This window comes from Microbacterium sp. (assembly GCF_035556355.1).
In the GTDB taxonomy this organism is placed as follows: Bacteria; Actinomycetota; Actinomycetes; order Actinomycetales; family Microbacteriaceae; genus Microbacterium.
This window is the reverse complement of record NZ_DATMFG010000055.1, coordinates 1-42670: the sequence shown is the minus strand read 5'-3', so window position 1 is coordinate 42670 and position 42670 is coordinate 1. Positions and strand designations below refer to the sequence as shown.

At 70.3% G+C, this 42670-nt stretch carries 37 protein-coding genes; 16 read left to right on the top strand and 21 right to left on the bottom strand.

Annotated features, from left to right (window positions below):
* Positions 1-133: 133 nt before the first annotated feature.
* The 9 genes from VNR19_RS16070 to VNR19_RS16030 form a co-directional block, all read right to left on the bottom strand.
* Complete coding sequence (locus VNR19_RS16070; RefSeq protein ID WP_325728285.1) at positions 134-409, bottom strand: glycoside hydrolase family protein; 276 nt, start codon at positions 407-409, stop codon at positions 134-136.
* 11 nt (positions 410-420) lie between these two features.
* Positions 421-1842 (bottom strand): rhamnulokinase, encoded by a 1422-nt coding sequence (locus VNR19_RS16065; protein WP_325728281.1) that lies wholly within the window; start codon positions 1840-1842, stop codon positions 421-423.
* Between the two features lie 10 nt (positions 1843-1852).
* Positions 1853-3889, bottom strand: coding sequence for a bifunctional aldolase/short-chain dehydrogenase (locus VNR19_RS16060; RefSeq protein WP_325728280.1), 2037 nt, complete (start codon positions 3887-3889; stop codon positions 1853-1855).
* Positions 3890-3893: 4 nt separating this feature from the next.
* Entirely contained in the window at positions 3894-5060 is a 1167-nt protein-coding gene (gene rhaI / locus VNR19_RS16055; RefSeq protein ID WP_325728279.1) for an L-rhamnose isomerase, read from the bottom strand.
* A gap of 16 nt (positions 5061-5076) precedes the next feature.
* Positions 5077-5454 carry an L-rhamnose mutarotase gene (locus VNR19_RS16050; protein ID WP_325728278.1) on the bottom strand — a complete coding sequence of 126 codons (378 nt, stop codon included), beginning with the start codon at positions 5452-5454 and terminating at the stop codon, positions 5077-5079.
* Between the two features lie 57 nt (positions 5455-5511).
* Positions 5512-6552, bottom strand: a complete 1041-nt coding sequence (gene rhaS, locus VNR19_RS16045) for a rhamnose ABC transporter substrate-binding protein (protein WP_325728277.1) — start codon at positions 6550-6552, stop codon at positions 5512-5514.
* Positions 6553-6613: 61 nt separating this feature from the next.
* On the bottom strand, positions 6614-7669 hold the full coding sequence (locus VNR19_RS16040; protein WP_325728276.1) for an ABC transporter permease: 1056 nt from the start codon (positions 7667-7669) through the stop codon (positions 6614-6616).
* Entirely contained in the window at positions 7666-8676 is a 1011-nt protein-coding gene (locus VNR19_RS16035; protein WP_414684196.1) for an ABC transporter permease, read from the bottom strand. The genes VNR19_RS16040 and VNR19_RS16035 overlap by 4 nt, the downstream gene beginning before the upstream one ends.
* Positions 8677-8699: 23 nt before the next feature.
* Complete coding sequence (locus VNR19_RS16030; protein ID WP_325728275.1) at positions 8700-10205, bottom strand: sugar ABC transporter ATP-binding protein; 1506 nt, start codon at positions 10203-10205, stop codon at positions 8700-8702.
* A gap of 159 nt (positions 10206-10364) precedes the next feature.
* On the opposite strand from VNR19_RS16030, the gene VNR19_RS16025 reads away from it, so the two are divergent.
* Entirely contained in the window at positions 10365-11384 is a 1020-nt protein-coding gene (locus VNR19_RS16025; RefSeq protein ID WP_325728274.1) for a LacI family DNA-binding transcriptional regulator, read from the top strand.
* A 16-nt stretch (positions 11385-11400) separates the two neighbouring features.
* Here VNR19_RS16025 and VNR19_RS16020 read toward each other — a convergent pair whose 3' ends face one another.
* Both VNR19_RS16020 and VNR19_RS16015 read right to left on the bottom strand, forming a co-directional pair.
* Positions 11401-12837: an MFS transporter gene (locus VNR19_RS16020; RefSeq protein WP_325728273.1), complete on the bottom strand. Its 1437-nt coding sequence runs from the start codon at positions 12835-12837 to the stop codon at positions 11401-11403.
* On the bottom strand, positions 12834-13220 hold the full coding sequence (locus tag VNR19_RS16015; protein ID WP_325728272.1) for a MarR family winged helix-turn-helix transcriptional regulator: 387 nt from the start codon (positions 13218-13220) through the stop codon (positions 12834-12836). Before VNR19_RS16015 ends, VNR19_RS16020 begins: the two co-directional genes overlap by 4 nt.
* 133 nt (positions 13221-13353) lie before the next feature.
* Here VNR19_RS16015 and VNR19_RS16010 point away from each other — a divergent pair, with 133 nt between their 5' ends.
* A complete protein-coding gene (locus VNR19_RS16010; RefSeq protein WP_325728271.1) occupies positions 13354-14208 on the top strand; it encodes an alpha/beta hydrolase in 855 nt (284 codons plus the stop codon).
* A gap of 130 nt (positions 14209-14338) precedes the next feature.
* The gene (locus VNR19_RS16005) at positions 14339-15925 is read left to right on the top strand and encodes a glycoside hydrolase family 6 protein (protein WP_325728270.1); all 1587 of its coding nucleotides are present in this window, start codon (positions 14339-14341) and stop codon (positions 15923-15925) included.
* A gap of 34 nt (positions 15926-15959) precedes the next feature.
* Here the strand turns inward: VNR19_RS16005 and VNR19_RS16000 are convergent, their stop codons facing one another.
* Positions 15960-17390, bottom strand: coding sequence for a DEAD/DEAH box helicase (locus VNR19_RS16000; protein ID WP_325728269.1), 1431 nt, complete (start codon positions 17388-17390; stop codon positions 15960-15962).
* A gap of 239 nt (positions 17391-17629) precedes the next feature.
* Here VNR19_RS16000 and lplAB point away from each other — a divergent pair, with 239 nt between their 5' ends.
* From lplAB to VNR19_RS15980, 4 genes are all read left to right on the top strand, one after another.
* A complete protein-coding gene (gene lplAB, locus VNR19_RS15995) occupies positions 17630-18679 on the top strand; it encodes a lipoate-protein ligase LplAB (RefSeq protein ID WP_325728268.1) in 1050 nt (349 codons plus the stop codon).
* Positions 18676-19563, top strand: a complete 888-nt coding sequence (locus tag VNR19_RS15990; RefSeq protein ID WP_325728267.1) for a DNA-methyltransferase — start codon at positions 18676-18678, stop codon at positions 19561-19563. Before lplAB ends, VNR19_RS15990 begins: the two co-directional genes overlap by 4 nt.
* A 5-nt stretch (positions 19564-19568) precedes the next feature.
* Positions 19569-20555, top strand: a complete 987-nt coding sequence (locus VNR19_RS15985) for an LLM class F420-dependent oxidoreductase (protein ID WP_325728266.1) — start codon at positions 19569-19571, stop codon at positions 20553-20555.
* 214 nt (positions 20556-20769) lie between these two features.
* A complete protein-coding gene (locus VNR19_RS15980) occupies positions 20770-21624 on the top strand; it encodes a putative endonuclease domain-containing protein (RefSeq protein WP_325728265.1) in 855 nt (284 codons plus the stop codon).
* Positions 21625-21706: 82 nt separating this feature from the next.
* On the opposite strand, the gene VNR19_RS15975 is transcribed toward VNR19_RS15980, so the two are convergent.
* Positions 21707-23284: a carboxylesterase/lipase family protein gene (locus VNR19_RS15975; RefSeq protein WP_325728264.1), complete on the bottom strand. Its 1578-nt coding sequence runs from the start codon at positions 23282-23284 to the stop codon at positions 21707-21709.
* Between the two features lie 35 nt (positions 23285-23319).
* On the opposite strand from VNR19_RS15975, the gene VNR19_RS15970 reads away from it, so the two are divergent.
* Complete coding sequence (locus VNR19_RS15970) at positions 23320-25563, top strand: glycoside hydrolase family 3 C-terminal domain-containing protein (protein WP_325728263.1); 2244 nt, start codon at positions 23320-23322, stop codon at positions 25561-25563.
* A 91-nt stretch (positions 25564-25654) separates the two neighbouring features.
* On the opposite strand, the gene VNR19_RS15965 is transcribed toward VNR19_RS15970, so the two are convergent.
* Positions 25655-27082 (bottom strand): amidohydrolase family protein, encoded by a 1428-nt coding sequence (locus VNR19_RS15965; RefSeq protein WP_325728262.1) that lies wholly within the window; start codon positions 27080-27082, stop codon positions 25655-25657.
* Positions 27083-27256: 174 nt separating this feature from the next.
* Here VNR19_RS15965 and VNR19_RS15960 point away from each other — a divergent pair, with 174 nt between their 5' ends.
* Positions 27257-27964, top strand: a complete 708-nt coding sequence (locus VNR19_RS15960) for an SDR family NAD(P)-dependent oxidoreductase (RefSeq protein ID WP_325728261.1) — start codon at positions 27257-27259, stop codon at positions 27962-27964.
* Positions 27965-28072: 108 nt separating this feature from the next.
* Here VNR19_RS15960 and VNR19_RS15955 read toward each other — a convergent pair whose 3' ends face one another.
* Positions 28073-28960: an NAD(P)-dependent oxidoreductase gene (locus tag VNR19_RS15955; RefSeq protein ID WP_325728260.1), complete on the bottom strand. Its 888-nt coding sequence runs from the start codon at positions 28958-28960 to the stop codon at positions 28073-28075.
* Positions 28957-30339, bottom strand: a complete 1383-nt coding sequence (locus VNR19_RS15950) for a M24 family metallopeptidase (protein ID WP_325728259.1) — start codon at positions 30337-30339, stop codon at positions 28957-28959. Before VNR19_RS15950 ends, VNR19_RS15955 begins: the two co-directional genes overlap by 4 nt.
* A 240-nt stretch (positions 30340-30579) precedes the next feature.
* On the opposite strand from VNR19_RS15950, the gene VNR19_RS15945 reads away from it, so the two are divergent.
* Positions 30580-31272 (top strand): helix-turn-helix domain-containing protein, encoded by a 693-nt coding sequence (locus tag VNR19_RS15945; protein ID WP_325728258.1) that lies wholly within the window; start codon positions 30580-30582, stop codon positions 31270-31272.
* A gap of 12 nt (positions 31273-31284) precedes the next feature.
* On the opposite strand, the gene VNR19_RS15940 is transcribed toward VNR19_RS15945, so the two are convergent.
* Both VNR19_RS15940 and VNR19_RS15935 read right to left on the bottom strand, forming a co-directional pair.
* On the bottom strand, positions 31285-32343 hold the full coding sequence (locus tag VNR19_RS15940) for a zinc-dependent alcohol dehydrogenase (protein ID WP_325728283.1): 1059 nt from the start codon (positions 32341-32343) through the stop codon (positions 31285-31287).
* 5 nt (positions 32344-32348) lie between these two features.
* On the bottom strand, positions 32349-32660 hold the full coding sequence (locus tag VNR19_RS15935; RefSeq protein WP_325728257.1) for a Dabb family protein: 312 nt from the start codon (positions 32658-32660) through the stop codon (positions 32349-32351).
* A 147-nt stretch (positions 32661-32807) separates the two neighbouring features.
* Here VNR19_RS15935 and VNR19_RS15930 point away from each other — a divergent pair, with 147 nt between their 5' ends.
* Positions 32808-33839: a ketopantoate reductase family protein gene (locus tag VNR19_RS15930; protein ID WP_325728256.1), complete on the top strand. Its 1032-nt coding sequence runs from the start codon at positions 32808-32810 to the stop codon at positions 33837-33839.
* Here VNR19_RS15930 and VNR19_RS15925 read toward each other — a convergent pair.
* Positions 33829-34665, bottom strand: coding sequence for an alpha/beta fold hydrolase (locus tag VNR19_RS15925; protein ID WP_325728255.1), 837 nt, complete (start codon positions 34663-34665; stop codon positions 33829-33831). The genes VNR19_RS15930 and VNR19_RS15925 overlap by 11 nt on opposite strands.
* Before the next feature lie 194 nt (positions 34666-34859).
* Between VNR19_RS15925 and VNR19_RS15920 the strand changes: the two genes are divergently transcribed.
* Both VNR19_RS15920 and VNR19_RS15915 read left to right on the top strand, forming a co-directional pair.
* Complete coding sequence (locus VNR19_RS15920) at positions 34860-36866, top strand: hypothetical protein (RefSeq protein WP_325728254.1); 2007 nt, start codon at positions 34860-34862, stop codon at positions 36864-36866.
* Positions 36863-37993, top strand: a complete 1131-nt coding sequence (locus VNR19_RS15915; RefSeq protein ID WP_325728253.1) for a glycerate kinase — start codon at positions 36863-36865, stop codon at positions 37991-37993. Before VNR19_RS15920 ends, VNR19_RS15915 begins: the two co-directional genes overlap by 4 nt.
* 18 nt (positions 37994-38011) lie before the next feature.
* Here the strand turns inward: VNR19_RS15915 and galE are convergent, their stop codons facing one another.
* The gene (gene galE / locus VNR19_RS15910) at positions 38012-38989 is read right to left on the bottom strand and encodes a UDP-glucose 4-epimerase GalE (RefSeq protein ID WP_325728252.1); all 978 of its coding nucleotides are present in this window, start codon (positions 38987-38989) and stop codon (positions 38012-38014) included.
* Between the two features lie 193 nt (positions 38990-39182).
* Here galE and VNR19_RS15905 point away from each other — a divergent pair, with 193 nt between their 5' ends.
* From VNR19_RS15905 to VNR19_RS15895, 3 genes are all read left to right on the top strand, one after another.
* Entirely contained in the window at positions 39183-40295 is a 1113-nt protein-coding gene (locus VNR19_RS15905; protein WP_325728251.1) for an NDMA-dependent alcohol dehydrogenase, read from the top strand.
* Between the two features lie 19 nt (positions 40296-40314).
* Positions 40315-41763 carry an aldehyde dehydrogenase family protein gene (locus VNR19_RS15900; protein ID WP_325728250.1) on the top strand — a complete coding sequence of 483 codons (1449 nt, stop codon included), beginning with the start codon at positions 40315-40317 and terminating at the stop codon, positions 41761-41763.
* A 93-nt stretch (positions 41764-41856) separates the two neighbouring features.
* Positions 41857-42528 carry a ThuA domain-containing protein gene (locus VNR19_RS15895; RefSeq protein WP_325728249.1) on the top strand — a complete coding sequence of 224 codons (672 nt, stop codon included), beginning with the start codon at positions 41857-41859 and terminating at the stop codon, positions 42526-42528.
* Here the strand turns inward: VNR19_RS15895 and VNR19_RS15890 are convergent.
* Positions 42525-42670: integrase core domain-containing protein (locus tag VNR19_RS15890; RefSeq protein WP_325728282.1), on the bottom strand; the 146-nt coding region annotated here is incomplete at its 5' end. The two genes, VNR19_RS15895 and VNR19_RS15890, sit on opposite strands and share 4 nt — an antisense overlap.

Here is a 42670-nt window from a genome sequence, read left to right as displayed (position 1 = left end):
CGCGTGGGAACACGGCGGGAACACCGCGCTCGACAACCTCGCCCCGCTCTGTAAGGGCCATCACACCGTGAAACACCACGGCGGGTGGCAGGTCAGACAACTCCCCGACAGCGGGGGCGCACTCGAATGGACCTCACCCGCCGGGCGACGGTACGTGGTGCAACCCGAACGGCGGGTGCCGGTCTTCCACCCCACCCACACCAACGACGCCCCCTTCTGACCGCCCCCAGCTGCGGAAGGCCGGCGTCGGCCCGTGCCACTCTTCGAGGTCGGTGCTCCAATACGTGTCGAAGCCCGTCGCGGGGCCCTTCCAGATGTCCTCGTCCGTGCTCCCGAACAGGTGGTACCGCCCGCGGTCGGGGTCGTACAGGACGAACGGATCGCGGATCTGGATCTCGTCGAGTCGCACGCCTTCTCCGTTCAATCGCTCGTCGGTTCGTAGCGGACCGGTGAGACGGTTGCCGCAACCGCCGCCCGCAGCGTCTCCAGCGTCGCATCCGGCCCGAACCAGCCATGCGCGCGCGCCTGCACGAGCACGTTCCCGAGCGCGGTCGCCTCGACCGGTCCCGCGAGCACGGGGAGCCCCGAGCGATCGGCCGTCGCCTGGCAGAGCAGCCGGTTGAGGGCGCCGCCGCCCACGATGTGCACGACGTCCAGTTCGCGACCGGTCACCCGGGCGACGGTCGCGAGTGCGTGTGCGAACGCTGCCGCGATGCTCTCGACGATCGTGCGGACGAACGCGGCGCGCGACGACGGCACGGCGGACCCGCCTTCGCGGAGCACCTCGGCGATGCGAGACGGCATGTCGCCGGGGGCTGACAGGCGCGGGTCGTCGGCGTCGAACACCGGGATGGCTCCGTCGACGGCCGATGCCTCGTCCAGCAGTGCCGGCAGGTCGATGGGTGCGCCGTCTTCCTCGGTCCACGCCGCGATCGTCTCAGTGAGCAGCCACAGTCCCGTCACGTTGTGCAGGAAGCGCACGCGGCCGTCGACGCCGCCCTCGTTGGTGTAGAGCGCTTCGCGCGCGGCATCCGTCACGACCGGTTCGTCGAGCTCGACGCCCACCAGACCCCACGTGCCGCACGAGATATAGGCGGCGTCGGGCGATGCAAGCGGCACCGCGACGACCGCCGATGCGGTGTCGTGCGACCCGACGGCGACCACCTCGAGGGGAGCGCCGACCCGATCCAGCGCCCTGCCGCGCACGGCACCGAGCCGTGAGCCCGGATCGACGAGCGACGGCAGCGCCGACGTCGGCACCCCGAGGCGCTCGGCGAGCTCGGTGTCCCACTGGCGTGTGCGCACGTCGAGGAGGCCCGTCGTGGAGGCGTTCGTGCGCTCGGCGACGCGAGCGCCCGTCAGGAGGAACGCGATGAGGTCGGGGATGAGGAGCGCGGCGTCCGCTTCGGCCAGCCGTGCGTCGGCGGCGTACTGATACAGCGTGTTGAACGGCAGGAACTGGAGTCCGTTGCGGCGGTACAGCTCCTCGAACGGCACGATCGCATGCACCGCCTCGACACCTGCGGCCGTGCGGTCGTCGCGGTAGTGGAACGGTGCGTCGAGCAGCTCATCGCCGCGCAGCAGTCCGTAGTCGACGGCCCACGAGTCGATGCCGACGCTCGCGATGCCCGGCTCGCGTCGCACCGCCTCTGCGAGCCCCGCGATGATGTGGTCGTAGAGCGCGGCGAAGTCCCACCGCAGCGAGTCATCGGGGGCGGTCACGGGTCCGTTCGGGAAGCGTGCGACCTCCTCGAGCCGCACCGCGCCCTCCTCGACGTACCCGAGCATGACGCGCCCGCTCGTCGCCCCGAGGTCGACCGCCGCGACGACTCCGCCGCTCATCGCACGAACCTCATCGCAGGAACGCCGCCGCGACGCCCGAATCGACCGGCACGTGCAGGCCCGTCGTGCGCGAGAGCTCGGGTCCTGTGAGCACGTACACCGCGTCGGCGACGTTCTCGGGCACGACCTCGCGCTTGAGGATCGTGCGCTGCGCGTAGAACTCGCCGAGCTTCTCCTCGGGCACGCCGTAGGTGGCGGCGCGGTTGGCGCCCCAGCCCGACGCGAAGATGCCCGAACCGCGCACCACGCCGTCGGGGTTCACACCGTTGACCCGGATGCCGTACTCACCCAGCTCGACCGCGAGCAGCCGCACCTGGTGCGCTTGGTCGGCCTTCGTCGCCGAGTACGCGATGTTGTTCGGGCCCGCGAACACCGAGTTCTTCGACGATATGTAGACGACGTCGCCGCCCATGCCCTGCTCGATGAGCGCCTTGGCGGCCGCCTTGGACACGAGGAACGAGCCCTTCGCCATGACGTCGTGCTGAAGATCCCAGTCCGCCTCGGTCGTCTCGAGCAGAGGCTTCGACAGCGACAGGCCGGCGTTGTTCACCACGAGGTCGACACCGCCGAACGCGAGCACGGTCGCGTCGATCGCGGCCTGCACCGCCGCGGGGTCGGCGACGTTCGCGGCGACGCCGATCGCGACATCCGTGTTCCCGAGCTCGGCCGCGACCGCCTGAGCCTTCTCGAGGTCGAGGTCGGCCACGACGACGCACGCGCCCTCGGCCGCGAGCCGCGTCGCGATCGCCTTGCCGATGCCGGATGCGGCGCCGGTGACGAAGGCGATGCGGCCCTGGTGCGACTTGGGCTTCGGCATCCGCTGCAGCTTGGCCTCTTCGAGTGCCCAGTACTCGATGCGGAACTTCTCGGCGTCGCTGATCGGCGCGTAGGTCGACAGCGCCTCGGCGCCGCGCATGACGTTGATCGCGTTGACGTAGAACTCGCCGGCGACGCGCGCGGTCTGCTTGTTCGCGCCGTACGAGAACATCCCGACGCCCGGCACGAGCACGATGAGCGGGTCGGCGCCGCGCATCGCGGGGCTGTCGGGCGTCGCGTGTGCTTCGTAGTACGCCCGATAGTCGGCGCGGTACTGCTCGTGCAGCTCCTTGAGGCGCGCGATCGAGTCCTCGACGGATGCGTCGGCGGGAAGGTCGAGCAGCATCGGCTTGACCTTCGTGCGCAGGAAGTGGTCGGGGCAGCTCGTGCCGAGCTCCGCGAGCGCGGGCGCCTTCTCCGACGCGAGGAAGTCGAGCACGACGTCGCTGTCGGTGAAGTGGCCGACCATCGGCTTGTCGGTCGAGGCGAGCCCGCGGATCGTCGGGGCGAGGGCCGCGGCCTTCGCGCGGCGTTCGGTCTCGGGGAGCGGCTCGAACCCGGCGCGCACGCCCCCGAACGGCTCGGGCTTCCCGTGCTCGGCGATGTAGGCGGCCGCGGTCTCGATGATCCACAGCGAGTTGCGCTCCGCCTCGTCGGACGTGTCGCCCCACGCCGTGATGCCGTGTCCGCCGAGGATGCAGCCCACCGCCTGCGGGTTCCGCCGCTTGATCTCGGCGATGTCGAGGCCGAGCTGAAACCCGGGGCGCCGCCACGGCACCCATGCGACCTTGTCGCCGAAGATCTTCGCGGTGAGCTCCTCGCCGTCGGCGGCGGTCGCGATCGCGATGCCCGAATCCGGATGCAGGTGATCCACGTGCGCCGCCTCGACGAGGCCGTGCATGGCGGTGTCGATCGACGGCGCGGCGCCGCCCTTTCCGTGCAGGCAGTAGTCGAAGGCCGCGACCATCTCGTCTTCGCGCTCGACGCCCGGGTAGACGTCGACGAGCGCGCGCATGCGGTCGAGTCGCAGCACCGCGAGCCCCTCGGGCTTCAGCGTGCCGAGGTCGCCGCCGGAGCCTTTGACCCACAGCAGCTCGACGGGCTCGCCGGTGACGGGATCGATCTCGGTCCCCTTGGCGGACGTGTTGCCGCCCGCGTAGTTCGTGTTCGCGGGGTTCGAGCCGAGGCGGTTCGAGCGGGCGATCAGCTGTTCGACGGTCGTGTTCGTCATCGCGTCATGCCCCCCATCCGGCCTGCACGCCGCCGACGCGTTCGGCCTCGATCTTCTCCTGATACCCGGATGCCGCGTACGCCGCCATCGGGTCGCGGGGGAGTCCGCGCGACTCGCGCCAGTCGGCGAGGGCGGGCCGCACGTCGGTGTAGAACGCGTCCATGAAGATCGCGTTCGCGGTGAGGACGTCGTTCTCCTCCTGCGCGGCGGCGAGCGCCTCGCGGTCGACGAGGAGGGCGCGCGCGGTCATCTCCTGCACGTTGAGCACCGAGCGGATCTGGCCGGGGATCTTCTTCTCGATGTTGTGGCACTGGTCGAGCATGAACGCGACGTCCGGGCTGTTGAGACCGCCGCCGCGGATGACCTCGAAGATGATCCGGAACAGCTGGAACGGGTCGGCGGCACCCACGATGAGGTCGTCGTCGGCGTAGAAGCGCGAGTTGAAGTCGAACGAGCCGAGCTTCCCGAGCCGCAGGAGCTGCATCACGATGAACTCGATGTTGGTGCCGGGCGCGTGGTGGCCCGTGTCGAGGCACACCACGGCGCGGTCGCCGAGCGCGGCCACCTGGGCGTACGAGGTGCCCCAGTCCGGGACATCCGTGTGGTAGAAGGCCGGCTCGAAGAACTTGTACTCGAGCACCAGCCGCTGGTCATCGGACAGGCGCGCGTAGATCTGCTGCAGGGAGTCCTGCAGACGGTCCTGACGGGCGCGCATGTCGTTCTGACCTGGGTAGTTCGAGCCCTCGGCGAGCCAGATCTTGAGGTCGCGCGATCCGGTCTCGTTCATGATGTCGATGCACTCGAAGTGGTGCTCGATCGCCTTGCGGCGGATGCGCTCGTCGTGGTGGGTGAGCGCGCCGAACTTGTAGTCCTCGTCCTGGAAGGTGTTCGAGTTGATCGTGCCGAGCTTGACGCCGAGGTCCTCCGCGTGCCGCCGCAGGTCGGCGTAGTCCTCGACCTTGTCCCACGGGATGTGCAGCGCGACGCTCGGGGCGAGCCCGGTGAAGCGATTGACCTGCGCGGCATCCGCGATCTTCTCGTACGGGTCGCGCGGCGTGCCCGGCGTCGTGAACACGCGGAACCGCGTTCCGGAGTTGCCGAACGCCCACGACGGCAGTTCGATGCCCTGGGCCTCCAGGGTGGACAGGATCTCGGGGGAGAGGGTGCTCACGGTGTGCGCTTTCGTCTCAGATTCGCGGGGTGTCGGTGTCGTTGCGGGTGCCGTCGCCGCGTGCCGCGGCGAGCTGGTCCTCGAGGTTGAACACCTCGGTCAAAGGGGTGGCGGCCTGGTCGGGCCGGCCGTCGAGGCCGACGAAGAACGGGGCCATCTCGGCTTCCCAGCGAGCGGCGACGGCGGATGCCGCGAGGTGAGCCTGCGCCGCGGCGTCGTCGTCCGTCTCGTAGTAGCCGAAGAGCACGCCGTTCTCGCCGAGGTACAGCGAGTAGTTGCGCCGGCCCGCCGCGGCGATCTCGGCGAGCATCTCGGGCCACACCTCGCGGTGGCGCGCGACGTACTCGTCGACGAGCTCGGGCCGGATCCGCAGCTGGAAGGCCACGCGGGTCATGGGATGCCTTTCGGTGGATGCCCGGCCGGCGCACGTGGCGCCGGCCGGGCGCGCGACTCAGAAGTCGAAGTCGCCGATGTTGTCGGCGTCGAACACGTACGGGTCGCCGAGCAGGACCGTCGCATCGGGGCCGACCTCGTACGAGCCGAGCTTGCCCGCCTCGAACGTGTCGCCCTCTGCCCCGGTGATCTCACCGGTGATGAGCGCCTTCGCGGCCCACGCGGCGAGGTAGCCGAGGTCCTCGGGGTTCCACAGCGCGAACGCGGTGACGGTGCCGTCCTCCACGTACTCGCGCATCTGGTTCGGCGTGCCGAGACCCGTCAGCGCGACCTTGCCCTTGAAGTCCGAGGTCGACAGGTAGCGCGCGGCCGCCGCGATGCCGACCGTCGTGGGCGAGATGATGCCCTTCAGGTTCGGGTGCGACTGCAGCAGCGCCGCGGTCTTGTCGAACGACGTCTGGTCGTCGTCGTCGCCGTAGACGACCTCGACGAGCGTGATGTTCGGGTGCTCGTCGGCGAGGAGCTGCTTCATGTCCTCGATCCACGCGTTCTGGTTCGTCGCGTTGGCCGACGCGGACAGGATCGCGATCTCGCCCTCGTCGCCGATCTGCTCGGCGATCAGGTCGACCTGGATCTTCGCGATGCCCTCGGCGGTGGCCTGGTTGATGAACAGGTCGCGGCAGTCGGGGTTCGTGTCGGAGTCGAACGTGACGACCTTGACGCCCGCGTCGCGCGCCTCGTTGAGGGCGTCGCAGATCGCGTTGGGGTCGTTCGCCGAGACGACCAGCGCGCCGACGCCCTGCTGCGTCGCGGTGTTGATGTAGCTCACCTGTGCATCGGGCGTCGCCTCGGCGGGTCCGACCTCGTTGAAGGTGCCGCCGAACTCCTCGACGGCGGCCGTGCCACCCTTGCTCGAGGTGTCGAAGTACGGGTTGCCGAGGTTCTTGGGCAGGAACGTGATCGAGAGGTTCTCGCTGTCGCCGCCGGCGCCGTCGGTCGGCGAACCGCCCGACCCGGTGTCGGCGCAGCCGGCGAGCGTGAGCGCGGCCGTGACGGCCACGGCCGCGATCGCGGCGACACGCTTGCGTGCAAACGTCATTGTTCTTTCCTTTCGTGGAATCCGCCGCGACGGGCGTCGTCGGCGTCGTGCAGCGGCCTCGTCATGTTGCTGTGGAGGCCGTGACGCGTGGGGGTCGGCCGGGGCGCCGACGAGACTGCTGAAGCCGGTTGAGAACGCTGGCCGCGACGACCGAGAGCACGAGGAGCACACCGGTGACGATGTTGATGACGTCGGACGTGATGTTGGCGAGGCGGAGGGCGCTCGAGATGACTCCGATGAGCACCGCGGCCGCGACCACGCCGTGCAGCGCTCCGCGCCCGCCGAACACCGACACCCCGCCGAGCACGACGGCCGCGATGACCTGCAGTTCGAGACCGGTCGCGTTGTCGCCGCGGGCGCTGCCGAAGCGGAGCGTGTAGAAGATGCCCGCGAAGGCGGCGACGAGGCCGGCGAGCATGAAGAGGATGAACTTCGTGCGCTCGACGTCGACGCCTGAGAAGCGCGCCGCGTCCTTCGAGAGTCCGATCGCATAGATGCCCCGGCCGAACGGCGTGAAGTGCAGCAGGATCACGAACACGACGAGCAGGATCAGGAAGGGCACCATGATGTACGGAATCGTCGTGCCCGCGATCCGAGCCTTCGCGAGGGCCGTCCACGTCTCGGGGAAGTCGGTCACGGCCGTCGTGCCGAGCAGGCCCACGGCGAGACCGCGGAAGAGCGCGAGCGTGCCGATCGTGACCGCGAGCGACGGCAGGCCGACGACGGTCACCAGGAAGCCGTTGAACGCCCCGCCGACGACGCCGACGAGCAGTGCGATGACGGCCGCGGCCTCGAAGGGGATGCCCGCCTGCACCGCAACGCCGGTCACCACGCTCGAGAGGCCGACCATGCTGCCGACCGACAGGTCGATCTCGCCGGTGACCATGATGAGCGTCATCGGCAGCGCGATCAGCAGGATCGGCGCGATGTCGAGCAGCAGGTAATTGAGCGTGATGGGCTGCCCGAACCCGCGCACCGTGACGGATGCCACGGCCACGACGAGGACGAGGAGCCCGATGATCGCGGACTCGCGGGTCAGCAGCATCCGTCGCCACAGCGGCTTCGCGTGACCCGGGATCACGCGCGTGGCCTGGGTCGTTCCGGTCATCGTCGTCATGATTCGTCGTCCCTCGCCTCGATGAGCCGGCGTCTCTGGCGCACCGCGAGCACGCGGTCGAGCACGATCGCGCCGATGATGAGCACGCCGACGACGGCGCGCTGCCAGAAGTCGGGGATGCCGAGGATCGGCAGCGCGCGGTTGATCGTCATGAGCAGCACCGCGCCGATCGCCGCGCCCCACACCGATCCGACGCCGCCCGTGATGGCGACGCCTCCGATGACGGCTGCGCCCACCGCGTCGAGCTCCCACCCGGCGCCGGCCTGCGAGCTCACCGATCCGTAGCGCGCGGCGTAGAAGACACCCGCCAAGCCCGCGAGTGCACCCGACAGGACGAACGCCGTGAGCACACGGCGCGTGACGCGCAGGCCGTACAGCTCCGCCGCGGCCGGGTCGGAGCCGATCGCGTAGTACTCGCGGCCGCCGCGGGTGTTGCGCATGTACCAGGCCGCCGCCGCGAGCACGACGAGGGCGACGATCGTGAGGATCGGGATCCACAGGATCGAGCCCGTACCGACGGCGAGGAACTCGCGCGGCATGTCGGATGCGTTGACGCGTGTGCTGCCCGCCCAGAGCACGTTGATCCCGCGGTAGGCGTACAGCGTGCCGAGTGTGATCACCATCGCCGGGACGCGGGCGAACGCGACGAGCGCGCCGTTGATGAGGCCGAGCACCGCGCCGAGGAGCACCGCGAGGAGAACGACGACGGGGATCGGCAGCCACGGCATGTCGATGAAGAGGCGCCCCGTGAGGTACGCGGTGAGGCCGATGACCGAGCCGACCGACAGGTCGACGTTGCGCGTGATGATGACGATCGCCTGGCCGACGGCCACGAGCATGAGGATCGACGGCGTGAGCAGCAGGTCGCGCCAGCCGTCGTTCGAGAACAGGAAAGCCGGGTTCTTGACCGTCGCCGCGACGACCACGATGGCGAGCGCGACGAGGATGCCGAGCTCTCGCGCACGGCCGAGCGCGCTGATGCGCTTGGTCAGTCCCGAGACGGGGATGCGTGTCGTGGGAGGGGTCGTGGTCACTGGAGCTGCTCCGATGCGTGGGTCGCGGCGTACATGACGTTCTCGCTCGTCGCGTCGGCCCGGTCGATCTCGGCGGTGATGCGGCCTTCGCGCATGACCAGCACGCGGTCGGCCATCCCGAGGACCTCGGGCAGCTCGGACGAGATCATGAGGATGCCCATGCCCTCGCCGGCGAGCTGCGAGAGCAGGCGGTGCACCTCGGCCTTCGTGCCGACGTCGATGCCGCGGGTGGGCTCGTCGATGATGAGCACCTCGGGCTTGGTCGCGAGCCACTTCGCGAGGACGACCTTCTGCTGGTTGCCGCCGGAGAGCGTCGCCGCGACGGTGTCGAGCGCCTGCGCCTTCACCTCGAGGCGGCTCGCCCACACGGCGGCGGCGCGGTTCTCCATCGTCGTCGTGAGCAGCCCGAACCGGGCGAGCTCGCGGCGGATCGCAAGGGTGATGTTGCGGCCGACGCCCGACTCGATCACGAGCCCCTGCTTGCGACGGTCCTCGGGCACGAGCGCGATTCCGGCGCGCATCGCCGCGGTCGGCTCGCCCTGCGGGATGGGCTTGCCGCGCATCCGCACCGTGCCCTCGCGGTAGGAGTCGACACCGAAGATGGCGCGCGCGACCTCGCTGCGGCCCGCGCCCACGAGCCCTGCGAGTCCCACGATCTCGCCCGAGCGCACCGTGAACGTGATGTCGTGGAAGACACCCGGGGTCGTGAGGCCCTCGACCTCCAGAAGCGGCTCGCCGATCTCGGTCGGCTGCTTCGGGAACAGCTCGGTGACCTCGCGCCCGACCATCTGCCGCACGATCTCGTCGACGCTCGTGTCGGCGATCGCGCTCGTGGCGATGTAGGCGCCGTCGCGCATGACCGTGATCGTGTCGCACAGGTCGAACACCTCGTCGAAGCGGTGCGAGATGAAGATCAGGGCGCGACCCTCGTCGCGCAGGCTGCGCGCGATCGCGAACAGTCGGTCGACCTCGCGACCCGACAGGGCGGCGGTCGGCTCATCCATGATGAGCAGGCTCGCGTCGAGCGACACCGCCTTCGCGATCTCGATCACCTGCTGGTCGGCGATCGACAGGCCCTCGGCGAGGCGGTCGGGGTCGATCGCGACACCGAGGCGCGTGAACAGCCGCTCGACCTCGTGACGCATGGCCTTGCGGTCGATGCGGCCGAAGCGGCCCGTGGGCTGGCGCCCCATGAAGATGTTCTCGGTGACCGACAGGTCGGGGAAGAGCGTCGGCTCCTGGTAGATGACGGCGACGCCCGCGGCCTTCGACTGCGCGGTGGAGGTGAAGTCGACGTCCTCCCCGCGCAGGCGGAACGTGCCCGCGTCGCGCTGGTAGAGGCCCGCGACGATCTTCACGAGCGTCGACTTGCCGGCGCCGTTCTCGCCGACGAGCGCGTGGATCGAGCCCGCGTCGACGGAGATCGTGCCGGACCTCAGGGCGATCACCGAGCCGAAGGCCTTCTGGACGTCGGCGAGCTCGAGCGCGGGGGTCGCGGTCACCGGGGCATCACCACTCTCGTCTTTGAGGGAGTGAATCGTTTCATTCCCTGCCGATGCGACAGTAGGCTATGTTCTGAAAGGCGTCAAGTCGGATGCCGCGACCGTGACTGATTCGTTTCATCAGCTCGATCCGCGGCCGACCCAGGGTGGAGGTGACCGATGGCGGTCAGCGTTCGGGACGTCGCCGATGACGCGGGCGTCTCGGTGGGCACGGTGTCGAACGTGCTCAACCGGCCCGAGAAGGTGGCGCCCGAGACGGTGGCCCGCGTGCAGGCGTCGATCGAGCGCCTCGGCTTCGTGCGCAACGACGCCGCGCGCCAGTTGCGGGCCGGTCGCAGCCGCACGATCGGGCTCATCGTGCTGGACGTGCGCAACCCGTTCTTCACCGAGGTCGCCCGCGGGGCGGAGGAGCGCGCGGCCGACCACGGGCTGTCGGTGCTCCTCGCCAACAGCGACGAGAAGCAGCACCGTGAGGCGACATACCTCGATCTGTTCGAGGAGCAGCGGATGTTCGGCGTGCTGGTGACCCCCGTCGCCGAGAACCTCCCGCGGCTGCGGCGCATGCAGGAGCGCGGCATCCCGACCGTGCTGGTCGACCGCGAGTCGCACGACGCGGCCTTCGCCTCCGTCGCCGTGGACGACGTCGAGGGCGGCCGCATCGCCGCGGAGCATCTCCTTTCGATCGGCCGCCGCCGCATCGCGTTCGTCGGAGGACCGGTCTCGATCCGCCAGGTCTCCGACCGCCTCGCCGGCGCGCAGGCCGCCGTCGCGGCGGGCGGCGGCCGACTCGAGTTCATCGGCACCGACGCGCTGACGGTCGAAGAGGGCAGGCGCGTGGGTGAGGGCATCCGCGATCGCTCACCCGCCGACCGGCCCGACGCGATCTTCGCCGCCAACGACCTGCTCGCGCTCGGTGCGCTCCAGAGCCTCGTGATGTCGCCCTCCGCGGGCGAAGGGTCCCGGACGGTGCGCGTTCCGGAAGACATCGCGCTCATCGGCTACGACGACATCGACTTCTCGGCCGCCGCGGTCATCCCGCTCAGCTCGGTGCGCCAACCGGCCGCACTCATCGGGTCGACCGCCGTCGACCTGCTGCTCGAGCAGCAGCAGGGTGCGCAGCCGCGCGAGCATGTCGTGTTCCAGCCGGTGCTCGTCGTGCGCGCATCGACCGCGGGCTGATCCGACCTGCTGCGGGTCAGCTCGCGTGGCGGGGGCGGGCGGATGCCGTGCCCTGTCCGTCGCCCGACGGGAGGCGGATCGGCGTGGTCGAGGCGACCTCGTCGCTGAACTGCTCGGGCTCGGCCTTCGCGGCGGCGCCGGCGGCAGCCGCAGCCGCGGCGGTGGCCGGTGGCGGGATCCGGACCGACGTGGTGAGGATCGACAGCGGCCGCGTCTCGTCGATCGTGAGGGCGAAGCGGCGGGACTCGTGCCGGCGCACGCGCCCCGACACCGACATCCAGATCGCCCCGATCGCGAACGCGACGAACGCGGCGACCGCGCCGACGCCGATCGCGACGCGCGGGCCGAACTGCGCCGCGACCCACCCGACGATGGGCGCGCCGACCGGGGTGCCGCCCATGAGGATCGCCATGTACAGCGCGAGCACGCGACCGCGCAGCGCGGGGTCGGTCGTGGTCTGCACATAGCCGTTCGCCGTCGTCATCATGGTCACGACCGCGAAGCCCGTGACCATGAGCGTCACCGCGTACAGCCAGTAGGAGGGCATGAACGCCGAGACTCCGGCGGTGACCGCGAACAGCAGCGTCCCTCCGATGAGAACGCGGATGCGGGCGGCATCGCGTCGTGCGGCCATGAGCGCGCCGGCGACCGAGCCGATCGCGAGGATCGAGCTCAGCAGGCCGAAGCCGTCGGCCTCGCGCCCGAACTCGAGCGCCATCGTGGACGCGAAGATCGGGAAGTTCATGCCGAATGCGCCGATGAGGAACACCATCGCGAAGGCGACGACGAGGTCGGGGCGGCGCGCGACGTAGCGGAATCCGTCGGCGAGGCGTGCGGCTCCGGTCGCCTTCGCGCGGGGCATGAGCTCGTGCGTGCGGATGAGCAGGAGCGCCGCGATCATCGCGATGAACGTGGCCGCGTTGGCGATGAACACCCACCCGGTGCCGATCGCCACGATGACGACGCCCGCGACGGCGGGACCGATCATGCGCGCGCCGTTGAACGACGCGGCGTTGAGTGCGACCGCGTTCGAGGCGTTCTCGCGCGTCACGAGGTCCGACACGAACGCCTGGCGCGCGGGGTTGTCGAACGCGGCGACCACGCCGAGCGCGAGCGCGAATCCGTACATGATCCAGAGGTTCATCACCTCGGTGAAGATCAGCACGCCGATCGCGAGGGCGAACACGCCGAGCACGGTCTGGGTGAGCAGGAGCAGTCGACGGCGGTCGAAGCGGTCGGCGACCCACCCGGTCACGCTCACGAGCAGAAGCGGGGGCGCGAACTGAAGCGCCATCGTGACGCCCATCGCGCCGGCGTCGTTGTGCGTGAGGCCGGTGAGCACGACCCAGCTGATCGCGGTGGCCTGCATCCACTGGCCGACGTTCGAGACGAGCGCGCCGATGAACCAGACGCGGTAGTTGAAGCTCGCGAAGGATCGGAACATCGAGTTCATCGGCTGGCCATCCTCTGCATGAGTTCGGCGGCCTTGGCCAGGATCTCGCGCTCTTCGGGTTCGAGATCGGCGAGTGCGGCCTCGACCCACGCGTCGCGACGGCTGACCGTCTCGTCGACGACGGCTCGCCCGGCATCCGTCAGATCGATCACGACCTTGCGGCCGTCGTTGGCGTCGGCCGTGCGCGTGACGAGTCCCTGCTCCTGCAGGCAGTTGACGGTGCGGTTCATCGCGGGTGCCGACACGCGCTCGTGGTCGGCGAGCTCGCCGAGCGTGTGCGGGCCGTGGACCGCGAGCACCGCGAGCACCGTGAACTGGCCGTCGCTCATCGAGTCGACCGCGCGCTGGGAGCGCATGCGACGCGAGAGACGGAAGGTCGCCATGCGGAGGTCCGACGCCTCTTTCGACAGATCAGGGGTTGTCTGGGAGGACTGTTCGGTATGCGGCATGAGGGTACTTAACATAGTTCATTAGCCTTGTTAAGTAAAATTCGCGGGCCGCCCTAGACTCGTCCGCATGCCCGAGTTCGAGGACGCACACGGCATCGCGATCGTCTACGACGTCCACCCCGCCAAGACGACACCCCGCGCGGTCGTCCAACTGCTGCACGGCGTCGGCGAGCATGCGGGGCGCTACGGCGCTGTCATCGAGGCGCTCACCGCCGAGGGGTACACCGTGTACGCCGACGACCATCGCGGCCACGGGCGCACCGGCATGAAACAGCACGGCGGCGACGCGTCCAAGCTCGGCCGGCTCGGCGTCGGCGGCATGCCCGCGGCGCTCGCGGCGGTGTGGCAGTTCACGCAGCTCATCCGCAGCGAGAACCCCGACCTGCCGCTGGTGATGCTCGGGCACTCGTGGGGATCGTTCCTCGCGCAGAAGCTGCTCAACCTCCATCCCGAGGCTTACGACGGCGTCGTGCTGAGCGGTTCCGCCCTCCTGTGGCCGGGATCGCTCAACGCGGGCGACCTCAACGCGCCGTGGAAGGCGAAGGACGCGATGGGCACCGAGTGGCTGTCGTCCGACCTCTCGGTGGGGAAGGCCTTCATCGAGGATCCGCTCACGACGACGACGCCCCTGCTCCAGCTGTTCGGCGTCGTCGACGCCGCGCGCCTCTACGGGCGCCCGCGCAAGGACCTCGGCCGCGACATCCCGATCCTGCTCATGGTCGGGCGCGACGACACGGTCGGCGGCCCGCGCAGCGTGCACCGGCTCGCCGACGCCTACCGCACGCGATCCGGACTCACCGACGTCACGACACTCGTGTACCCCGACGCACGTCACGAGATCTTCAACGAGGCCATGCAGGCCGACGTGCGAGCAGACCTGCTCGCGTGGCTCGAGAGGCACTTCGCCGACCGCACCCGTTGACGACGGATGCCCCCCGGGGCCATTCTGACTCTTAGCGAGGTCGTGGGAGCGCTCCCAAGGGGAGCGAGGTCCGGTCTCGCGGCGCCACGACGGTGTGGCGCGGGTCGACGAAGACACCTGGAGGACGCGCATGACCTCATCCATCCCCCGACGCGCGGGCGTGCGGACGCTCGCTGTCATCGGCGCCGCGGCACTGGCCGCCGGAACCGCGATCTCGATCGGCGGCGCAGCTGTCGCAGACGTCGGCGACGGGCTCGCCGGCTCCGACCTGTACGTCAACCCATGGAGCACGACGCTCGAGGCGGCACAGGGGCTCAGCGGACAGGCGCGTGCCGACGCCCAACTGCTCGGCAGCATCCCGTCGGCGGAATGGTTCACACAAGGGTCGCCCGACGAGGTGCGCGTCCGGGCCGACGAGTACGTCACCGCGGCTGCTGCCTCGGGGGCGATGCCCGTTCTCGTCGCCTACAACCTGCCGTTCCGCGACTGCTCGCAGTACTCCGCGGGCGGGGCGTTCGACACCGCCGCGTACCAGGCGTGGATCGACAGGTTGGCGGCCGGCATCGGCGACCGCCCGGCGACGGTGATCCTCGAACCGGACGGCCTCGGCATCATCCCGTGGTACACGACCATCGACGGCGCGCTCGAGTGGTGCCGGCCTGCCGAGTTGAACCCCGCCACGGCGGCATCCGACCGCTTCGAGCAGCTGAATTACGCGGTCGACGCGCTCGCGGCACTGCCGGCGACCGCGGTGTACCTCGACGGCACGCACTCCAGCTGGCTCAACGTCGGCGACATCACCGACCGCCTGCTGAAGGCGGGGGTCCAGGAGGCAGACGGGTTCTTCCTGAACGCGTCGAACTACAACTACACCGCCAACCTCACGGCCTATGGCACATGGATCTCGTCGTGCCTCGCGTACATCGCGCAGATCAACGCGGATGGCTTCGGCGAGTGCGGCAACCAGTACTGGAACGGCGGCCCGGCCAACGACTGGACCGGCGTCACGATGTCGGCGTTCGGCGAATGGAGCGCGGGCAACCCCGACCCGGCGCTCGACACCGCCGGAGTCGACTCCCGATACGAGCTCATCCTGGGCGGCGTCGAGCCGTCGACGCACTTCGTGATCGACACGAGCCGCAACGGGCGGGGTCCGTGGCAGGCGCCTTCGGGTGTGTACTCCGACCCCGAGGACTGGTGCAACCCGCCCGGGCGCGGCCTCGGAGTGCTTCCGACGACCGACACCGGCAACGAACTCGTCGACGCCCACCTGTGGATCAAGGTGCCGGGCGAGTCGGACGGCAAGTGCTACCGGGGCACGGGCGGTCCGCTCGACCCGGAGCGGGGCATGGAGGACCCGGCCGCAGGCCAGTGGTTCGTCGAGCAAGCCCGTGAGCTGATCGCGCTGGCGAACCCGCCGCTCGCGCCGCTCGACTGTTACGTCGACTGGAGCGCGAACGGCAGCGGCAAGGCCTTCTCCGCCCAGGTGCGGCTCTCCGGTCAGGTCGGCACCTCCTGGACCCTGTCGTTCGCGGTGCGCGACGGCCAGGTCTTCACCGGCGCGACGCACGCGACCGTGACGCAGGAGGGCGGACTCGTGACGGTCAGCGGCACCACCAAGGGCAAGGGCAACGCGCCCGACACGGTGATCCACGCCAAGGGCGCTCCGATCGAGCCGTGGCAGCTTCGCGTCGACGGACGCGCCTGCACCTCCTGACGGGGGAGGGCACCGCCCCCGCTCTCTCGTGGGATCAGCCGCGCGCGCGACGACGGGTGCCGGCACGGCGGATGTCATCCACCGTGCTGCCCGTCGTGAAGCGCTGACCCGCCGCCCGCGGAGCCGTGGGAGTCGAGCCGTGCGCCGTGGCCGACTTCGACGACGAGCCGCCGCGCCGGCCGCGCGAACGGCCGCTCGGACCGGAGGCGGTTGTCGCGGCATCCGTCTTCGGCTTCTTCTTGGCCGCCGGGCGCTGCTGCTGCGGGCGCTGCTGTGCGGGAGGGGCGGGCTTCACGTGCGGCGCGCGCTCGCCCACGAGCTCCGCGACCGCGGCGTGCGCGGCCGTCACGGGCTCGAGCGGGGCGGTGACGCGAGCCTTGCGCAGGAGGTCCTTGACCTCGTGGCGCTGCGCGTCGAGCGCGACCGTGACGACGAGACCCTCCGCGCCGGCGCGGGCGGTGCGGCCCGAACGGTGCAGGTACGCCTTGTGCTCGACGGGCGGGTCGACGTGCACCACGAGCTCGACGTCGTCGACGTGCACGCCGCGGGCGGCGACATCCGTCGCGACGAGCACGCGCACGCCGCCGTTCTCGGTGGGGGCGCCGAACGCGGCGAGGTTGCGCTCGCGCGCGTTCTGGCCGAGGTTGCCGTGCAGGTCGACTGCGGGGATGCCGGCGGCCGTCAGCTGCTTCGCGAGCTTCTTCGCCTGGTGCTTCGTGCGGGTGAAGAGGATCCGTCGTCCGAGGCCCGACGCGAGGTGGCGGACGAGCGCGTTCTTCTCCTCGGTCTCGACGACGAACACGCGGTGCGTCATGACGCCCTGCGGCACGCTCGACTCGTCGACCTCGTGGCGGACCTCGTCGCGCAGGAAGCGCTTGACGAGCACGTCGACGCCGCGGTCGAGCGTCGCGCTGAACAGGAGGCGCTGGCCGCGCTGCGGCGTCGCGCTCATGATGCGGGTCACGCCGGGGAGGAAGCCGAGGTCGGCCATGTGGTCGGCCTCATCGAGCACCGTGATCTCGACGTCGCCGAGGTTCACGATGCCCTGCTTCATGAGGTCCTCGAGGCGGCCGGGGCACGCGACGACGATGTCGACGCCCGCGCGGAGCGCCTGCTCCTGCGGACGCTGGCCGACGCCGCCGAACACCGTCGTGACGCGAAGTCCCGCGGCATCCGCCAACGGCTTCACCGTCGCCGCGATCTGTGTCGCGAGCTCGCGCGTGGGCGCCAGCACGAGGCCGCGCGGATGCGACGGCCGACGCCGACCGCCCGCGAGGCGCGCGACGAGCGGCAGCGCGAAGGCGATCGTCTTGCCGCTGCCGGTGCGGCCGCGGCCGAGCACGTCACGACCCGCGAGCGAGTCGGGGAGCGTGTCGCGCTGGATCGGGAAGGGCTGGGTCTTGCCGTCGGCTTCGAGCACGGCGGCGAGGTTCTCGGGCACGCCGAGAGAGAGGAAAGAAGACATGGATGCTTTCATGCAGACGCACACACGCGGGATCGGCGGTGCGAGAGGTGGCGACGGCGCGGGTTCGCGCATCGGTTCGCCGTTCGAAAAGAGCCGCGGCCGCAAAGATGGCCGGGGAGCGTGACGACGACGCAGCGGTTCAGAGTGAGCCGCGGCATCCACCGTACCAGTCCCCGCCGGGCGGTCGCTGACAGCACGACGGTTCGGGCGCCGCAAGAGGCCGCAATAGGGTTGTCCCCATGCACGGTGAGTACAAGGTTCCCGGCGGCAAGCTCGTCGTCGTCGACTTCGAGGAGCAGGACGGCCGCATCGCCGGCTTCCACCTCTCGGGTGACTTCTTCCTCGAACCCGACACCGCGCTGGACGACATCGACGCGGCGGTGACCGGGCTCCCGATCGAGGCGGATGCCGCGACCATCGCCGCCGCGGTGCGCTCAGCCCTCCCCGATGGCGCCCAGCTGCTCGGATTCACGCCCGAGGCGGTCGGCACCGCGGTGCGCCGCGCGCTCGTGACCGCGCCCGGCTGGCGCGAGTTCCAGTGGGAGATCGTGCACGAGGCTCCCGTGTCGCCGCGCATGAACCTCGCGCTCGACGAGGTCCTCACGGCGCGCGTGGGCGACGGCCGCCGCAATCCGACGCTGCGGCTGTGGGAGTGGAACGAGTCCGCCGTCGTCATCGGCTCGTTCCAGTCCGTCAAGAACGAGGTCGATCCCGAGGGCGCGGCCCGGCACGGCTTCGACGTCGTGCGTCGCATCTCGGGCGGCGGAGCGATGCTCATGGCGGCGAACTCCATCGTCACGTACTCGCTCTACGTGCCGTCGTCACTGGTCGCGGGCATGACGTTCGCCGACTCGTACGCGTTCCTCGACGACTGGGTGCTGCAGGCGCTCCGCTCGATCGGCGTCGACGCGACCTACCAGCCGCTCAACGACATCGCCTCGCCGCAGGGCAAGATCGGCGGCGCGGCGCAGAAGCGCCTCGCGAACGGGGGAGTGCTGCATCACGCGACCCTCTCGTATGACATGGACGGCCAGGTCATGACCGAGGTGCTGCGCATCGGACGCGAGAAGCTCAGCGACAAGGGCACCGTGTCGGCCGCGAAGCGCGTCGATCCGCTCCGCCGCCAGACCGGGCTCTCGCGCGAGGCGATCATCGAGAAGCTCAAGGAGACGTTCGCGAACCTCTACGGCGCCGTTCCCGGCCACATCACCGAGGACGAGTACGCCGAGGCGGCGGAGCTCGTCCGGTCGAAGTTCGCGACGGACGCCTGGCTGAACCGCGTGCCATGACCGAGGCGGTCGCCGCACCGCAGCCCGGCGCGGTCGAGATCCATCACGGTGACAACCTCACCGTGATCCGCGACTTCGCCGACGCGTCGTTCACCCTGATCTACCTCGATCCGCCGTTCAACACCGGCCGACCGCAGCAGAGAGCGGTCGAGACGGCGCGCGTGGTGCGCGCGGTGGGCGCGGCGCGCGATACGGATGCGGTGGGTGTCGTGCGTCGCGGCTTCCACGGTCGCGAGTACGAGCGGCTGCGCGGCGATCTGCGCACGTACGACGACCGCTTCGACGACTATTGGGGCTTCCTCGAGCCGCGGCTCACCGAGGCGTGGCGGCTGCTCGCCGACGACGGCACCCTGTACCTGCACCTCGACTACCGCGAGGCGCACTACGCGAAGGTCCTCATGGACGCGCTGTTCGGGCGCGAGCGCTTCCTCAACGAGCTGATCTGGGCGTACGACTACGGCGGCAAGAGCAGGCGCCGGTGGCCGACCAAGCACGACACGATCCTCGTGTACGTGAAGGACCCCGCACGGTATTGGTTCGACTCCGCCGCCGTCGACCGCGAGCCGTACATGGCGCCCGGGCTCGTGACCGCGGCGAAGGCCGAGCGCGGCAAGCTCCCCACCGACGTGTGGTGGCACACGATCGTGCCGACGACCGGACGCGAGAAGACCGGCTACCCGACCCAGAAGCCCGAGGGCGTCCTCCGCCGCATCGTGCAGGCGTCGAGCCGTCCGGGCGACCGCGTGCTCGACTTCTTCGCGGGCAGCGGCACCACGGGAGCGGTCGCGTCGGCTCTCGGACGCGACGCCGTGCTCGTCGACGACAACCCCGAGGCGATCGAGATCATGAGGAGACGGATGCCCCACGCCCGGGTCATAGGCTGAGGCCCATGCGATTCGGAACCTTCATCCCCCAGGGCTGGCGATTCGACCTCGTCGGCATCGATCCCGCCGACCACTGGCGCGTCATGCGCGAGCTCGCCCAGCGCGCCGACGAGGGCCCGTGGGAGTCCCTGTGGGTGTACGACCACTTCCACACGACGCCGGTTCCGAGCGAAGAGGCGACGCACGAGGCGTGGACGCTCATGGCGGCGTTCGCGGCATCGACCGACCGCATCCGTCTCGGTCAGATGTGCACGTGCATGAGCTACCGCAACCCCGCGTATCTCGCGAAGGTCGCGGCGACGGTCGACATCGTCTCGGGCGGGCGTGCCGAGATGGGCATCGGCGGCGGGTGGTACGAGCACGAGTGGCGCGCGTACGGGTACGGGTTCCCGCCGATCGGCGAGCGGCTCGCGCGCCTCGACGAGGGGGTGCAGATCATGCGTCAGGCGTGGTCGACCGGCACGGCGACCCTGGACGGCAAGCACTACCGGGTCGACGGCGCGATCGTGCGGCCGCTCCCGCTGCAGGAGGGCGGCATCCCGATGTGGATTGCCGGCGGGGGCGAGAAGGTCACCCTGAAGATCGCCGCGAAGTACGCCGACTACGCGAACTGGTCGTCCGACCCGGAGGAGTTCTCGCACAAGAAGTCGGTGCTCGAGGGTCACTGCAGGACGCTCGGGCGCGACCCGTCCGAGATCACCCTCAGCGCGAACTTCATGACCGTGATCGGCGAGACCGAGAAGAACGTCGACGAGCGGCTTGACCGCATCGCGGAGCGGCTTCGCCCGCACCTCGGCGACCAGACCGAGCGGGTCATGGGCGAGTACCGCTCGGGCCGCGGACTCGTCGGCACGCCCGAGCAGATCGTCGAACGACTCGCCGACATGCGCGAGCGAGGCCTGCAGTACGCGATCCACTACTTCCCCGAGCACGCATACGACCGCTCGGGCGTCGAGTTGTTCGAGCGCGAGGTCATCCCGGCGCTCGCGTGAGCGGCTTCCGGGTGAAAGCGCCGGGCCCGATTGAGCCGACGGGTCCGTAGCAGGGACGTTTCGGCCGTTTGGACCCGGCGCTTTCACGTCGCGGCGCTCCAGGCGGCCTGTCGGCACGACGACCGGCCCTCCCCAGCGCCGCCGGGGCGGCCGATCACTCACAGCCGACCCCGTTCGGAGGGACTCGGCCCGACGCCTGTCGCACGGTCGGGGGATGACCCCTTCGTCCCGCGACGCGAGCACGATGACGGCTCCTCGGTTCCTCACCCGCCGCGCGCTGCTGGACGCAGGATGGACCGACCGGCGGCTTGCCGCGGCAGTCGCCGACGGGCGACTGCGCAAACCACGACCGAACGCGTACCTGCCACCCTGGGTGCCCGCTGACACGATCGACGCGTGTGCGCTGGGCGGCCGGCTCACGTGCGTATCGGAACTGGCCCGGCGCGGGGTGTTCGTACTCGATCAGTCCACGCTTCACGTCCACCTCCATGACAACCGCCGCCGTCCGCCGGTCCTCTCCCGTCCCGTGCGACGCCACTGGGACCGTCTGCGTCGAATGCCACCGCCGGGCGCGACGTCCGTCGAGGCGTTCGACGCCGTCCTGCAGGCGATCCGCTGCCAGCCCCCGCGTGCCGCCGTTGCGACGCTCGACTCCGCGTTGCATCTCGGTGTCCTGCATCCCGACGACCTGGACGAGCTGTTCCGGCAGCTCCCGCGACGTCACGCGGTCCTCCGCAAGCTCATCGACCCCCGGGCCGAATCCGGTCCCGAGACCTTGGTGCGGCTGATGCTCCGCTCGCTCGGAGCGAAGTTCGACGTTCAGGTTCGGATCCACGGTGTCGGCCGAGTGGACTTCGTCGTCGACGGCTGGCTGATCGTCGAGTGCGACAGCGAAGCGTTCCACTCGACGTGGGAAGACCAGCGTCGCGACCGCCGACGCGATCAAGCCGCGGCCGCCCTCGGCTACGTCACCTATCGTCCGATCGCCGAAGACATCATGTGGCGTCCGGAGGAGGTTCGGGCTGCGCTGGCAGGACTGCTCCGCGCCCGCGGGCGCGGTCGTCGGTGAAGCGTCGGGCTCGATCAGGCATCCGGTGCGATGACCCGCGCGAACCCCGCGGTTCAGCCCGACGCTTTCACCACGACGACGATCACCGTCGCGGCGGCTCCTCCGCCACGAGGGGGCGCACGCTCGCGTAGCCGTCGGGGTCGACCTCGGGGCCGGATGCCGCGCCGAACATCCTCGTCGCGCCGGGGCGCGCCGACCACGGCGTCCACCCCGGATCCTCGCCGCGGATGAGACGGACCGCTGCGCCGTGCACGGCGTCGGCGAGAGCCTGCGGAGGTTCGGCGCCCGCAAGGGCGTCGACCCGTTCGGCGTCGAGGCAGTCGAACCAGAACGGCACGTCGAGGCAATGGCACGCCCACCCGATCGTGGGCGACGTCCACGTGAAGCGGTAGACCCACGTGGGGGCATCCGACTTCGCCGCGGTGCGCGCGGCCGCGACACGGACCACCGTCGAGCGGAACGCGCGGTCGCTCACGTATCGGCCGACGAGCGCGGCATTGCCCTTGCGGTGCTGCTCCGCGTTCGCGGCGATGTACGCGCGGCGCCTCGCCCGGTCGAGCCCGAGCCTGCTGAGCGCGAGCGAGGCGGGGACGAACCGCATGCTTGTCCTGGCTCGGTCGAGCAGCATCGTGAACTCGTCGTCCGTGGCGCCGAGCACGAGCGGCTTGTCCGCTCCGACGCCGTCCCGGATCGAGTCGGGCGTCGGCTGCTTCAGCAGCTCGCCGTCGACCATCGGTCCCCACGAGGGGCCCTCGTCGAGCAGCAGGTTGGCCGCCGCGAGCCGGTTGCGGGACTCGGGCGACGCGGCGTCGCTCTGCAGCGCCAGGAGCTTCTCCTCGTCGACCGACGCGAAGCCGGAACGCGTGGGGGCCATGTTCGCGAGACGCGCGAGCTTGTCGGCGCGCTCCTCCGCGCGCTTGCGCGAGACATCCCCGAGCGCGCCCGACATCGACCACGCCGCGTGGAAAAGGTGCTGCGCGGCGGGCAGGCCCAGCAGGGTCAGCACTGCGCCGCCGCCCGCCGACTGTCCGGCGATCGTCACCCGACCGGGGTCGCCGCCGAACGCCGCGATGTTGTCGCGCACCCACTCGAGGGCGGCGATCCAGTCGCGCACGCCGCGGTTGGCGGGCGCCCCGTCGATGTGTCCGAAGCCGTCGAAGCCCAGGCGGTACGACACCGAGACCGTGACGATGCCGTCGCGATTGAACGCGCGACCGTCGTACCAGGGGCTGGCAGGCGAGCCGGCGATGTAACCGCCGCCGTGGATCCACACGAGCACGGGCAGTTTCGCGTCCGCGTCGCCCGGCCGGGGCGTGAACACGTTCACGTTGAGCGTCGACTCGCCGGGAACGGACGGCTCGGGGATGAGCGTCACCTCGGGCTGCGGCCCGCGCAGGGGGGTCGGCCCGTAGGTGACTGCGTCGCGCACGCCGTCCCACGGGTCCGGCGGCTCGGGAGCTTCGAAGCGGAGGTCGCCGACCGGTGGCTTCGCGAAGGGGATCCCGAAGAACGCGGCGGATGCCCCGGGCTCACCCGGCTTGCCGCGCCACATGCCGCGGACGGCTCCGGGCGCGATGCGCACGACGGGTCCGGCGACGGCCCCGCCCTCCGAGACGGCTGCGGAGTCGACGTCTTCTGAAGGTGGTCCGGCGAAAGGCATGGCACGAGCGTATGCGGCGACGCGAGGATGAGCACATGACAGATGCGATCCCCACCGCCGCCGACCTCACGCTCGAAGAGAAGGCGTCGCTCACCAGCGGCGCCGACTTCTGGACGACGAAGTCCGTCGAGCGGGCCGGCGTGCCCTCGATCATGATGACCGACGGTCCGCACGGCCTTCGCAAGCAGACCGAGGCCGCCGACCACCTCGGCCTGACCGGCAGCACTCCTGCCACGTGCTTCCCGCCGGCCGTCGGGCTCGGGTCGTCGTTCGACCCCGAGCTCGTGGAGCGGGTGGGCGAGGCGATCGCCGTCGAGGCCGCGATCGAGAACGTCGCCGTGGTGCTCGGTCCGGGCATCAACATCAAGCGCTCGCCGCTGTGCGGCCGCAACTTCGAGTACTTCTCGGAGGATCCCGTCGTCTCCGGGGTGCTGGGAGCTGCGATGGTGCGCGGCCTCCAGTCGCGGGGCGTCGGCGCATCGCTCAAGCATTTCGCCGCGAACAACCAGGAGCACGACCGCATGCGCGTGTCGGCCGACATCGATCCGCGCCCGTTGCGCGAGATCTATCTGCGCGGGTTCGAGCGCGTCGTCGAGGATGCGCAGCCGTGGACCGTCATGTGCTCCTACAACCGCATCAACGGCGTGTTCGCCTCGGAGGATCCGTGGCTGCTCACGAGCGTGCTCCGCGATGAGTGGGGCTTCGAGGGGCTCGTCGTCTCGGACTGGGGTGCGGTGAACGACCGTGTCGCGGGACTTCCCGCCGGACTCGACCTCGAGATGCCGTCGAGCGGCGGCCTCACCGATGCGCAGCTCGTCGCAGCGGTGCGCGACGGCGCACTTGACGAGTCCACGCTCGACACCGCCGCCGATCGCGTGCTCGATCTCGTGCGCAAGGTCCGGCGGCGCCCGGTCGTCCAGGGTCCGCTCGACGTCGACGCGCATCACGCGCTCGCCCGCGAAGCGGCGGGCCGCTCGATCGTGCTGCTCAAGAACGCCGGCGCGCTGCTGCCGCTCGCCCGCGACGCGAAGATCGCCGTCATCGGCGAGTTCGCGCGCACCCCGCGCTACCAGGGCGCCGGCTCGTCGCTCATCAACCCGACGCGCCTCGACACCGCGCTCGACGAGTTGCGGGCGCTGTCGACGGGTGAGGTGGTGTTCGCGCCGGGGTTCACCCTCGAGACCGAGACGGGGGAAGACCCGGATGCCGCGACCGCGCGCCGCGACGAGGCGGTGGCCGCCGCATCCGCCGCCGACGTCGCCGTCGTGTTCCTCGGGCTCCCCGCGACCGACGAGTCCGAGGGCTTCGACCGCGGGAGCATCGACCTCCCGGCCGACCAGCTGGCATTGCTCGACGCCGTCCTCGCCGCGAACGCGCGCACGGTCGTGGTGCTGTCGAACGGCGGCGTCGTCGCGCTCCCGTTCGCCGACCGCGTGCCCGCGATCGTGGAGGGGTGGCTGCTCGGTCAGGCCGGCGGCGGTGCGACGGCGGACGTGCTGTACGGCGTCGTCAACCCATCGGGGAAGCTCACCGAGACGATCCCGCTCCGGCTCGAGGACAATCCGTCGTATGGGAACTTCCCCGGCGAGTTCGGGCACGTCCGCTACGGCGAGGGTCTGCTCGTCGGATACCGGTGGTACGACGCGAAAGACCTCGAGGTCGCGTTCCCGTTCGGGCACGGCCTTTCGTACACGACGTTCGCGTACGGAGACGCGTCGGCGGTCGTGACCGCCGACGGCGACATCGAGGTCGCAGTGGCCGTGACGAACACCGGTCCGGTCGCCGGCCGCGAGATCGTCCAGGTCTACACGTCGCTGCCGGTATCGTCCGTGCAGCGTCCGCCCCGTGAGCTCAAGGCGTTCGCGTCGGTCGCGCTCGATGCGGGCGAGACGCGCGAAGTCGTCGTCACGGTCCGGCGCAAGGACCTCGCGTACTGGGACATCCGCACAGGTGGCTGGGTCGTCGAGGGCGGCGCCTACTCCTTCGACGTGGGCGCGTCGAGCCGCGATGTGCGCGCGACGACGACCCTCGAGATCGACGGAGACCCGATCCGGATGCCGCTCACCCTCGATTCATCGGTGGGCGAGGTGCTCGCGCACCCGGTCGTCGGCCCGTTCGTTCGTCAGGCCATGGAGTCGATGGTCGGCGGCGGGCAGCTCGACGAGGGGCTCGTCAAGATGATGGAGTCCTTCCCGCTCGGTCGGCTCGCGCGGTTCCCCGGCGTCGGCGTCACGAGCGAGATGGTCGAGGGCCTCATCGCGATGGGCAACGCGTCGTAGCCGTGCAGGCTGCGGACGAGACGCGGATGCCCTGGCACTTCGTCGGGCCGGGGCAACCGTCGTCTTCCGGCGACTCGCACCGGACGCGAGGTCAGGCCGGAGCCGCCTCGCCCTTGCGGTACTGATAGGGGTTGCTGAGGATCTCGACCTCGGGGATCTCGGGGTTCATGCCCGCCTTCCAGGTCTCCTCGCCGAGTTCGCCCTTGAGGTACTCGATCGTGTTCTCGAGCTTCGTCCGCACGCCCGGCAGGTCGCCCGCGCGCAGCTTACCCTCGAACTTGACCGGCTCGCCGCCCACGAGCACGGTGTGCACGTCGCCGCGGCCCGCCTGGTAGACGATGTGCCCGTACGGGTTGACGATCGGCACCATCGTGGGCGAATCGTCGTTCTTGATGAGCACGACGTCGGCGAGCTTGCCTTTCTCGAGGCTACCGATCTGGTCCCACTTTCCGAGGGCCTTCGCGCCGCCGCGCGTCGCCCAGTCGACGACCTCCTCGACGCGGATCGTCGCGTGCGTGACGGTCTCATCCTTCTGATGCGCGATGTAGTGCTCGAGCGCACGGTCGGAGCCGATCGTCGTGCGCATCGCCGAGAACATGTCGGCGCTGAACCACACGCTCGTGTCGATCGACATCGACGCGGGGATCCCGTGCTTGCGCAGCGCGAACGCGGGCGGGTAGCCCTGACCACAGGTCATCTCACTCTCGGTCGCGAGCGAGACGCTCCCGCCGGTCGCCGCGATCTTCTGGTACGACTCGTCGCTCAGCGTCGCCGCGTGCACGTAGATGTAGCCGGGCTGCATCGCGCCGTTGTCGTACATGAGACGGATGCCGTTGTCGTTGGTCGCACCCCACACGCCGGCGTGCGTCGTGACGGCGAGCCCGAGATCGCGCGCGAGGGCGAACGCGGGGGCTTCCGGGAAGCTCTCGTCGCCCGGCACGTCGAAGGCGATCTGCGCACCGAAGAGCGTGTCGCGGGCCTTCTCGATGATCGCGCGGACGGCCGGGTCCTGCGACCACTCCCACGGCGCTCCCGCGAGGTTGCCGTACGCGAGCACGAAGCGGCCGGGGGAGGACGCGAGCGCTTCGAGGGCGGCTTCGCCGTGGTCGGGCGTGCGCAGGCCGTGCGACCAGTCGACGCTCGTCGTGACCCCGGCCTCGACGGCGTCGAGTCCGGAGATGAGGTTGCCGGCCGCGACGTCCTCGGGCCGGAACTTCATGCCGTGCTCGAGGTAGTACCAGACGAAGTACTGCGTGAGGGTCCAGTCCGCGCCGTACGCGCGCATCGCCGATTGCCACATGTGACGATGCGTGTCGACCATGCCGGGCATGACGATGCCCCGCTTGGCGTCGATCTCGAACGTGCCCTCGGGCACCTGCAGGTCGACGCCGACGTCCGCGATCTTGCCGTCGACCACGAGCACGTCGCCCTCGGGAAGCACCGTGTGGGAGTCGTCCATCGTCAGCACGATTCCGTCTCGGAAGACGATCGGCTGGTTCGGTGCGGGAGTGCCGGTCATGTGAGGCTCATCCTCCTTGATTGCCGCCGTGCGGCGGTGCGTCGTCGCACCGCGCCGTCGCCGTCGATCGGCACGCGAGACCGTGCTCGGGCCGACCCGGTCCAACTTGACTCAGGTTAAGCAATGCTGGACACTGCTGTCCAGTCCCACTTGTACCGTCGCAAGGGAGCGAGCGTGAGCACCAGGACCATCGTCATCGTCGGAGGCACCTCCGGCATCGGACTCGAGATCGCGAAGGACTCGATCGCACGCGGGGAGAAGGTCGTCATCACCGGCCGCGACGAGACGCGCACGAAGCGCATCGCGACGGAGCTCGGTCCGGAGGCGACCGGCATCGCGCTCGACATCTCCGAGCCGCAGACGATCGCCCACCAGCTATCGTCGCTCGGCCGCGTCGACGGACTCGTGCTCGCCGCCATCGAGCGCGACGCCAACAGCGTGCGCGACTACAGCATCGAGCGCGCGGTGCGCCTCGTGACCCTCAAGCTCGTCGGCTACACCGAGACGATCCACGCGCTGCTCGATCGGCTCGAGCCCACGGTCGACACCGGCATCGTCCTGTTCGGCGGTCGCGCGAAGGACCTGCCTTACCCGGGCTCGACCACCGTGTCGAGCATCAACGGAGGTGTGACAGGCCTGGTGAACACGCTCGCGCTCGAGTTGGCGCCCATCCGCGTCAACGCCGTGCACCCGGGCATCGTCGGCGACAGCCCCTTCTGGGCAACCAAGCCCGAGGGCGTGCTCGACGGCTACAAGAAGCACACGCCGGGCGGCGAGCTCGCGACGATGGCCGACGTCGTCGATGCGGTGCAGTTCCTGCTGCGCAACCGCGGCGTGTCGGCGGTCAACCTCTACGTCGACCGGGGCACGACGCTGCTCTGACGCGCGACGCTGCTCCGACAGGTGAAAGCAGCGGGCTCAAACCGGCACAGGCGGTTCCGGCGGCGCTGTGCGCGCGATTCAACCCGACGCTTTCACGGGCATCGGGGTTCACAGGTCGCGGCGGCTCACTTCGGCGATCGCGCTCCAGTCGGCGTCCTTGAGCTCGGGATCGGCGAGCGCCTTCTCGAACACCTCGATGAGCGCCGGCATCGTCGCGGGGTGCACGCCCGTCGCCTGGGCGATCTGCTGCGCGAGCGCGAGGTCCTTGCGGCCGAGCGCGATGTGGAAGCCCGGGGGAGAGTACTCCTGGCGCGCGATGATGCCGCCGTAGCCGGAGTACACGGCACCGCCGAACAGCGTGCCCGTGAGCAGCTCGACGAACAGCTTCGGATCGACCCCGAGGCGCTCGGTCATCGCCACGGACTCGCCGATCGCCTGCAGCGCGTGGATGATGTTGTAGTTCACCGCCGCCTTGACGGCGTTCGCGACGGACGGCTTGTCGGAGAGTCGCCACACGCGCTTGCCCATCACCTCGAGGTACGGCATGACCTCGTCGATCGCCTGCGGGTCGCCCGCGGCGAGGATGTTGAGCTGCCCGGCGGCGGCGACATCCGGGCGCCCCAGCACCGGAGTCGCGATGTAGCGGCCGCCGGCTTCGGCGAAGGCATCCGTGAGGCGATCCGACATCGCGGGGCTGATCGAGGCCATCATGACGTGCGTGCGGCCCTCAGCCCGCGCGATCACGTCAGGCGTGAAGACCGCCTCGACCGCCGCGTCGTTCCCCAGCATCGAGAACGACACGTCGGCTTCGAGAGCGTGCGCGGGCGACTCCGCGGCCGTCAGCCCCTCCTCGACGAGGCGCCGCAGGGGCTCAGGCGAGCGGTTCCACACGCGCAGGTCATGGCCGGCTGCGGCGAGGCGCCGGGCCATGCCGGAGCCCATCGCGCCCAGACCGAGGAACGCGAGGGCGCGGCCATCGGCTGAGGCATCCGTCACGCTTCGCCTCGCCCCCACACCGTGTTCTTGTGCGACTGCGAGTCGCGTTCGAGGTTGAGGGGGCCGCCCACCGCGATGTAGCGGGGGCCCGCGACGAGCAGCTCCTCGGCCGGGAACTTCGTGATGACCTCGCAGCCGTCGGTCGTCACGACGACTTCTTCCTCGATGCGCGCGGCACCCCAGCCGTCGGCCGACGGCCAATACGTCTCGAGCGCGAACACCATGCCCTCCTCGATCGTCTCCGGGTGGTCGAGCGACGTGAGGCGCGAGAAGATGGGCTTCTCCCAGATCGACAGGCCTACGCCGTGACCGTATTGCAGCGCGAACGCGGCCATCTCATCCGGGAACCCGAACTCCTGCGCGGTCGGCCACACTTCAACGATATCCGCGGTTGTGGCACCTGGCTTCACGAGGGCGATCGCGCGGTCCATGTACTCGCGGGCGCGCGTGTACGCGTCGCGCTGCGCCGAGCTCGCCGAGCCCACCGCGAACGTGCGGTAGTAGCACGTGCGGTAGCCGTTCCAGCTGTGCAGGATGTCGAAGAAGGCCGGGTCGCCGGGGCGGATCACCCGGTCCGAGAACACATGCGGATGCGGCGAGCACCGCTCGCCCGAGATGGCGTTGACGCCCTCGACGTACTCCGAGCCCAGGTCGTACAGGGTCTTCGCGACGAGCCCGACCGCCTCGTTCTCACGCACGCCCGGGCGCAGGTAGCGGTAGAGCTCCTCGTAGGCGGCGTCGACCATCGAGCACGCCTGGGTGAGCAGGCGGATCTCGTCGGGTGTCTTGATGCGGCGGGCCTCCATGAAGACCTGCTGCCCGTCGACGACCTTGATGCCTTCGGCCTGCAGCGCCATGAGCACGGGCAGCTCGATGACGTCGACGCCGAGGGGCTCGTCTGCGACGCCGAACTTCTCCAGCTCGCGCTTGATCTTGCGTGCGAGGTCCGCCGCGATCTCGGCGTCGGGCGGGAACGCACCGCGCAACGTCGAGATGCCCGCGCGGGCGCCCGACTCGAGGCGCGGTCGCTTCGCCCCCTCGTGCGGCGCGTGCGGGTCGGCGTCCATCTCGGACGTCGTCACGTCGAGCCATGGGTTGTACAGCGCGTGGTGCTTCGCCGCCGAGCCGAAGTCCCACACGATCGGGTCGGTGTGGCGCGTGAGCAGCGAGAAGCGGATGAGCTTGTCCATCGCCCACGTGCCGATGTGGGTGGCGCTCATGTACCGGATGTTCGAGAAGTCGAACGCGAGAAGCGCTCCGAGGTCGGATGCCGCGAGCTTCTCCTTGAGCCGCGCCAGCCGCGCATCGCGGAGGCGCTCCATGTCGACGCGCTCCTCCCAGTCGACGGCATTGGTTCCCGTGGAGCCGGTGCTCTTCATCGAGTCCTCCTGTGAGACGAACCGTCGCGCCCCCATGCGCGAGTGTGAAGTCCAGCTTAACGGTATGCGCCGCCAGACACGACCCTGATTCACGTGAACACGCGTCGTATGCCCCACAGCGGTCACTGGCGATATCCGCCCATCGGCTCTCGCTTGACACGGAGCGAGCCCCGGCGGTCCTAGAATGACGGCGGGCGCCAACGAGGCGGCTACAGGACCCGAAACGGTGGGGGGACACCAATGCCCGACATGCTCGGCGCCCGGCTGCGCGAGGCGCGGCTGAAACGCGGGCTGAGCCTGCGAAGCGTCGCGCAGGCGCTCGGCGTCTCGGCGAGCCTCATCTCGCAGGTCGAGATCGGCAAGACCCAGCCTTCCGTCTCGACGCTGTACGCGCTCGCGAGCCACCTCGGCATCTCGCTCGACGAACTGCTCGGCATCATGCCGCCCAGCCGCGGACCCGGACCGACCATCGGTCACAGCGGTCCTGCGCTCCCCGACGTGCAGCGGGCCGAAGACAACCCCGTCATCGAGATGGAGAACGGCGTGCGCTGGGAGCGTCTCGCCGCCGGCGCGGGTGGTCCCGCCGACGCGCTCCTCGTCACGTACGAACCGGGAGCGAGCAGTTCCGTGGAGGGCAAGCTCATGCGGCACGCCGGCATCGAGTACGCCTACCTCATCGAGGGCGAGCTCACGCTGCACCTCGAGTTCGACGAGTACGTGCTCCGCCCCGGGGACTCGCTCGAGTTCGACTCGATCCGCCCGCACATGTACTCGAACCGCGGCACAGTGCCGGCGAAGGGCGTGTGGTTCGTGGTGGGGCGCCGCCAGCAGAACCAGGGACTCCGCGACGCCCCCGGCCAGGTCGCGACCCCGTCCGATGCTCCCGCGTCGGCGGTGGACGTGCTCCGCGCGATGGACGATCTCGGCGCGTAGCCGATCCCGCCGTCAGCCCCCGACCCGGTGCACGGCCGGGCGCCGCGCGGTCGCCCACGGGTCGATGAGCGTCTTGATCTGCTCCGAGCCGCCCTTCAGCAGGGGGTCGAGTGCGCCGTCGATGAGGTCGTCGAGGGGCAGCACCTCGTGGGCGATGTCGGACCAGTCGTCGCGACTCGCGAGCAGGCGGATCGCCTCGGGGAAGTCGTCGCGGAACACGTGCGCGACCGTCCCGATGATCGTGTACTCGCTGAGCGTCCACTTGCCGAGGGGCAGTTCGGGCTCGCCGCGCTGCACGCCTACGGGCACGATCGTCGACCCCGGCTTGGCGGCCTCGAGCACCGATGCGAGCCCCGGTGCGGAGCCGCTCACCTCGAAGAAGACATCCGCGTCCATGCCGAGCTCGTCGAGCCTGTCGGCGATCGGCATCGTCCCCGCTTCGAGACCGGCGTAGGCGCCGAGGCGCTTCGCGAGCTCGAGGCGCTCCGGGTCGCGGTCGACCGCGAGGATGCGCGCGCCCGTGGCGACGGCGGCGACCGTGATGAAGGCGCCGATGCCGCCGACGCCGACGATGACCGCGTCCTGCCCCGAACGCAGTCCGCTGCGCCGCGTCGCGTGCACGCCGATCGCCATCGGCTGCGCCATCCCGAGCGTGTCGGATGCGAGGCCCGAGTCGCTCACGTCGAGCACGATCGACGCCGGTGCGACGACGTAGCCGGCCAGCCCGCCGTCGTGATGGAAGCCGATCGTCGAGTAGTCGCGGCACAGGTTGGTGCGGCCCTCGCGACACGGTTTGCATTCGCCGCATGAGACGCCGGCGCCGCACACGACGGATGCTCCGACCTCGAGCCCTTCGACACCCGGGCCGAGGGCCTCGACGACTCCCGCGAATTCGTGTCCGAGCGTCACGGGCGGCTGTGCGAGCACGAGACCGCGCCCGAACTCCGTCGCGTCGCTGCCGCACACGCCGCACACCGTGACGCGGATGAGCACCTCGCCCGGACCGGGTTCGGGCACCGGCTTCTCGTCGATGCGGAGGTCGCCCACGGAGTGGAGGACCGCCGCGCGCATGTCGGTCACCTCAGGTGCCCTTCCTCGATCGGGAGCTGCACCGCGGTGCGCTCCGCGATCATCCGGCCGAGGTGCGAGTCATAGACGGCCTTGTGGGCGGGGTGGTCGAGGTAGGCCTCGAGGGCCGCGGCATCCGCCACGACCGCCGCGACCCCGTAATCGGCTCCGCCCGGGCGCAGATGGAGGTTGGGCCCGCAGACGTAGGACGACAGCACGGGGATCTGCGCGGCCATCTCGGTGAGCGCCTGCGTCAAGCCGGCGACGTCGTCGTCGGTGACCTCGTCCTTCCAGCGGAAGGATGCGATGTGAAGGATCATCGTGCCATCTCCTCGTCGAGTTGTTCAGCGCCAGTGCACACGATTCCGCGGAATCACCCGCAACAGCCCAGCATAGTGCCGCACGAGTGTACATCGTCGCTGTAGCATGAGCCACGCCGCGATGAAGCGGCGGGATGGAGGAACGGCATGGCCCACCCGCGCATCGCCGTGCTCGGAGCGGGAGCGAACGGAGCCTCGATCGGGGCCGATCTGACCGCTGCAGGGCTGGATCCGCTTCTCATCGAGCAGTGGCCCGCTCACGTCGAGAAGATGCGCGCCGACGGCCTGCGGATCGAGTCACCGGACGGTGACCTGCACGTGCGTCCACGCGTGATCCACCTGTGCGAGGTCGCCGAGCTCACCGAGCGATTCGACGTCGTGCTCATGCTCATGAAGGCGTACGACTCGCGCTGGGCCGCGCAGCTCGTCGCGCCGTACCTCGCATCCGACGGGCTCATGGCCGGCGTGCAGAACGGCATGACGGCCCGCGTCGTCGAGGAGGTCGTCGGCGCCGACCGCACGATCGGCACCGTGATCGAGTGCTCCGCGACGATGGACGAGCCCGGAGTCGTGCACCGCCACACGGGCGTCTCACGCTCGTGGTACGCGGTCGGAGCGCTTCCGGGCGGCCCGGCCGAGCGCGCCACCGAGATCGGCGAGCTGCTCGGCCACTCCGGCACGGTCGCCTACATGGACGACATCGAGTCCGCGAAGTGGATGAAGCTCGTGAGCAACTGCACGCTGCTGGTGACGTCGGCGATCCTCGGACTGCCGATGCTCGACGCGCTGCACACACCCGGCTACCGCGACGTCATGATCGCCGCGGGGAACGAGGCGCTCGTCGTCGGGCAGGCGATCGGGCACCGAGTGCTTCCGATCTTCGGGCTCGAGCCGCACGAGGTCGCGGACCCCGCGACCGTCGTCGACACGATGACCGACAAGCTCTTCGCCGGATTCGTCGTCCCCGGTGCGACGACCACCGTGCTGCAGGACTGGCGCAAGGGCCGCCACTCCGAGGTCGACGACCTCAACGGACGCGTCGCGGCCGAGGGGCGGCGGCGCGGCATCCGCACGCCGGTCAACGACGTCGTCGTCGAGCTCGCGCACCGCATCGAGCGACGCGAGCTCGAGCCCGACCCGTCGCTGCTGATGCCGATGCTCGACGCCGTCAGGACTTGAGGAACGCGAGCAGCGCCTCGTTGACCTCGTCGCCGTGCGTCCACAGGAGGCCGTGCGGCGCACCCTCGATCTCGACGTACGTGGCGTCGGGCAGCAGCTCCCGGAACCGGCGCGCCGTGACCTCGACGGGGAGGATGTTGTCGGCCGTGCCGTGCAGGATGAGCGCGGGCACGTCGACGTTCGGGATGTCCGCGCGGAAGTCGGTCGGCCACGTGAGCGGAGCGGCGGCGATCGCGACGTTGCCCGCGTGGTTCGCGACCTGCATGCTCGCATCCAGCGCCTGCTGCGAGATGCGCGAGCCGAGGTGGTCGTCGAGGTTGTAGAAGTTCTCGAAGAACTCCGCGACGAACGCGTAGCGGTCCTGGCGTGCCGCGGCTGAGAAGCCGTCGAAGAACTCTTGCGGGCCGGCGCCGTCGGGGTTGTCGTCGGTCTTGAGCAGGTACGGCTGCAGCGAGCCGAGGAACGCGACCTTCGCGATGCGGTCGCTGCCGTACGTCGAGAGGTACCGGCAGATCTCGCCGGTTCCCATCGAGAAGCCGACGAGCACGGCATCCGTCAGATCCAGCGTCTCGATCAGCACGCTCAGGTCGCTCGCGAAGGTGTCGTAGTCGTAGCCCGAGCCGGCCTTGGTCGACGCCCCGAACCCGCGCCGGTCGTACGCGATGACGCGATAGCCGGCGTCGAGGAGCGCGGCCTGCTGCTTGCCCCACGACTCGCCGTTGAGCGGGTAGCCGTGGATGAGCACGACCGGCTGACCGGAGCCCTGGTCGGTGTAGAAGAGCTTGACGTCGATCGAGTTCTCGGTTGCGACTTTGATGTGCGACACGTTCTCTCCTCACTCGGGCCGAGAGGGACGGATGCCTCGGCCCTCCTCCGACGCTATTCCTCACGCGCTCGGTTTGGCGATAGCATCCGCTCGTCTCGCACAGCGTCGTCGAGGAGGAGTCGGTGAACCCCAGTCCCGCGTCAGAGCCCGTCCGATCCCGGAGGAATCCCCGATCCCGCAGCCGGCTCCGACGCGTGCTCATCGGCGTGCTCGTCGCGGCGGGTCTCGTCGCGGCGCCGCTCGCACCCGCGGCGGCGGCCCCGAGCCCCGCGACCGATCTCGACGGCGTGTGCGCCACGCTGCGGGTGGGCGGCGGGTCGTCGAACCACGTCACGCGCGGATCGCTCGGCTACGGCACGTCGGGTTCGGCGGCGCAGGCGACGAAGATCCGGTTCGAGGCGACGGCCCTCGGGCGCTACCGGCTCATCGACCACAGGGGGAGCGTGCTGTACCTCAGCGTGCTCAACACCGTGATGCCCGGCTCGAGCTACGGCGATCGCGCCGACTGGACCGTCACGCGCGACGGCGGTTCGTATCAGATCGCGGCGACCCTCAACGGCAAGCGCATCGGCTCGTTCCTGGGCGCGCTCGTCGCGGCGAACGGGTCGTTCACGCTCGTTCCCGCAACCGGCTGCGCGACCGTCGCCGATGTCGCGCCCGGTGTGAGCGGCACGGCGCAGCCGGCGGTCAACCCCGACGGCACGCTCAACGGCTTCATCGACGCCCACACGCACGTCACGGCCGCGGTCGGATTCGGCGGGCGGATGCGGTGCGGCACCCCCTTCCACCCGGGCGGCGTCGAAGAGGCGCTCAAGGGCTGCCTCTCGCACTCGGCGATCGGCGTGAGCGGGTACCTCGGCGCCCTCATCGCGGGCACCGACCCGTTCATGGACCACCGCGGCTGGCCGACGTTCAAGGACTGGCCGACACCGCGCACGCTCCTGCACGAGCAGGCGTACTTCCGCGGCATCGAGCGCGCGTGGATGTCGGGCGAGCGCATCCTCAACGCGCTGCTCGTCGCGAACCGCGTGATCTGCGAGATCTACCCGGCCAAGGTCACGAGCTGCGACGAGATGGAGCAGATCCGACTTCAGGCGCAATACCTGAAGGACATGCAGGACTACATCGACGCGCAGTCCGGGGGTCCGGGCGAGGGCTGGTTCCGCATCGCGAAGACACCGGCCGAGGTCCGGCAGATCGCTGCGGAGGGCAAGCTCGCGGTGATCGTCGGGGTTGAGAACTCGGAGCTGTTCGGATGCCGCGAGATCCGCGGCGTGCCGCAGTGCACGACCGCGCAGATCGACGCGGGCCTCGATGAACTCGAGTCGTACGGCGTCAGCGGGATCCACCCCGTCCACAAGTTCGACAACGCGTTCGGCGGAACGCGTTTCGACGCGGGGACGCAGGGCGCCGCGGTGAACATCGGCAACAAGGCCTCGACCGGCCACTGGTGGCAGGTCGAGCCGTGCGAGACCGAGGCCCACGACAACGAGCAGCCGCTGCGCAGCGACGAGATCGCGGCGCTGCTCGGTTCATCGGGACTGCCCGCGGGCACGATCGTGCCCGTGTACCCCGAGGGTCCGGTGTGCAACATCCGCGCCCTCACAGACCTCGGCCGGTACCTCATCGACCGGGCGATGGACCGCGGCATGATGATCCACATCGACCACATGAGCGTGAAGACCGCCGACGCGGTCCTCGACCTCGCGGAGCAGCGCGGCTACCCGGGAGTCATCACGGCGCACACATGGTCGGATCGCTCGATGATCGCTCGCGTCGCGAACGTCGGCGGGTTCGTCGCCTCGTACGCGAATGCCGCCCACACGAAGGAGGGGCGCCCGGGCTTCCTCGACGAGTGGCGCGCGAACCGTGCGGCCGCCGCGCCCGGCGCGATCACGGCATACGGGTTCGGGTCCGACGTGAACGGGCTCGGCGACCAGGCGTACGCACGCGACGATGCGGCGCAACATCCGCTCGTGTATCCGCTCACCGCGCTCAACGGCGCGACCCTCGACCGCTTCACGATGGGCGAGCGCACCTTCGACATCAACGTCGACGGCGTCGCGACGTACGGGCTGCAGGCCGACTGGACCGTCGACGTCGTGCAGGCCGCGGGGGCAGAAGGGCCCCTGCTGCGCGAGCAGCTCATGTCGGGCGCCGAGGCCTATGTGCGGGTGTGGGAGGCTGCGATCGCCTGGTGAGCGACGTGGGGTTCCGCACCCGGACCATCGTGATCGCGCCCGACAGCTTCAAGGGCTCGATCACGGCTGCGGACGCCGCGGCCGCGCTCGCCGAGGGGTGGGCGTCCGCACGACCGCACGACCGGATCGTGCTGCGTCCGGTCGCCGACGGCGGAGAGGGGACGCTCGACGCGTTCGCCGCCGCGGTGCCGGGCGCCCGCCGCATGCCGGTCACCGTGACAGGGCCGGATGGAGAGCCGGCGGATGCCGCGTGGCTGCTGCTTCCCGCGACGCCGGAGGAGCCGTGGGGCGTGGGTGTCGTCGAGCTCGCCTCGACGTCGGGCATCGAGCTGCTCGGCGCACGGCGCCTGCCGTGGGACGCCGACACGACCGGGTTCGGCGAGGCGATCGCGGCGGCTCTCGACCACGGCGTGACGCGCCTCGTGCTCGGCATCGGTTCGAGCGCGTCGACCGACGGCGGGTCCGGGCTGCTGACGGCGCTCGGCGCACGGCTGACGGATGCCGCGGGCGAGCGCATCGCGCGAGGCGCGCGGGGGCTCGGTGCCGTGGCGGAGGCGGACCTGAGCGGGCTCCGGCCGCTGCCTCCGGCCGGAGCGGTCGTGCTCGCCGATGTGGCGAACCCATTGCTCGGGCCTTCGGGTGCGGCCGCGGTGTTCGGACCGCAGAAGGGGTTCGACCCGCAGGAGGTCGCGGTCGTCGACGAAGGGCTCGCGCGCCTCGCGGCGCTGCTTCCCGCAGATCCTTCGACCCCGGGCGCCGGGGCAGCGGGCGGGGCGGGTTTCGCGCTGACCGTGTGGGGCGCACGGCTCGTCCCCGGCGCGAGCGCAGTGGCCGAGCTGGTCGGCCTCCCGGCGGCTCTCGCCGACGCGGCGGTCGTCGTGACGGGCGAGGGCTCGTTCGACGCGCAGTCCGCCTCGGGGAAGGCACCCGCGCACGTCGCCGCGCTCGCGGCGAGGATCGGTGTGCGGGCCGTTCTCGTCGCGGGGCGGATCGACGCGGCATCCGATGTCTCGGGATTCGCCGCGACCGTGTCGCTCACCGAGCTCGCCGGATCGACGGATGCCGCGCTCGCCGAACCCGCACGCTGGCTGCGGGCGGCGGGCGCGAGCCTCGCGCGGCGGCTGTGACGGCTCGGTGCTGCGCGGTCAGCGCGCCGTGCGGCGGGCCTCCCACCCCGACCGCACCATGTCGTCGACCGTGTGACGCATGCGCCAGTCGAGGTCGCGGGCCGCGAGCTCGCCCGACGCGACGATGCGGTCGGGATCGCCCGGACGGCGGGGCCCGATCTCGGGAGTGAAGTCGATGCCCGTGACCCGCGCCATCGCGTCCATGATCTGACGCACCGACAGGCCGTCGCCCGAGCCGAGGTTGTACGCGGGCTCGATCGGCTCGCCCGCCGCGAGGCGCTGGGCCGCCACGACGTGCGCGAGGGCGATGTCGTGCACGTGGACGTAGTCACGGACGTTCGTGCCGTCGAGCGTCGCGTAGTCGTCGCCGTTGATGCGGGGCGTCCGGCCGTCGAGCAGCGCCTCGAACACGAGCGGGAAGAGGTTGTGCGGACTCGAGTCGTAGACCTCGGGGTCGGCCGAGCCGACGACGTTGAAGTAGCGCAGAGACGTGTGGCGCAGCGGATGCTCCGACTCCGCCGTCGCGACGGCCTGGTCGCGCAGCAGCCACTCTCCGATGAGCTTCGACTCGCCGTACGGCGACGCGGGACGCTTCGGTGTGTCCTCGGTCACGAGGTCGACGTCGGGCGTGCCGTACACGGCGGCGCTCGACGAGAAGACGATGTTCGACACGCCCGCCGCCTCCATCGCCTCGAGCACGATGCGCGTGCCCTCGACGTTCTGCGCGTAGGTGTGCAGCGGACGCTGCACCGACACCCCCGCGTACTTGAACCCGGCGACGTGAATCACGCCCTCGACCCCGTGATCGCGCAGTGTGCGCTCGAGCAGCTCGCGGTCGAGGATCGACCCCCTCACGAACGGGACGTCGGCGGGCACGAACTCCTCGTGCCCGCTCGACAGGTCGTCGATCACCACGGGGGACAGGCCCGCGTCGCCGAGAGCGCGCACGATGTGTGCGCCGATGTAGCCGGCGCCGCCGGTCACGAGCCAGGACATGTCCCTCCTCAGGGGGTCGGTGGGCGCCGCATCCGCCGGATCGCCCCGGCCATTCTCCCCGATGCGGCTGAGCCGACCGTTTCGCGCGCATAGCGTCCGGCGTCTACCACCAGGTGAAAGTCGAGGCGTCGGCATCGCGTCTTCCGCCCTATCGTCACGAGAACGACAACCCGACCTCGACGAGGAGGACGATGTGAAGACGCGTGCCGCCGTGCTGTGGGAGTACGGACAGGACTGGCGCATCGAGGAGCTCGAGCTCGACGACCCCGGCGAAGGCGAGGTGCTCGTCAAACTCGCGGCGACAGGACTCTGCCAGTCCGATGAGCATGTGCGCACGGGCGAGCTGCCCTTCGACGCGCTCCCCGTGATCGGCGGGCACGAGGGCGCCGGAATCATCGAGAAGGTCGGGCCCGGCGTCACCGACCTCGCGGTGGGCGACCACGTCGTGCTGAGCTTCATCCCCGCGTGCGGAAAGTGCGAGTCGTGCGCCACCGGCCACCAGAACCTGTGCGACGAGGGCGCCGGCATCGGGGTGGGCCTGCAGCGCGACGGCACGTCGCGCCACCATGTGAACGGTCACGACGCACGGCTCATGTGCATGCTCGGCACCTTCTCGCCGTACACGGTCGTGCGTGAGACCTCGGTCGTGAAGATCCGCGACGACGTTCCGCTCGACAAGGCGGCGCTGGTCGGATGCGGCGTCACGACCGGCTGGGCGACCGCCGTCTACGCGGCGGGCGTCGAACCCGGTGACACGGTCGCCGTGCTCGGGATCGGCGGCGTGGGCGCGAACGCCGTGCAGGGTGCGGCGATGGCGGGTGCGAAGCGGATCCTCGCGATCGACCCGTCCGAGTTCAATCGCGAACAGGCGCGGAAGTTCGGCGCGACCCACACGTTCGCGAGCGCCGCGGAGGCGCGGGACGCACTGCCCGGACTCACGTGGGGTCGCATGGCGAACTCCGCCATCATCACCGTCGACGTCGCGACCGGCGAGATCGTCGGCGACGCGCTCTCGCTCGTCGGCAAGCGCGGCACCGTCGTGCTGACATCGCTCGCCGACGTCACCGACACGACGATCACCGCTCCCATGTTCGAGATCACGGCGTACGAGAAGCGCCTCGTGGGCGCCCTGTTCGGCAGCGCGAACCCGCGCTACGACATCCCCCGGCTCCTCGACATGTACATGGACGGCGAGCTGAAGCTCGACGAGCTCGTGACCCGCACGTACGAGTTCGACGACATCAACCAGGGCTACGTGGACATGCGGGAGCACCGCAACATCCGAGGCATGGTCCGCTTCGACTGACGCGACGACAGGAGATCGCATGGCATTCACCGGACAGCTCTACATCGACGGCGAGTGGACGACGGGATCCGGCGGCGGAACGTTCGAGACACTCGACCCGTCGACCGGTTCCGTCATCGGCACGGCGATCGAGGCCTCCGCCGCTGATGTCGATGCCGCCGTCGATGCCGCCGTGCGCGCGTTCGCCGACCCGGCCTGGCGCGACATGACTCCATCCGCGCGCGGCAAGCTCCTGTGGCGCATCGCCGACCTCATCGAGCAGCACGCCGACGAGCTCGGCGAGCTCGAGAGCCGCGACGTCGGTCAGGTCGTCGGGTTCGCGCGCGGCAGCATGGCCGGCGCCGCGGACATGTTCCGCTACTTCGCCGGCTGGACCACGAAGCTCGACGGCACCGTCAGCTCGATCTCGGTGCCCGGCTACCTGCACTACACTCGCCGCGAGCCGGTCGGGGTGTGCGCGCTCATCACGCCGTGGAACTTCCCCCTCGCGATCGCGGTGTGGAAGCTCGCCCCCGCGCTCGCGACCGGCAACACCGTCGTGCTCAAGCCTGCCGAGCAGACCCCGCTCACGACCACCCGCCTCGTCGAGCTCGTCGAAGAGGCGGGCGTGCCCAAGGGCGTCGTGAACCTCGTCACAGGCGGGCCCGAGGTCGGGCAGGCGCTCGTTTACCACCCGCGAGTCGACAAGGTGTCGTTCACGGGCTCGACCGAGGTCGGTCGCTCGATCGTCCGCGCGTCGGCGGGGAACCTCAAGCGTGTGAGCCTCGAGCTCGGCGGCAAGGCTCCGAACATCGTGCTGAAGGACGCCGACATCGACCAGGCGGTGATCGGCAGCATGCTCGGAGGCCTGTTCAACAGCGGTCAGGCATGCGCCGCATACAGCCGGTTCTATGTGGACGCGAGCCGCGTCGACGAGTTCACCGACAAGCTCGGCTCGGCGATGTCGAACATGAAGCTCGGCCCGGGGCTGGCGCCCGACACGCAGCTCGGACCGCTCGTGTCGGAGGAGCAGCTCGCGCGCGTCGAGGGCTACGTGAAGGGCGGCATCGAGCAGGGCGCCGAGGTGGTGCTCGGCGGCAAGCGCGCGGACGGCGACCTCGCCGCGGGCTTCTTCTTCGAGCCGACGCTCTTCCGCGGCGTCACGCATGACATGACGATCGCTCGCGAGGAGATCTTCGGGCCGGTGCTGCCCGTCATCTCGTACGACGACCCCGAGGAGCTCGTCGCGCAGGCGAACGACACGGACTACGGGCTGGTCGCGTGCGTGTGGACGAAGGACGTCGCGCTCGGACACCGGCTCGCACACGGCATCCGGGCCGGCGAGGTCTACATCAACTCGATGCCCATGCTCGACCCGGCGGCCCCGTGGGGCGGCTTCAAGGCGAGCGGATGGGGCCGCGAGATGGCTGCGGACGCGCTCGACGCCTACACCGAGACGAAGGGCATCTGGGTCAACCTCGGCGGCTGAGGCACTGCCCGAACCCGGGCCCTGGGCGAGGAGCGGAGCGACGAGACGAAGGGCCGCCCCGGACGGCGTCCTCGACGAGTAGGTTCGACACAAATGGCCCCGGACTCACCGAACCCGACCGCCGTCGTCGCGAGCGGAGGCGGACGCTACAGCGACCCGCACCACGCGTTCGCCGTGACGTCCGCGCGCATCGCGGAGACGCTCACCGACGACGGCTGGACGGTCACGGTGTTCGGGGAGCCCGAGGCCGCCCTCGCGGCGCTCGAGAACGCGGATCTGCTCGTCATGAACGCCGGCCCGGGGGAGGGCGAGGGCGAGATCGATCCGGATGCCGCATCCGGTCTCGCCTCCGCGCTCGCGCGCGGGGTCGGCGTGCTCTGCGTCCACAGCTCGCTGCTCACACTCCGCGACGTGCCGCTCTGGCGTGAGACGATCGGCGGCGCGTGGGTGGACGGGACGTCATGGCATCCGGACATCTCCGACGCCGACATCCGGATCGTGGATCGCGACCACCCGATCACGGCCGCCGCCGACGACTTCACGCTCTTCGACGAGCGGTACACCGACCTCGTGATCGACGATCCGGGCATCCGCGTGCTCGCCGCCCACGAGCTCGACGGCGTGCGGCATCCGCTGCTGTGGGTGCGCGAAGCGGGCGCGAGCCGGGTCGCCGTGTCGGCGCTCGGTCACCACGAGCGCTCGTACGATTCACAGGACCACCGGATGCTCCTGGCCCGCGCCGCCCGCTGGGCCGCCCGCCTCTAGATGTACTGCCCAGGCAGGTTGTTTGAGATCCGGCTGATGGGCGGGAGCTTCCCGATCGCAGTGTGGGGCCTGTGGTGATTGTAGAAGTGCAGCCAGGCGGGCAGGGCTGCGCGGCGGGCTGATTCGCTGTTGTAGTGCTTCA

What these genes read in the sequence shown, in the direction of transcription:
- VNR19_RS16040 (WP_325728276.1), bottom strand. Translation starts at nt 7,669, where the DNA reads ATGACGACGATGACCGGAACGACCCAGGCCACGCGCGTGATCCCGGGT.
- VNR19_RS15985 (WP_325728266.1), top strand. Translation starts at nt 19,569, where the DNA reads ATGCGATTCGGAACCTTCATCCCCCAGGGCTGGCGATTCGACCTCGTC.
- VNR19_RS16005 (WP_325728270.1), top strand. Translation starts at nt 14,339, where the DNA reads ATGACCTCATCCATCCCCCGACGCGCGGGCGTGCGGACGCTCGCTGTC.
- lplAB (WP_325728268.1), top strand. Translation starts at nt 17,630, where the DNA reads ATGCACGGTGAGTACAAGGTTCCCGGCGGCAAGCTCGTCGTCGTCGAC.
- VNR19_RS15895 (WP_325728249.1), top strand. Translation starts at nt 41,857, where the DNA reads ATGGCCCCGGACTCACCGAACCCGACCGCCGTCGTCGCGAGCGGAGGC.
- VNR19_RS15950 (WP_325728259.1), bottom strand. Translation starts at nt 30,339, where the DNA reads ATGAAGAGCACCGGCTCCACGGGAACCAATGCCGTCGACTGGGAGGAG.
- galE (WP_325728252.1), bottom strand. Translation starts at nt 38,989, where the DNA reads ATGTCCTGGCTCGTGACCGGCGGCGCCGGCTACATCGGCGCACACATC.
- VNR19_RS16000 (WP_325728269.1), bottom strand. Translation starts at nt 17,390, where the DNA reads ATGTCTTCTTTCCTCTCTCTCGGCGTGCCCGAGAACCTCGCCGCCGTG.
- rhaS (WP_325728277.1), bottom strand. Translation starts at nt 6,552, where the DNA reads ATGACGTTTGCACGCAAGCGTGTCGCCGCGATCGCGGCCGTGGCCGTC.
- VNR19_RS16050 (WP_325728278.1), bottom strand. Translation starts at nt 5,454, where the DNA reads ATGACCCGCGTGGCCTTCCAGCTGCGGATCCGGCCCGAGCTCGTCGAC.
- VNR19_RS15935 (WP_325728257.1), bottom strand. Translation starts at nt 32,660, where the DNA reads ATGATCCTTCACATCGCATCCTTCCGCTGGAAGGACGAGGTCACCGAC.
- VNR19_RS16020 (WP_325728273.1), bottom strand. Translation starts at nt 12,837, where the DNA reads ATGAACTCGATGTTCCGATCCTTCGCGAGCTTCAACTACCGCGTCTGG.
- VNR19_RS15930 (WP_325728256.1), top strand. Translation starts at nt 32,808, where the DNA reads ATGGCCCACCCGCGCATCGCCGTGCTCGGAGCGGGAGCGAACGGAGCC.
- VNR19_RS15970 (WP_325728263.1), top strand. Translation starts at nt 23,320, where the DNA reads ATGACAGATGCGATCCCCACCGCCGCCGACCTCACGCTCGAAGAGAAG.
- VNR19_RS15945 (WP_325728258.1), top strand. Translation starts at nt 30,580, where the DNA reads ATGCCCGACATGCTCGGCGCCCGGCTGCGCGAGGCGCGGCTGAAACGC.
- VNR19_RS16060 (WP_325728280.1), bottom strand. Translation starts at nt 3,889, where the DNA reads ATGACGAACACGACCGTCGAACAGCTGATCGCCCGCTCGAACCGCCTC.
- VNR19_RS15965 (WP_325728262.1), bottom strand. Translation starts at nt 27,082, where the DNA reads ATGACCGGCACTCCCGCACCGAACCAGCCGATCGTCTTCCGAGACGGA.
- VNR19_RS15975 (WP_325728264.1), bottom strand. Translation starts at nt 23,284, where the DNA reads ATGCCTTTCGCCGGACCACCTTCAGAAGACGTCGACTCCGCAGCCGTC.
- VNR19_RS16010 (WP_325728271.1), top strand. Translation starts at nt 13,354, where the DNA reads ATGCCCGAGTTCGAGGACGCACACGGCATCGCGATCGTCTACGACGTC.
- VNR19_RS15990 (WP_325728267.1), top strand. Translation starts at nt 18,676, where the DNA reads ATGACCGAGGCGGTCGCCGCACCGCAGCCCGGCGCGGTCGAGATCCAT.
- VNR19_RS16025 (WP_325728274.1), top strand. Translation starts at nt 10,365, where the DNA reads ATGGCGGTCAGCGTTCGGGACGTCGCCGATGACGCGGGCGTCTCGGTG.
- VNR19_RS15900 (WP_325728250.1), top strand. Translation starts at nt 40,315, where the DNA reads ATGGCATTCACCGGACAGCTCTACATCGACGGCGAGTGGACGACGGGA.
- VNR19_RS15940 (WP_325728283.1), bottom strand. Translation starts at nt 32,343, where the DNA reads ATGCGCGCGGCGGTCCTCCACTCCGTGGGCGACCTCCGCATCGACGAG.
- VNR19_RS16015 (WP_325728272.1), bottom strand. Translation starts at nt 13,220, where the DNA reads ATGGCGACCTTCCGTCTCTCGCGTCGCATGCGCTCCCAGCGCGCGGTC.
- VNR19_RS15980 (WP_325728265.1), top strand. Translation starts at nt 20,770, where the DNA reads ATGACCCCTTCGTCCCGCGACGCGAGCACGATGACGGCTCCTCGGTTC.
- VNR19_RS16065 (WP_325728281.1), bottom strand. Translation starts at nt 1,842, where the DNA reads ATGAGCGGCGGAGTCGTCGCGGCGGTCGACCTCGGGGCGACGAGCGGG.